The sequence below is a fragment of the Arthrobacter sp. TJ-266 genome, from assembly GCF_058269115.1.
The window spans coordinates 778,889-835,245 of record NZ_JBZCNC010000001.1 but is presented as its reverse complement, the minus strand read 5'-3'; the positions used below and the strand labels follow the sequence as shown (position 1 = coordinate 835,245).

The following is a 56,357-nucleotide window of genomic DNA, read 5'->3' as shown; positions in this document are numbered from 1 at the left end:
TGACACGGCGCGTCGTCGACGTGTCGATCGATCTCGACCAGGCCCCGACCGGCATCGAGGACGCCTACCTGCGGCTGCACCTGCTCTCCCACCGCCTCGTGCAGCCGAACAGCATCAACCTCGACGGCATCTTCGGCCTCCTCTCCAACGTCGTGTGGACGAACCACGGGCCTGCGCGAGTGGACGACTTCGAGACCGTCCGCGCGGCCCTCCTGGCGCACGGACCGGTGACGGTCTACGGCGTCGACAAGTTCCCCCGCATGGTCGACTACGTGGTCCCGGCCGGCGTGCGCATCGCCGATGCCGACCGCGTCCGGCTGGGAGCGCACCTCGCGGCGGGAACCACCGTGATGCACGAGGGCTTCGTCAACTTCAACGCCGGCACCCTCGGCCACTCGATGGTGGAGGGCCGCATCTCGGCAGGAGTGGTGGTCGGTGACGGTTCCGACATCGGCGGTGGCGCCTCCATCATGGGTACGCTCTCGGGCGGTGGCACGGAGCGCATCACCCTCGGTCAGCGGTGCCTGCTGGGCGCCGAGGCGGGCGTCGGTATCTCCCTCGGCGACGACTGCGTGGTCGAGGCGGGCCTCTACCTGACGGCGGGTACCAAGGTGACGCTGCAGGACGGCTCCACCGTGAAGGCGAAGACGCTCTCGGGCGAGTCCGGCATCCTCTACCTCCGCAATTCCGTCACGGGGGCGGTCGAGGCGAGGCCGCGAACGGGCGAGGGCATCGCCCTGAACCCGGCCCTGCACGCCAACTGACGCATGGCCTCCAGGAGCAGCTCGCCGGCCCGTCGGAGACGACGCACGAGGACTGTCGTCATGCTCGCGTCCCTCACCGCCGTCGTCATCGGTGGTACGGCCCTCGCTGTGCGCCAGCTCGACGAGAGCGAGATCCTGGTGCGGGAGCGCTGCAGTGCCACCGTCGGCGCGGAGACGCACGAGCTCTCCCCCATCCAGGCCTCCAACGCGGCCCTGATCGCGGGCGTCGCGGTGAACCGCGGGCTGCCCGCGCGTGCCGCCTCCATCGCCATCGCGACGGCCATCCAGGAGTCCCGGCTCGAGAACATCGACTACGGTGACGACGCCGGGCCCGACTCACGCGGCCTGTTCCAGCAGCGCCCCTCGCAGGGCTGGGGTACGGAGGAGCAGGTCATGATGCCGATCTACGCGACCGGCGCCTTCTACGACGCGCTCGTCAAGGTACCGGGGTACGAGACCCTGCCGATCACCGAAGCGGCACAGACCGTGCAGCGCTCCGCCTACCCGGAGGCGTACGCGGACCACGAGCCCGAGGGCAGGGCCTTCGCCTCCGCACTCACCGGGAACTCACCGGCGGCCCTCGACTGCACCCTCCGGGAGCCGACGGGTACCGGGGACGCGCTCTCTGTCTCGGCGGCGGCCGAGGAGGTCTTCGGTCCGCTGGACACCGCCGCCGACGGCGACCGCCTGACCGTCAGGCTCGAGGGGACCGCGGGATGGGCCGCCGCGCAGTGGGCCGTCGCGAACGCCGGCACGCAGCACGTCACCTCCGTCTCCTACTCCGGGCTGCAGTGGGTCCGGGAGGACGGCGGCTGGTCGGCGGCGACCACGGACCCCGGCATCCTGACCATCGACGTGGCGGGCCTGACGCCGTGACCGCGCGCGACGTCCCGGGTGCGGTGGGCATCCTGCCGTCACCGGGCGTCACCGGGCGTCATCGGGCGCCAGCCGGCCTCACTGACGTCACCGGCTCTCAGGCCAGCATGCGGATGATCGGTTGCACGTAGCTGCGGAACGAGTGTTCGTCGTCGAACAGCTCCTGGCACATGAGCAGCGTGTGGGGTTCCACCCACCAGGCACGCCGGACTCCGAGCGGCAGCTCCACGACCTCGAGCGTGAAGTGCCGCGCACTCCGCCCGAGTTCCAGCTCGCGTTCCTGGACCATGCGGTCGAGCAGGTACTCGACGCTGCCCGCCCCGCGGGCGCCCACATGGAGCGCGTACTCCGCGCACCGCTCCTCCGCCCACGCCGTGGCTGCCCCGACATGGGCGCGCAGCAGGGTCTTCAGGGCCTCCATGCCGTCGAGCGCCTCGAACAGGGGCGGCAGCGGGAGCACGGCGTCGCTCACGCGGTGCCGCAGGAGGTTGTGCCACCACGCCTCCCACTCGACGCGGAGGGCGGCCCGGCCGCCCACCCGCTCCGCGATACGCCGCGTGTCGACGGGCCGGACCGTCGGGACCACGGGCGGCAGGGCCGGGCGTCCGACGCCGCGCAGACCCGCGCAGTCCCGCAGGTACAGCGCCTCGAGGAGCACTGCGGACGTGTCCACGACGAAGTGCTCGGTGGACGTGGGATCGGAGTACGTCATGGCTCCCCTCGGGCCGGACGGACGGACGGCACCGGCCGAACTGAGTACAGGGTAAACCCGGCATGCCCCCGCCCTCCAGAGCCTGGTGCTCCTCAGTCCTAGGATGGGACCATGAAGATCCTCGTCACCGGTGGCAGCGGCTACATCGGTTCCCACACGGTCCTGACCCTGCTCGAACACGGGCACGACGTCGTCGTCGTCGACAACCTGCTGAACTCCACGGAGACCGCGCTGCAGCGCGTCGCCACCCTCGCGGGGCGGGCTCCCACCTTCCACCAGGCGGACCTCCTCGACGAGGCGAGGCTGCGCGAGATCTTCGCGGCGGAGTCCGTGGACGCCGTGATCCACTTCGCGGGGCTGAAGGCCGTGGGCGAGTCCGTCGCGAAGCCGCTGTACTACTACCACAACAACGTGGGCGGCACCCTGAACCTGCTGCGCGTGATGGACGACGCCGGCGTGCGCACGCTCGTGTTCAGCTCCTCGGCCACGGTGTACGGGGCCTCCGAGGAGGTGCCGCTGACGGAGAAGCTGCCCCTCGACGCCGTGAACCCCTACGGGCGCACGAAGGAGCAGATCGAGGACATCCTGTCCGACCTCGGCGCTGCGGACGGGCGCTGGACCATCGCCCTGCTGCGGTACTTCAACCCGGTGGGCGCCCATGCCTCGGGCACCATCGGCGAGGACCCGACCGGCATCCCGAACAACCTCCTGCCGTTCGTGGCCCAGGTGGCCGTGGGACGGCGGGAGAAGGTGCTGGTGTTCGGCAACGACTACCCGACGCCGGACGGCACGGGCGTCCGCGACTACATCCACGTGGTGGACCTCGCCGCCGGGCACCTCGCAGCGCTCGACTACCTCGTGGCCCACGGCGGGGTGCACACCTGGAACCTCGGGACCGGGAACGGCTCCTCGGTCCTCGAGGTGCTCACCGCGTTCTCCGCGGCCGTGGGACGAGGCATCCCGTACGAGTTCGCGCCGCGCCGCCCCGGTGACGCCGCCGTCAGCTACGCCGACCCGTCGTCGGCCCTCGCCGACCTCGGGTGGTCCGCCACGCGCACCCTCGCGGAGATGTGCGAGGACCACTGGCGCTGGCAGAAGAACAACCCGCAGGGCTACGCGACGGCCTGAGCACGAGGGCACACCAACGCTGCGTGACGGTTCTGGTGGACCCTTCGCCCCCACGAACGACGGCGGCCGCCCACCTGCAGGTGGGCGGCCGCCGTCGTCCTCGGGTGGACCGGGTCAGTTGGCCGGGTAGTGGCGCTCGCCCTCACCCGTGTACAGCTGGCGAGGGCGCCCGATCTTCGTCTGGGGGTCCTGCATCATCTCGCGCCACTGGGCGATCCAGCCCGGGAGGCGCCCGATGGCGAACAGCACGGTGAACATCTTCTCCGGGAAGCCCATGGCCTTGTAGATGAGGCCCGTGTAGAAGTCGACGTTCGGGTAGAGCTTCCGCTCGATGAAGTAGTCGTCCGCGAGGGCCTTCTCCTCGAGCCGCATCGCGATGTCGAGCAGTTCGTCGTTGCCGCCGAGCTTGCTCAGGATGTCGTGGGCCGTGGCCTTGACGATCTTCGCGCGGGGATCGTAGTTCTTGTAGACACGGTGCCCGAAGCCCATGAGCTTCACGCCGTCTTCCTTGTTCTTGACCTTCTCCATGAAGTCCTCGGGCTGCATGCCCTTGGCCTGGATGTCGCGCAGCATGTTCAGCACGGCCTCGTTGGCACCGCCGTGCAGCGGACCGAACAGGGCGTTGATCCCCGCCGAGACGGAGGCGAACATGTTCGCGTTGGAGCTGCCCACGAGCCGCACGGTCGAGGTGGAGCAGTTCTGCTCGTGGTCGGCGTGCAGGATGAGCAGCAGGTCGAGGGCCTTGACCATCATCGGGTCGAGGTCGTAGGGCTCGGCCGGCAGACCGAAGGAGAGCCGCAGGAAGTTCTCCACGAGGTTCATGGAGTTGTCCGGGTAGAGCATCGGCTGGCCGATGGACTTCTTGTGCGCATACGCCGCGATGACGGGCAGCTTGGCCATGAGGCGGAACGTCGAGAGCTCCACCTGCTCGTCGTCGAACGGGTCCAGGGAGTCCTGGTAGAACGTGGACAGCGCCGAGACCGCCGAGGACAGCACGGGCATGGGGTGGGCGTCCCGCGGGAAGCCTCCGAAGAAGCCCTTGAGCTCCTCGTGCAGGAGCGTGTGGCGACGGATCCGCCCGTCGAACCCGGTGAGCTGCTCGGGTGTGGGCAGGTTCCCGTAGATGAGCAGGTAGGAGACCTCGAGGAAGCTCGAGTTCTTCGCCAGCTCCTCGATCGGGTAGCCGCGGTACCGCAGGATCCCCGCGTCGCCGTCGATGTAGGTGATGGCCGACGTCGTCGCGGCGGTGTTCATGAAGCCGGGGTCGAAGGTGACCTGACCCGTCTGCTTCAGCAGTTTCGAGACGTCGTAGCCGTTGTTGCCCTCGACGGCGGGCACCAGCGGCAGGCTCAGCTCGCCACCGGCGTAGTGCAGGGACGCAGCATTCTGCTCGGTCATTGACTCTCCTTCAGGAGCGGGAGCGGGGCGGGGCCCCGATCATCTTCGCAGGAGGACACGCGTCACTCCGGACAGCACGGTTCGGTCCAAACGCTACCGTCACAGGGTCCTGATCACTAATTCCCGGCACCCGAAGACCGGGCTGATCGGTCTACGGCTGCGCCTCGGATGGCTGCGCGGGTGCGGGCGCGGATCAGCGCTCGGCTGAGGCGAGGCGGGCGACGGCGGCCTCGATCCTCTCGTCGGAGCCGGTCAGGGCCACGCGCACGAAGCCGTTGCCGGCATCACCGTAGAAGGTGCCAGGACCCGCGAGGATCCCGAGCCCGGCGAGCCATGCGATGGTGTCCCACGTGGGCCTGCCGTCCGATGCCCAGAGGTACAGACCCGCGGCTGACCCGTGCAGGGTGAACCCGGCGCCCTCGAGCGCGGGGATCAACTGCGCGCGGCGACGGCGGTAGACGTCCTTCTGGCCCGCCACGTGCGCGTCGTCCCCGAGCGCCACGCGCATGGCCTCCTGCACGGGGTAGGGCACGATCATCCCGGCGTGCTTCCGCGAGTTCACGAGGTTGGCGATAATCGCGGGGTCCCCCGCCGTGAAGGCGGCCCGGTAGCCGGCGAGGTTCGACTGCTTGCTGAGCGAGTACACGGCCAGGAGCAGCTCGTGCGAGCCGCCCGTCACGCGGGGATCGAGCACGCTCGGTACGGCCTCGCCGCCCTCGGCGGGGTCCCAGGCGCCCCAGCCGAGCTCTCCGTAGCACTCGTCGGAGGCGACGACGGCCCCGAGCGCCCGGGCGTCGTCCACGATGGCCTTGAGGGCGTCGACCCCGAGGACGTCACCGGTCGGATTACCCGGTGAGTTGATCCAGACCAGGCGCACACGCGCGCGGATCTCGTCCGTGAGATCCGCGAGGGAGTCGGCTGCAACCGGAGTGGCTCCGGCGAGGTGCGCACCGACGTCGTAGGTGGGGTACGCGACGGTGGGGCGGACGACGACGTCGCCCTGCCGCAGCCCGAGCAGGAGCGGGAGCCAGGCCACGAGTTCCTTCGAGCCGACGGTCGGCAGGACGTCCTTCGGATCGACGCCGGGGACCGACCTGCGGCGCTCGAACCAGGCTGCGATCGCCTCGCGCAGCGCGAGGGTGCCGTGGGTGGTGGGGTATCCGTGAGCGTCGGCGGCACCGGCGAGCGCCTGCTGCAGGAGCTCGGGCGTCGGATCAACAGGTGTGCCGATCGAGAGATCCACGATCCCGTCGCGGTGCCGGGCGGCGATCTCCCGGTACGGGACCATCGCATCCCACGGGTAGTCGGGCAGGTGCAGCCCGAAGGGCGCGCCGACCGTCACCTACGCGGGCTGGTTCTGGGGCGGCAGGGCCGCGATGATCGGGTGGTCGAAGCCGGCGTTACCGACCTTCGCGGCGCCGCCGGGCGAGCCGAGGGCTGATCCGGAGGGCGCGGGGACGTCGAAGAACTCGACGTTCGCCTTGTAGTACTCCGCCCACTGCTCGGGGGTGTCGTCCTCGTAGTAGATCGCCTCGACCGGGCAGACCGGTTCACACGCGCCGCAGTCCACGCACTCGTCGGGCTGGATGTAGAGCGACCGCTCGCCCTCGTAGATGCAGTCGACAGGGCACTCCTCGATGCAGGCCTTGTCCTTGACATCCACGCAGGGCTGCGCGATTACGTAGGTCACTTCCCACGCCTTTCCTTGTGACTGGGGTCGGCTGGCGCACCGTCGGTACTCCGACCAGCTTAACCCAACCCTCCGACGCGTCAGGACCACCGGTGGGCTCGCAGACGGCTACCCGGCGTCCTGACCGGTGCCGCCCCGGGCACGGTCCGGAGGCCACGAGGGCGGAGGTCGGGGCCCCTAGGCTGGGAGCATGCCGTCAGCCATCGAACTCCTCACCTCGCTCCCCCTCGGGACGCGGGTGGTGGTACGGCGTCGCATCGACGGAGGATGGACGGACTCCCTCGGGGACCTCGTGGCCCGGGACTCGTCGTCCTGCACCGTCCGCACGCGGCGGGGGGACGACGTCGTGCTCCTCGCCGACGTCGCGTCCGCGAAGCCCGTACCGCCCGCGCCGGAACGCCGCGCACCACGACGCTGACCGTCCCGCGGGACGCCCTGCAGTGATTGGGAGCGTCAATCGAAGAGCTCGCCCCCCGTACAATCGACGCATGGACATGGACGAGGACCTCCAGGCTCGCGGACGGGCGCTCAGCTCCCCCGTCCGCCTCCGCATCCTCCGCCTCTGCCTGCACAGGCCGCGGACCAACAAGGAGATCGCCGAGACGCTGGACCTCAATCCTGCGACCGCCCTGCACCACGTGAGGACCCTGCTCTCCACCGGGTTCCTCGCGGCGGAGCAGCCGCGCACCGGGAACCGCGGCGCGAAGGAGATCCCGTACCGCGCCACCGGCCTCAGCTGGCGCAGCCGCATGCCGAACTCGGCCCCCGTCCTCGTGGAGACCTTCCTGCAGGAGATCGAGGGATTGCAGCCCTCGGAGATCGACGTGTGGCGGCTCGGTGTGAAACTCAACGACGAGCACCGCGCGGAGCTCATGGGGCGCGTGCGCGAGGTCTTCGAGGACTACGTGCGCCGCGGGCCCGACGAGGACGGCACGGCCACCTCGATCATGCTCGCGCACCACCTCGACCGCACGGCCGACTGACCCACTGACACACGCTGCCCAGAGCGCGATACGGGCCGCGCCGAGGGTGCCTGCGCCTTCGTTGCACCTGCTGTCCGGCCGCCGACACCCCTACCGACGGGATGACCGACGCAGCACGACGGCGCCGAGGGCGACGGCCACGAGCGTCACCACGAGCACCCCGAACAGCCAGACGTTGCCCGCGACGGCCACCGCGGGTGCGGCCTCGGAGGACCCGGTGAGGATGAGCGTCTTCGACGACGCCGACGACAGCAGCGCGACGACGCCGTAGGCGACACCACCCGCGAAGGCCGTCATGATCACGTTCTTCGCCCACAACCCGCAGTACAGGAAGAGGCTTCCGGCCAGGATCAGTGCCGCGACGGCTCCTACCTGCAGCTGTGACCCGCCGACGGACAGCAGCTGACCGTGGAGGAGCGTCCCGAACACGCCTCCCGCCACGCCTGCCGCGAGGCTGCCGAGGATCGCCGTGCGGCGTCCGGGTACCACTCCGTCCGCTGCTGGCGGTCCGGTGCGACCGATATCGACAGCACCGGGTACCCCCGCTCCCGTGCGATGCCCCTCGGCGGCCGCCGTCAGCGGTGTCCCGGCGTCCGCCGTTCCGGATGCTTCGGAGGCCGCCGTGAGCGGTGTGCCTGCGTCCCCCGGGAACGACGAACGCCGGCCCTCCCCTGCTGGGGAGGCACCGGCGTCGTCGTCTGTCATCGGGGTGCTGGGGCTAAGCGGATCAGGCGCGGGCGCGTGAACGCGAGGCGCGCATGCGCTCGTTGGCGTCGAGGATGACCTTCCGGATGCGGATGGTCTCCGGAGTGACCTCCACGCACTCGTCCTCGCGGGCGAATTCGAGGGATTCCTCGAGCGTGAGGTTGCGCGGCGGGGTCAGGTTCTCGAAGGTGTCCGAGGAAGCCGCACGCATGTTGGTGAGCTTCTTCTCCTTCGTGATGTTGACGTCCATGTCATCGGCGCGCGAGTTCTCGCCGACGATCATGCCCTCGTACACCTCGGAGGTGGGCTGCACGAAGAACGAGCCGCGCTCCTGCAGGTTGATCATCGCGAACGGGGTCACGACGCCGGAGCGGTCGGCGATCATCGAACCGTTGGTGCGGTACTCGATGTCACCGGCCCACGGCTCGTAGCCCTCGGAGATGGACGCGGCGATACCGGCGCCGCGCGTGTCTGTCAGGAAGCGGGTGCGGAAGCCGATCAGGCCGCGGGCGGGCACGATGAACTCCATGCGGACCCAGCCCGTACCGTGGTTCGCCATGTTGGTCATGCGACCCTTGCGGGCTGCCATGAGCTGCGTGACGCCGCCCAGGTACTCCTCGGGGACGTCGATGGTCATGTGCTCCATCGGCTCGTGGATCTTGCCGTCGACGGTCCGGGTGACGACCTGCGGCTTGCCGACCGTGAGCTCGAAGCCCTCGCGTCGCATCTGCTCCACGAGGATGGCCAGCGCGAGCTCGCCACGTCCCTGGACCTCCCACGCATCGGGACGCGCGGTGGGCAGCACGCGGAGCGAGACGTTGCCGATGAGCTCCTTGTCGAGGCGGTCCTTGACCTGGCGGGCCGTGACCTTGGCGCCCTTAACCTTGCCGGCCAGCGGCGAGGTGTTGATACCGATGGTGACGGAGATCGCCGGGTCGTCGACCGTGATCAGCGGCAGCGGCTGCGGGTTGTCGACGTCGGTCAGGGTCTCACCGATGGTGATGCCCTCGATACCGGCGACGGCGACGATCTCACCCGGGCCCGCGGACTCGGTGGGCACGCGGTCGAGCGCCTTCGTGGCGAGCAGTTCGGTGATCTTGACGGTCTTCAGCTCGCCGTTCTGGCGGGCCCAGGCAACGGTCTGGCCCTTGCGGAGCGTGCCGTTGAAGATCCGGAGGAGGGCGAGGCGGCCGAGGAACGGCGAGGCGTCGAGGTTGGTGACGTGTGCCTGCAGGACGCCGTTCGGGTTGTAGCGGGGCGCGGGGATGTGGTCGATGATCGTCTGGAACAGGGGCTCCAGGTTGTCGTTCGACGGCGCGCTGCCGTTCTCGGGCTGCTCGATGGAGGCGGCGCCCACGCGTGCTGCGGCGTAGACCACCGGCACGTTGAGGATCAGGTCGAGGTCGAGGTCGGGGACCTCGTCGGCGAGGTCGGACGCGAGGCCGAGGAGCAGGTCCATCGACTCGCTGACGACCTCCTCGATGCGGGAGTCCGGGCGGTCGGTCTTGTTGACCAGCAGGATCACGGGGAGCTTCGCCGCCAGGGCCTTGCGGAGCACGAAGCGCGTCTGGGGCAGCGGGCCCTCGGACGCGTCGACGAGGAGCACGACGCCGTCCACCATGGACAGGCCGCGCTCCACCTCGCCGCCGAAGTCGGCGTGGCCGGGGGTGTCGATGACGTTGATGGTGATGGTCTCGCCCTTGGCGGCCGGGCCGTCGTAGAACACCGTGGTGTTCTTCGCGAGGATGGTGATGCCCTTCTCGCGCTCGAGGTCACCCGAATCCATGACGCGGTCGGCGACGTCGCCGTGGGACGCGAACGAATTGGTCTGCTTCAGCATGGCGTCGACCAGGGTCGTCTTTCCGTGGTCAACGTGCGCCACGATGGCTACGTTGCGGAGGTCGCTGCGAACAGCGGTGTTGCCTGTGGTTTCGGACATGCGTGAGTACTCAATTCGATAACTACTGCAGGGAGTATGGTGGCGGCTACAGCGCTCGCCCTGTCCCCATTCTAGGGGCTGCGGAAAAACCGACCTAATGCGCCTGTCTACGGGCACTCAGGGCGTCCTGAACGAACCGCAACGGCGGCCCCCGGAGGGAAACCGCCGTTGCAGTCGCTTCTCGCCTGGCGAGCCCTACGGCGCGGTCAGTCGATATGTCCCGGCCGGCGGATACCACGCACCGGGGACGCAGGCGTACCCTGCGCCGCCCCCTGGTCGGTCGAGTAGTCGGCGAGGTGCTCCTGTACCTGGCGTTCCACCTGATCGGACATGGACTCACTCACCTGGTCGCTGACGCGGTCCGCCATCGCGGCCGCTGCGGCAAGCCGCTGCGCTGCCTGCCAGGCACGGTGCTCACCGTGGAAGGCCTTGGCCGTGGCGATGCACATGAGGAGCATGACGACGCTGAACGGCAAGGCGGTCAGGATCGCGGCCGTCTGGATGGAGCTCAGACCCGTATCGCCCACCAGCAGCAGGGCGATCGCGACGAGCGCGGCGAGACCGGCCCAGAAGACCCTGATCCAGTTCCGCGGATTGGGGTCCCCGCCCGTGGAGATCATGCTCATCACCAGGGCACCGGAGTCCGCGGAGGTGATGAAGAAGATGGCGATGAGGAGGATCGCTCCGATGAGCAGGGCGGGGCCGCCCGGCAGTTCACTGAGGAGGCCGAACAGCGCGTTCTCGGTGTCCACCGACCCGTCCTCGGCGATCAGGCCGCCCTGGCCGAAGATCTCCCGGTAGATGGCCGATCCGCCGAGGACGGAGAACCAGAGGAAGCCGAGCGTCGTGGGGACCAGCAGCACGCCGGCGACGAATTCCCGGACAGTGCGGCCCTTGGAGATCCGGGCGATGAAGATGCCGACGAACGGGGCCCAGGACATCCACCAACCCCAGTAGAAGGTGGTCCATGCAGCCTGCCAGGCCTCGCCCTCGGCACCGGAGAACGCAAGGGTGTTGAAGGTGAGGCCGACGACGTTCTGGAGGTAGTTGCCGATCGACTGCACGAACTCACGCAGGAGGAAGAGGGTGGGGCCTGCGAACAGGACCACGAGCAGCAGGACGCCGGCCAGCACGAGGTTGATGTTCGAGAGCCACTTCATGCCCTTGCCGACCCCGGAGATGACCGACACGATGGTCAGCGCCGTGATGCACATGATCAGGCCCACCTGGGTGGCCTCGGTCGCAGCGAGGATTCCTGCGCTGTCGAGTCCGGACGAGATCTGCAGTACACCGAGACCGAGCGACGTTGCGACGCCGAACAGGGTTCCGACGAGCGCGACGACGTCGATGGCGTGACCCCACCCACCCTTGACCCGGTCACCGAGGAGCGGTTCGAGGGTCCATCGGATGGAGATGGGGCGGCCCCTGCGATGAACGGCGTAGGCGATCGACAACCCGACCACCACGTAGATGCTCCACGCGTGCAGCCCCCAGTGGAGGAAGGTCTGCGTGATGGCCTGCTGCCCCAGCTGGACCTCGGTGCCCGTTGCCCCGGGGCGAGGACTGGCGAAGTGGTTGAGCGGCTCGGCGACGCCCCAGAACACCAGGCCGATCCCCATGCCCGCTGCGAAGAGCAGCGCGAACCAGGACATCGTGGAGAACTCCGGTTTGTCGTCGTCCTTCCCGAGGCGGATGTCACCGTAGCGGCTGAACCCGACCCAGAGGGAGAACACGACGAAGAACGCGACCAGCGCTACGTAATACCAGCCGAACGCACCGATGACGTTCTCCTGGATCCCGGCGAACAGACCGGACGCGGAATCCGGTGCTATCAGCGCGTAAGCCACGAAGAGGACGATGAGCGCGGACGCCGGGATGAAGACCGGGAGCGCCAGACGCGCTCCGCGTTCTGGCTTCGTGCGGGTGGTCGAATCAGCAGGAGAGGGCGGACTGTCGGCAGCCTCTTCCCTGTTCTTGATACTCACGGGTGTTCTCCTTCGTTGATGCGTGGCGGGCGCGATGAGCGTGCCGGCCCGCACTCCGGACACGATGCTGGGTACTAAGCCTACAGAGCGCTTTCATGTCAAGGGCCTGGAAAAGGTGGCCCGGAAGCGGACAAGTGTGAGAAGCAAGCACCTTGCGCAGGGACACCCGGGCACCCACGGGGCGTCATCACGGGGATCCGAAGGGGTGGCACGGGTGCCGCACCTCGCAGCCGCATCGTGGGGCAATTGTTATCTCGGGTGGTGCCGGACGCGGAACGAGCGGCCTCCGTCATCGGAGGCCGCTCGTGTGGTGCTCGATCCGGTCCAGAGATGTGGCGGCACCCGGATGACTCCCGGGATCGCCGTGGAGATCGTCCGGCTGGACCCCGTCCCCGCCCCGACCGTCAGTCGCTCGTCGCCATCAACCTGGCCCGGAGTTCGCGGCGCTCGCGCTGCTTCACCGGGTCGGGCAGCGGAACGGCGGCCAGGAGTCGCTGCGTGTACGGGTCCTGCGGACTCCTGAGGATCTGGTCCCTCGTGCCCTGCTCCACGATCCGTCCACGCTGCATCACGCAGATGTAGTCGGCCAGCACGTCGACCACCGCGAGGTCGTGCGTGACGAAGAGACAGGCGAACCCGAGCTCGCGCTGCAGGTTCTGGAACAGCTCCAGCACCTTCGCCTGCACCGACACGTCCAGGGCCGACGTCGGCTCGTCCGCCACCATGAGCTTCGGCTTCAGCGACAGGGCGCGGGCGATCCCGACGCGCTGCTTCTGACCGCCCGAGAGTTCGTGCGGGTACCTGTTGCGGTAGGCGCGAGGAAGCTCCACCTGGTCGAGCAGCGACTCGATGCGCTTCTGCAGCTCGCCGCCCTTCGCCTCACCGGCGAGGAACATGGGCTCGCCGATGCTCTCGCCGATGGGCAGGCGCGGGTTGAGGGACGACGACGGGTCCTGGAACACCATGCCCACGTGACGCCTGACCTCGACGAGCTCCTTGGAGGTGGGGCGGAGGCCCGAGATGTCCGTCCCGACCACCTTCAGGGAACCGGCGGCGACGGACAACAGGCCCACCGCAGCACGCCCGATCGTCGTCTTGCCGGATCCCGACTCCCCCACGAGCCCGATGACCTGCCCGGGGTAGACCGTGAGATTGGCGCCCTCGACGGCGCGGAAGGCCGGGACCCGGCCCTGCTTCGGATACTCGATGGCGACGTCCACGAGCTCGAGCACCGGCGCTGCGGTCGGCTTCGCCGGCACCTCCTCGTCCGGGAGCTGCGAGAGCACCTCACGCTCACGGCGTTCGAGTTCGTCGTGGTCCACCGTCTGCAGCTCGGTGTGGGTGGCCGCCGCGAGTGCGGCGGTGATGTCGACGTCGTCGTTCCCGGCGCCCTGACCGAGGTGCGGTACCGCAGCGAGCAGTGCCTTCGTGTACTCGTGCTGCGGGTTGTTGAAGATCTCGTCCGCTGTGCCCGTCTCCACGATCCGGCCCTTGCGCATCACCGCGATACGATCTGCGAGGTCCGCGACCACGCCCATGTCGTGGGTGATCAGCACGATCGCACTGTTGAGCTGGTTGCGCAGGTTCCGCATGAGGTCGAGGATCTCGGCCTGCACGGTGACGTCGAGGGCCGTGGTCGGTTCGTCGGCGATCAGCAGCTTCGGGTCGCAGGAGAGCGACTGCGCGATCATTGCGCGCTGACGCTGCCCGCCGGAGAGCTGGTGCGGGTAGGACCGGAACGCCTTGTCGGGGTCGGGGAGCTCCACCATCTGCAGCAACCGCAGGGCACGCTGTTTGGCCTCGTCGGGCGAGATCTCGTTGTGCAGCCGCAGTGTCTCCACGATCTGGAAGCCCACGGTGTACACGGGGTTCAGCGCGGTCATCGGCTCCTGGAAGATCACCGCGACATCGTTGCCCCTGATCTGCCGCAGCTTCGCGGGGGACATCGTGAGCACGGAGGCGCCGTTGAGGAGCACCTCGCCCGTGACACGGCTGTTGGAGGGCAGCAGCCCGAGCAGCGACATGGAGCTCGCGCTCTTGCCCGAGCCCGACTCCCCCACGATCGCGAGCACCTCGCCCGCGTTGACCTCGTAATTGAGGTCGATCGCCGCGGGCACCCACTTCTTGTCGACCCCGAAGTCGACGCTGAGGTTCCGGACCTCGAGGACCGGCCCCTGCGAGGCGGGCCGCCCCGCGCCGTCGTCCCCGGTGGTTCCGATGACCTGAGTGCTCATGAGAGGTTCTCCTTCGTGGCGGAGCCGCCGCGGGTACGCGGGGTCTCCTGGATTGCCGGGTGCAGCGGTGGTGCTGGGACCATTGATGCATGAAGAGCTTCGAGGCGGCCGGGTCCACCGTGTTCAAACCGAGAACCGCTCCGTGGTTCACGGGCCTCGCGGTGCTGGTCACGGCCGCCGGCCTCGCGTCGATCATCGCGACCGAGGGTCCGGTCGGTCTGGCGTCGGGCTGGCCGCTGATCGGCGTCGCCTACGTGGGCTGGTGGCTGTTCTGGTACCCCGTGGTCGTGATCGCCACGGAAGCCGTGACGATCCGCAACCCGCTGGTGACCGTCACCGTGCCGTGGTCGCGTCTCATCGACGTCGACACGAAGTACGCGCTGAAGCTGGTCACGCCGTCGGGCTCCTACACGGCCTGGGCCGCTCCGGCGCCCGGCGTCTGGGGAACCCATTCCGGCAAGGCCGAACATGTGACGCATCTGCCGTCCACGAGTTACGGACCCGGCGGTTCCATCCGGCCCGGCGACCTCAAGAACTCCGACTCCGGGTACGCCGCCTACCTGGTGCGCGCCCGCTGGGAGGAGATGGTCGACGCCGGCAGGATCGACGTCGACGACGCCGCGAGCGTGCGGCACTCCGTCAACTGGGCGCAGCTCGCCGTCGCCGTCGCGCTGGTCGGCGCCGGTGCCGTGACCTTGGGGCTCGGCTCCTAGACGGTCGGTCACGCGGCCGCCGGCTTCTCGTCCTTGGTCCTGCTCGCGTTGAACTTCTTCTGGCGCGGATCGAAGGCGTCGCGCAGGCCGTCGCCGATGAAGTTGATGCACAGGCAGATGAGCACGATGAAGAGCCCGGGGAACCAGAACAGCCACGGCCGCGTCTGGAACGCCTCCTGGTTCTGACTGATGATCAGGCCGAGCGAGACATCCGGCGCCTTCACGCCGAACCCGATGTAGCTGAGCGCGGTCTCGAGCAGGATGGCCGAGGACATCAGCAGCGTGGTGTTGACGATGATCACGCCCACAGCGTTCGGCAGGATGTGCTTGAAGATGATGCGGGCGTTCGACGCCCCGGCGATCTTGGCCGCGTCCACGAACTCACGCTCGCGCAGCGACAGGAACTCACCGCGGACGAGCCGGGCGAGGCTGGTCCAGAGGACCAGGCCGAGGAAGATGCCGAGCAGCCAGATCTGCGCACCAGGACCGACGAAGCGGTTGACGGCCTCGCCGAGCGTCGCGGCGGCGAGCACCACGGGGATGATGATGATGACGTCGGTCAGGCGCATCAGGACGGCCTCGGAGGCACCGCGGAAGTACCCCGAGCACGCACCGACCACCACACCGATGAGGCCCGCGAGGGAGCCGATGATGAACATGATGATCAGCGAGTTCTGGGTACCACGCATGGTCATGGCGAAGTAGTCGCGGCCGATCGAGTCCTGGCCGAACGGGTGATCACCCCAGCTGAACGGACCCGTGACGGTGGGGGCGCCACCGTTGACCAGGGGCACGAACTCGGTGTGATTGTACTTCCACCACCCGGGGATGCCGGCGAAGCCCACCGAGGTGAACGCCAGGAGGAAGACGATCGCGAAGATCACGAGGCTGACGATCGCGGCGGTGTTATCGAGGAACTTCCTGCGGACGATCTGCCCTTGGGACAGGCCTTTGGCGTCGGGCTCCGGCGCGGGGTGCGTGGGGCCCGTCACGGTTGCCTGCTCTCCGAGAGGGAGGTCCGAGGGGGTCTGGATGCTCATGCTTTTACCCTTACGCGCGGGTCGAGGAATGAATAGACGATGTCGGCGACGAGGTTGAAGACCAGCGCCAGGATGCCCGCCACGAGGAAGAAGCCCATGATCGGGTCGGGATCGGTCCGGCCGAGGGCCTGGACGAACAGCTGTCCCATCCCGGAGAAGGCGAAAACCTGCTCGGTGATGATGGCACCGCCGATCAGCGCTCCGACGTCGAAGGCCACGAGGGTCGCCAGCGGGATCAGTGCGTTCCGGAACGCGTGCCGCATCACGACGGTGCGCTCACTGAGGCCCTTCGCCCGCGCCGTACGGATGTAGTCCATGTTCATGATCTCGAGCATCGACGCGCGGGAGTACCGGCTGTAGCTGGCAAGGGAGGCCAGCAGCAGCGCCAGCGTGGGCAGCAGGAGGTGAGTGAAGGTGTCGAGTCCGTTGACCCAGAACGTGCCGTCGAGCCCGGGGGTCTCCGCGCCGACCGTCGCGATGGGCCTGCCGCGGATGCGACCGTTGTTCACGTAGGAGGGCCACGTGACCATGAAGCGGTCGATGACGATGAGCAGCCCCATGAGGAAGCCCGTGATCGCCCCCGCGCGCATGCTCTGCCCGCGGTCGTAGCCACCCATCAGATAGCCGACGCCGAGACCGACGAGCACCGTGACCGCGGCGAGGATCACGATCATCCAGATGGTGGCGCCGTTCAGGATCGGGTTGACGACGTAATAGGCCACCAGGCCGAGGGCGACCACGATCAACGCCGAGTACAGGGCCTTCCGGTTACGGAGACCGGCCGTGAGCGCGACGACGCCGAAGGCGATGCCGACACCTGTGACGAGGATGACGATCGGACCGAGCCCGGGGTTCGAGAACCAGTTCACGAGATCGAGGACGAACAGGAGCGCCGCGGCCACGACCGCCCCGAGCACGAAGGCGATCCCCTTCCGCTTCCAGGACCTGCCGGTGAAGAGGGACCAAATCAGGCCGCTGGCGATCGCGACCACGAGGATCGTCGTCGGTGGGATCTGCGGATCCGCGAGGAAGTTGTTGAAGCCGATGGCGCCGAACTCCTTGAGGAGCACTGCGAGCCAGAAGATCGGCAGGGAGAAGAAGAGGAACGACATGAAGGTCACGCCGTAGTCCAGACCGCTGTACTGGCGGAGCGCCGTGAGGATGCCGAGCGAGATGCCGATGATGATCGCGAGCACCGTGGCGGTGGTGACCAGCGTGATGGTGTTGCCCATCGCGCGGATCAGCGAGGAGGTGACGGCCTCGCCCTGGATGCTCGACCCGAGGTCGCAGGTGGCCGCGAAGGGCACGAGGCACTTGGCCGCTCCGGCGAGCCACCCGAAGTACCGCAGGGGCGCCGGGGTGTTGAGATCGAGCAGCTCCGTCCGGGCCTGGATGAGCTGGTCGCGGTTGGGGGCGTTGCTGGCGCGGAGGTCCTCGAGGGGATCACCCGAGAGGGCCGTCAGCTGGTACACGATGAAGGACGCACCCAGCAGGATGAGAACGGCCGTGACAAGACGCCGGACGATGTAGGTCACCATGGATTTTGTTGCCTCAATGTTGAAGTCGGGCGGGATGCACCCGTGCTATCGCAGAAGTGTAGTGCAGGCCTCAGGTGCCGCAGAAAGTGGCGGATCCCAATCAGTCCGGGCCCCTCGACGGCCTGCAGGCCGCGGCGGGTCGCCGCGCGGGAACGCGAAAAAGCGCCGGGACGGACTGGTTCCGCCGTCCCGGCGCTTTCCTCGATGCAGCTGTTCAGGAGCTGATCGGTGTCCCTACTGGGTGATCTGCCAATCCCAGAAGTTCCACCACACGCCGGTCTGGTTGGGCATGTACTCGACGCCGGTGACGGCATCGCTGTACGCGTCCACACCGGGGACCTGGAAGAGTGGCAATCCGTACTTCGAGTCCCAGATCAGCTTGTCGATCTCGACCTGCAGACGATCCTGCTCGGCGGGATCGGTCGTGACGACGAGTTCGTCCATCAGGGCGTCGGCCTCGGGGCTCGAGAAACCGTTGAAGTTCGAACCGTTGCCGGACTTGAAGATCTGCGGGACACCGGACACGCCGACGCCCGAGTTGATCCAGCCGAAGATCGTCGCGTCGTACGTGCCGTTGCCGAGTGCGGCGCCCCAGTCGGAAGCACCGAGGCCACCGTCCACGACGCGGAAACCGGCCTGCTGGGCGGACTCAGCGATCAGCGTGTAAGCGTTCAGTCGGTTCGGGTTGTCACGGTTGTACATGATGCGGACCTCGGGGGTTGCTCCTGCGAGCAGCTCGCGTGCACCCTCGATGTCCTGCTCCGCGTAGGCCTCGGAGCCGTTGTTGGCTGCCGACTCCTCGTAGGGCTCCTGGTCCGCGAGGAAGAGCTGCGAATCGAGCGGCTCGGCGTCGGGGTTGAGCTTCCGCACGATGGTCTCGACGAGCTGCTCGCGCGGCACGGTCTTCATGAAGGCCTCGCGGACGCTCTCCTCGGCGAAGACGCCGCTGAAGTTGAGGTCCAGGTGGTCGTAGGAGAGCTCATTGCCGCGGTTGACGTTGACGCCCTCGAGAGCCTCGAGCTGTTCCACGGTGTCCGCGGACGCCTGCGGCGCGATGATGTCCGCCTCGCCGTTCTGCAGGGCCTGGACCTGGGCGGGGGCCTCACCGATGTAGCGGACGGTGATCTCGTCGACCTTCGGTTCGGGACCCCACGAGTAGTCCTCGTTGCGCGTCAGGGTCATCGACTGGTCCGGGGTCATCGCGGAGGCGATGAACGGTCCGTTCGAGAGGAACAGGGACGGGTCCGTGGGGAGTGACTTCGTGTCGAAGCCCGTGTTCCAGAAGTCGGCGACCGCCTGGAGCTCGGGGCGCTCCTGCGGGTTCTCGGGATCGCCCTCGGGTGAGGTCTCGATCAGTTCGATCAGCGCGTCCTCGTCAGCGAGGCCACCCTTCTCCGCCAGCACGTGGGCCGGCGTGGAGATGCCACCCTCGGTCATGAGGCCGAAGGCCACCTGGTAGTCCGCGAACGGCTCGGAGTACTCGAGCGTGAGCGACCGTCCGTCCTCGCCGATCTCGGGCAGCGAGGTCAGTCCGAGGCCCGTCGTGTCACCGGCGTAGTCGAAGTACGTGGCGCCGGAGACGACCTCGCCGGCCTCGTCGGTGGTGGCGTCGTTGAAGTGACCGGAGCCGATGGCCCAGTGGAGGAGCAGGTCCCCGCCGTCGACTGGTTCTCCGTCGGACCAGTTGACGCCTTCGTTGACCGTGTACTTGACGCTCAGGGGATCCTCGGAGAGGACCTCCATGGTGCCGAAGTCCGTGTTCTCGACGACCTCGAGGTTGTTGTCGATGTAGACGAAGCCGGAGTGCGTCGCGTAGGCGATGCGTCCGTTGATGTCCACGTTGCCTTCAGAGCTGTTCGAGTTGAAGGAACTGAATCCGTTCACCTCGACGACACGGATGTTTCCGCCCGTTGCTTCGCCCTCAGCGCTCTCCTCGGGTGTCTCGGTACCCGTGTTGGCAGCGCAGGCGCTCAGTGCGAGAGCTGCGACAGCAGCAACTCCCACTGCTTTGGAAGTACGTCCGAAACGCATTCCGCCTCCTATTTCATAATGTGGTTCCAGCCTCACGCGGAGTTGCATGACAGCCGATACGCGACCCTTCAGGGTGACGACACTCACGTGAGCCACAGCCTAGGTGCTGTTTGTTACCGGCAGGTATCCATCGGGTCGGGGCGCTGGCGGTTGTTACCGAGCTGCAACAAACGCTCACCGAGCCGTTCTGCCCTCGGCCTCGGGTTCCCGCTGTGCCGACTCAGCGCAGCACCGTCGCCGCTTAGCAGGCAGGAACGACGACGTCGGTCACGGCTCGCGCTTGATCGCGCCTCCGGCTCGGTGCTTTGCTAGGAGGATCGGGTGCTTCTGTGGCGCCGGGCGACGGGAGAGACATGGCGTGGCTGTTCGTGGACAAGCACGCGGCCGTCTGGGACGACGACGCGAACGTGCAGGCAGCCATCGGTGCGCTGAAGGCCAGGCTCGACCAGCACAGGGAAGTGCATCTGTCGATCCAGAGCAAGGGCCTGAAGGGGCCCGTCTTCGTGATCACGAAGGAGACCGTGTTGAGCTCGCCGGAGCTCAACAACCGCTTCAATGCAGACCTCTTCGCGGAGCTCACGACGCCGACGGCGCGGAACAGCACCACCATCCACTGGTTCTCCGACGGCCGGGGCTTCGTGTCGGAGACCAACAGCCGCATGTGGTGAGCGGCCGCTCCCCCGCTGCTGTCCCGTTGGTCACTGCTGCGGCGTCAGCACTTTCGAGAACACCGTGGACCCGGTGGCGTCGCGCAGGCTGACGGTGAAGGTGTCGTCGTCGAGCTGCACGTGGCCGAAGAACTGGTTCTCCCCGTTGCGCGGCGACTCGCCCGGGAAGCGACCCGCCTTCGAGAACACCACCTCGGGGCCGAACGTGGCGTCCATGGCGTTGGGGCCGAACGACCCCGCGGCGATGGGGCCGGCCACGAACTCCCAGAACGGGTCGAAGTCGGTGAACGCTGCGCGTGCCGGTGAGTAGTGGTGTGCTGCGCAGTAGTGCACGTCCGCTGTCAGCCAGACGATGTTCTTGACCCCGTTCCGCTTGAAGGCACTGAGCACTCCTGCGATCTCCAGTTCCTTGCCGAGCGGGGCGCCGGGATCCCGGTTGGCGAGGCTCTCCTGGTTCACCGGACCATCGGGCACGATGATGCCGAGCGGCAGGTCCGCGGCGATCACCTTCCACGTGGCCTTGGACCTGCTCACCTCGCGGATGAGCCAGTCCACCTGCTCCTGCCCCAGGATGCTCGTCCGGCGAGCCTCCTTGCCGTCGGTGTTCGGGCTCTTGTTCGTGCGCATGTCCAGGCAGAAGACATCCAGTTGCGGACCACGGCTGATCCTGCGGTAGATGCGTGCAGGCTGGTACTGACCGGCGTCGTCGACCTTCCCCGGCCGCCACACCGCCGCGCTGTCCGCGATGGGCATGTTCTCCTGCCATGCCTGCCGTCCGCGCGCTGCGAGCGTGTTGACGTCCCGCACGGTGTAGCGGGGATCGTCCAAAATCTCGCCGGGGTACCAGTTGTTGGTGGTCTCGTGGTCGTCCCAGTTGGCGATGACGGGCACGTCGGCGAAGAGCGCACGCATGTTCAGGTCCATCGAGTTGTACCGGTGCCTGCCACGGAACTCGGTGAGGGTCTCGGCCACCTTGGACACCTCCTCCGTCACGAGGTTCCGCCACACCTGGCCGTCCTGCTCCACCACGGTCTCGGCCAAAGGTCCGTCCGCGTAGATGGTGTCGCCAGAGTGGATGAAGAAGTCCGGGCGGGTCTGATGCATGGTCCGGTACCCGCGCATTCCGCCGAGTTCCTCGTTGATGCCCCAGCCCTGACCAGCGGTGTCACCGGTCCAGACGAAACTCTGCCCGCTCGACGCCCCCGTGGCGCCCTTCCCCGCGGCATGGCCCTTGCCGTTGACGGTGCCCTTGTCAGGCGCCGTGCGGAAGGTTCCCGCCACCGCTTCGCCGGCGGCGCCGCCGTCGTCCTCGAAGCTGACCTCCAGGGCGAAACGTGTGTTGGGCGGGAGATGGCCTGCGTGGATCTTGGCCGTAAAGTCGGACGCCTCGGTGGCACGGGGCCCCCGATAGGTCCGTTCGAACGCGCCGCGGCCCCGAAGGATCTCACCATCGTCGCCCACCGCACGCAGGACGGCCCTCATCCGGCCTGCGGCCGAGGAACGCGACCACAGCACCGCGGAATCCGACGTGACATCACCCGTCGCGATGCCGCTGGGAAGCGTCAGGCGGTTGCGGACCAGGGCGACCCCGCCGGGTGAACGAGTCAGGGGCGTCGCGTTCACCGCGGTGGGAGCGGACGCCAGGACTGCGGCCAGGACGGAGCCCTTGACGATGCTGCGGCGGGAGATGTCGGCGCGTGGGAAGGAGGTCATGGCGCCAGCGTTCACCGTGCTGGAACATGGAGCCTTGACCGCGGATGAACAGCCAGTGAGGGGAGTCGGAACAGCAGGGTGGACACCATCGAGGGGGCTTACCACCCGCCGGCTCGGCTACCCGACGGTGACGGTACCTGTCCGGATGCCCCAGAGGACGGTCTGGAGGCGGTCGCGAGCCCCCGTCTTCTCGAGCAGATGAGCGAGGTGGTACTTGACGGTGGTCTGTTCCACGAAGAGTTGTGCGGCGATCTCGGCGTTCGAGAGGCCCTGCGCGAGAAGCCGGAGGACGTCGATCTCCCGGTCGGTGAGCGGCGAGGGAAGCTTAGCGCGTACATCGGCCGGTGGTCTGGGTGGGCGGCGCTGCACGAACTCCTGCAGGATCCGCCGGGTCAGCCGCTGGTCGAGGGTGCCGTCGCCCTGGGCGACCGAGCGGACGGCGTCGAGCAGCGTGTCCTCGTCGGCGCCCTTGAGGAGGAATCCGGCGGCCCCTGCTTCGAGGGCGGCGAAGATGTCGTCGTCGATGTCGAAGGTGGTCAGGATCAGGATCTCGCTGCTCAGGGTGGCGTCGGCGGAGATGACGCGCGTCGCGGCGACGCCGTCCAGAACGGGCATCCGGATGTCCATGCACACGACGTCGGGGCGGAGTTCCGTGGTCAGCCGGATGGCGTCCCGACCGTTCTCGGCCTCCCCGACGACGGTGATGTCAGCGGCTGAGTCGAGCAGGACAGCCAGTCCGGCGCGGACGATGACCTGGTCATCGGCGATGAGGACACGGATCATCGTGGTGCTCCTGGTTCGGAAGTCGGGATCCGTAGCTGGTTGCTCCAGCCGCCGGCTTCGGTGGGTCCGGTGACGAGCTCGGCTCCGATGAGCGTCGCTCGCTCATGCATGCCGACGAGCCCGTACCCGTCCCTGTCACGGTCGCGGACCGCTGGCGGCTGAGCGTGGGTGACCTCCCGGAAGCGGATGGTCGACGTGTTCTCCACGGTGAGCACAGTGCGGTCGGAGGTGTACTCGATCGTCACCGCGCACGCGGCGCCAGGAGCGTGGCGGGCGGCGTTGGCGAGCGATTCCTGGACCACGCGGTAGACCGTCGCCTGGGCGGCAGGCCCCAGCTGAGTCGGCTCCCCCGTGGTCCTGAAGGTGACGATCTGACCGCGGCGTACGGCGGCGTCGATTAGCTGCGGGAGGTCATCAAGTCCCGGGGTGCCGCCTGGCGCCCGGACATCGCCGGTGTCGGCCTCCGTGTCCGGGTCAGGGCGGAGCAGACCGACGGTCCTGCGGAGATCGATCATCATGGCCCGGGCTTCTCCTTCGAGTTCACGGAGCATGGCCCGTGTGCGGAGCGGATCCTTGTCGATCAGTGTTCCTGCCGCCTGTGCGGTGACGATGATGCCGGACAGGTGGTGTCCGGCGATGTCGTGCAACTCCCGGGCGAGCGCGGTCTGCTCGGCCCGCCGCCGCTGAGCGGTGTCGCGGACTTTCTCGCGGCGGATCAGCTCGTCGCGTTCCTGCGCAGCAACGGCGAGGTGCGCGCGATTGCGGACGAATTCAGCGACCAGTGCCGGTGCCGCGTACTCGGCGACCAGGCGCCCGGCGACCACGGCGACGGTGAGCAGCGGCGGCTGGGGCCCGCCCAGTGCCACCCCGAGGACGACGACGCTGCTCACGACTGCGAGCGCCGCCAGGTACAGCCACGCCTGTGGCCGTGGTGCCCACCGGATGACGTGGAAGGCGGCGATGGCGACCGCAAGGCCCCCGAGTCCCAGGTCCGCGCCGCTGAGGGCGAGGAGAGCCGTCTGGAGCATCACGACGATGGTGAACACCGGCGCTGCGGCTCTGTACCGGAAGAGGAGTGCGGCGGCCTGACCGGCTGCGAGAGCCGCGTGCAGCGCCGTCAGAGCGAGTGGTTGAGGCGGCTGCAGGAGATCCGTGGTTCCGATGACGAGGTAGATGACCGCACTCACGAGAACGACGACGGGTGGGGCGACCACGCGCAGGCGTGAGGGCTGACGGTCGGATGCCGACCTCGTGAGGAGCGCGCAGTCCCTCGCCGGCCGCCGGCTTCGCATGGACCTCACGGACTAAGTCAACCACGGGCATACCGGTCAGCCACGGCCGCTCCGGCGCCGACTGTCCTTATGGCCAGTGCGGGACTGGTCCTGCGGCGGGGGTGCGGAACGCACCTGATTGACACCCTCGAAATATGAACGAACAAGAGAATGAACCCCTCCTCGTCCAGCACCTCTCGAAGTCCTTCCGCGGTGTCCGGCGGGCGGAGGACATCACCTTCACCGTCGGCGCCGGCCGCGTCACGGGCCTCCTCGGCCCCAATGGTGCCGGCAAGACCACGATCATCCGTATGCTGCTGGGTCTGGTGGCCCCCGACGCGGGAGAAGCGCTCGTGTTCGGCAAGCCCTTCCGCCACCTGCCCGATCCGACGCGGCTCGTCGGAGCCGTGCTCGATGCCGGCGGTCTCCACCCCGGCCGTACCGCCCGGCAGCATCTGAGGATCGCCGCCGCTCAGGGTTACCACGGGACGGCCCGTGTCGAGGAGGTGCTCGAGATCGTCGGCTTGAGCGCCGACGCCGATCGCCGGATCCGTGACTACTCCCTCGGCATGCGCCAGCGCGTCGCCATCGCCACGGCGATCCTAGGCGACCCGAAGATCCTCGTTCTCGACGAGCCCGCGAACGGCCTCGATCCTGCCGGGATCCACTGGCTGAAGCGGTACCTGCGCTCCTTCGCCGACCATGGCGGCAGTGTCCTACTGTCCTCTCACCTCCTCGCCGACGTGGCGCAGGTCGCCGACGACATCGTGGTGGTCACGGACGGTCGGGTGCGCTCGGCGACCACCCTCGCCGACGCCCTCACCGCGTCCGACGGCGACCTCGAGCACTTCTACCTCTCCATGATCAACGCCTCCGAACGGATCACCCATGCTGCGCGCTGAAACTCTGAAGCTCATCACCATCCCCGCGACGAAACTCGCCGTCCTCATCGCGGCGCTCGGGCTGATCGCCACGCAGCTCACCTCCACCGTCCTGCTGCCTCACCTCGTCGACAGCGGAGCCGCCGGCCCGGAGGTCACCAGCGAGCTCCCGGTCATCGACATGGCACTGGCTTCCGAGCAGCTGGCCGTCCTCAATCCTCTGGGAGCCGGCAGTTCCGTGGGGATCGTCCTCATCGCCGTCATACTCCTCGGAGTCCTCGCCGGTACCGGTGATTTCCGGTTCGGCGGTATGGTCGGCGCGGCACTGGCCGAACCGCGTCGTGAGCGCATCGTGCTCGCCAAGGTCGAGGCCACCGCGCTGATCGGCGCCGCAACAGGACTCATCCTCGCGGCGGTGTCCATCGCCAGCCTGTTCCTCGCGCTGATCCTCGACGGCACGGCCATGGCGGCCGGCCTGCCCGACATCCTGGGGACCCTCGGTCGCGGGGTCCTGGTCATCACGTTCCTGAGCCTGATCGGACTCGCCACCGGCCTGCTCCTTCGAAATCAGCTCACCGCGGTCCTGGTCATGCTGAGCGTCCTGGTCCTGGAACCGATCCTCCTGGCGATCCTCCAGCTCGCCACGGGGACCCTCCCGATCTGGGCACAGCTCATGCCCGTGACCCTGTCCCATGCCGTGATCGGTGCACCCGATGCAGTCACCGGCATCGCCGCTCTCGGAGCTCTCATTGTCCTGACCGCACTCCTCCTGACCGGCGCCGCCGTCGTCCTCAACCGCCGCAGCCTCTGACCCTCCGCTGACCCCCCAACCCGATCGGACACCACGTGACCTACTCGACTCATCCCCCGAAGCATGAGCCCGCCCGCACCGCCCTGCTCTGGGCCCTCCTCATCGCAGCGCTGCCCGCCAACATCATGACCACCACGGTGGTTCCCATCGTGGCGCTCTCGATTCCCTCCGGAGTCATCACCCTCACCTGCGCGGCACTCCTCGTCCGACGGCACAGGCGCCGAAGGCGCGCATCAGGGACCATCCCCTCCATGACATCGGGGCACTGACATGAGACGCACACCCGCCTTCACGGTCGTCGCGACCGCACTGATGGCCACGTTCACGGTGACCGCCTGCACGTCCTCGCCTGCACCCGACGCCTCCCAGGACGTACCGGAGGTGCTGACCAGCATCGCCGAACGACTTGTCGACGAGGGGTACCCGGCCGCAATCGTGACCCGCACCCTTCCGGACGGCACCGCACAGACCGCATCCGCCGGCACAGCCGACCTCGCCACCGATGCCCCCGTCCCCGCAACTGCGGAGGTGCGTATCGGGAGCGCCACCAAGACGTTCACCGCGGTCGTGGCGCTGCAACTCGTCGAGGAAGGACGCCTCGAGCTGGACCGGAGTGTCGACACGTACCTGCCCGGCATCGTCGAGGGCGAGGGGATCGACCCTGACGCCATCACGGTCCGCCAGCTGCTCCAGCACACCAGCGGCCTCCCCGAGTACGCCGACGTCATCGCCGCGGAGCCCTTTGCCCAGCACGACGTCTACCGCTCACCGCGGGACGTGCTCGACCTGGCGCTCGAGCGGCCCGCAACCTTCCCCGCGGGGGAACGGCACGAATACTCCAACACCAACTACATCGCTCTGGGCCTCATCATCGAACGTATCGCGCAACGACCCCTGGCCGAACAGATCCACGACCGCATCGTCACACCCCTGGACTTCGATCACACCTACCTGCCCGGACCGGGTGACAGAGGACTTCGAGGTGACCATCCCCTCGGCTACCACGTCAAACCGGACGGGGAACTGGGCGACATCACCGAGGCCGATCCTTCCTCGGCCTGGGCAGCCGGAGCGATGGTGTCCACGCCTGCCGAGCTCAACACCTTCATGCAAGCCGTCCTCGACGGAGAACTCCTGGAACCGGCCGAGCTCGATCAGATGCTCTCCGGCATCTCCACCGGCGACGAGCTCTTCCCCGGATCCCGGTACGGCCTGGGGATCGAGAGCACCGAGCTGAGCGGTGGAACGGCCTGGGGCCACTCAGGCGACATCCCCGGCTACCAGACCCGCAACGCGGTCGCGGAGGACGGCACCGCCGTCACCGTCTCCGTGACCGCACTTCCCTTCGCCATCTTCGACGGCCCCCAGGCGGAGCTGATCGAGCGCTATCGCATGGTGATCGACACCGTCGACGAAGCCCTCAGCACTCCCTGATCCGACGCACGTGCCCCGGTTCAATGACAGGACATGTCGCCCTCCGAGATTGGTACGGACGGCGGCATGTCTGCTGATTCGGATGAGGTGCCTAGACGTTGAAGCGGAACTCCACCGCGTTCCGTCACGGAATAACCTTTACTGCACTACTCGCCACGTATCGCGGTCTACACAGATACACGTCCTTACCGCACTCCGCCTTCATGGCCCAGGTTGCTCCATGGCCAAGGTTTTGGAGGTGACCGGAAGCAAACTCCTTGCCATTCGCCGTACACCTGTCCGTTGAAGTACTCCCCTGATTCTCCGAGCAGTGGGCTTGCCGCACATTCTTCAGAACCGGTCTTGGCGCTTCCAAAGACCGGACACATGGAAAATACGCCATTCGCTGTAGGGCTCAAGGTCTGCAGCTACGCGCTGTCGAACGTCGGGCGCCGGCTCGAAGCAGGATCCCCTCATGATCCAGCAGCTACCTAGACACGCATGATAAGGGATGGTCTCGAGTCGTCAGTCGCGCAATCGCACTTTCAGCCGCGAGTTGCCGTTCGAGGCTAATTCTTGATCTATGTCCAAAAAGTCCAGTGATCGGACGAGCTGGCCGAGTCGTGCATGTCCGTAGTTCCGTGAGTCGAAGGCCGGGTAGTTACCGACCAAGAACCATCCGACGTTGGACAACAGGGACCACCCGTCGTCCTCGACTGTGCTCGTCACTGCCGTTCGAAGCATGGTGTAAAGGTCGGGCAAGTCACCAGCCTCGGAGGCACTGGGACTTGGCGCGGCCTGCTCGTAACCGCTTAGAGCCGGCTGGCCGGGTGGGTTGGGTTCGCCTTCAACCAACTTCTCGTCTTCGATATCTGGAACCGTTTCGTCCTTCTCCAAGAGTTCCAGAAACGTGAAACGGTCACACGCGTTGCTGAAGGCCGATGGCGTCTTCTTTTCGCCGATCCCGATCACCCGCTTGCCGGCTTCGCGGAGTCTTATGGCCAGGCGGGTGTAATCGCTGTCAGACGCGACGAGGCGAAAGGTATCCACGTTTCCGGAATACAACAAATCCATTGCGTCGATTATCAGCGCCGTGTCCGTCGCTCCCTTGCCCGGCACGTAAGCGATCTGTTGCACGGGCTGCAGCGCGAGATCAGTTAGCAGTCGCCGCCAGCCACCCAAGTTTGGGCTGCCCCAGTCGCCGTACCCCCGCTTCACACCAAGCACTCCGTGCGTTTGCGCCTCGGCGATGATGGCATGCCCCCGGCGGAAGCTAATGTTGTCGCAGTCGATCAGCACCGCCACACGCGGCAACCGTGTCCCCGATAGTTCATTCGGCTGTTCCATAAAGCAGTTCTACCGCAGTGTGGCTGGTCGTGCCTCCGTTACCTTTTGGTAGCACCATCCCTGTGCAATTGCGGCGTCTGATAAAATGGTGTACTGCCAGCCTCGCTCAGGCATGATAGAAGTGCTCATCTTCAATTCCTCAATTGGCGGACTTCCTGAACCACGGTTCGCCATCGAACTCTGCATCCAAGAACCCGCCCGCACTCATGTTGATCAGGTTCGGCCCTGGAAGATCATGCGGCACGAATCTCGTGTCCTCAGGGTGATGGTAAACATATTCCCTTGCCGTGTGCGCCAGATGCTCGTTGAAGAGCTTTTCCATGGCTGTTGTGCCAGCTTGTGTAGCGTCAGCCTTCCCGACGAGGACAGCTGCTCTGATTTCCTGGACTCGTGCGTCCTCTGTTTCCAGACCTTCAAGCATCACCATCGGATCGCTCATGAGTAAACCGAGCTTTCGGGTGAGCGGGAAAGTGATACCCCACTCCGTCATGAAGCCCACACCTTGCCAATCCTCGTCCTGCGGGTTGGGGATCAGAGTCACCGGGGCGTCCGAGGTGACGAGGGAACGCCGTGCAAACCGCACCAAGCTCCACGGTCTGGTCGCGAAGTAAGGAGTCAGCTTTTCAGCCGTATTAAGCATGTGCTCAATATGCGCAAGGTTCGAAAAGCTAATTGGCGGTCCGCCGGGCTGGGTCGCCTCCTCCCATATTCGTTCCTCCTGCTCGGGCGTTGAATCCGATCCAAGATTCTTCTTGATCCAGTTCCCAACGTTCTCGCGCCCGCCGGCGCCGACCTCGAAGCGAACGAGCTTAGCCCGAAGGTATTCCATAGTTTTGCGGGTGTCCGGTTCTCGTACGCTCTGAAGCGCCATGAAGTAAGACAGCGTCAATCGCTCGGCCTCTGACGGAGGGAACTCGTTCCTTTCGAACTGCCGGACGATGTTGATGGCCTCCCCCTCGACTACGCTCAACGCCTTTTCGAACTCGTCAGGTTCTTCGAACTCCTCCACCGTATGGAAGTGGGTTTGCGCCGCCACCTTCTTAGTCGATGAGGTGAACGGTTTCCGCGAGCGATCGAGGGGTACGACCATGACTCGCCCATTTTCGGCAGCGAATCCACGCAGGTATCCCTGAGGTACGTAGTGGTGAAGCTTTGCCGTATTGCCCTCACCTGCCATGCTTGGCATCCTTCCACAGCATAGGCCGGAGGGTCGGCTGATGATGAGCCTCTGGCGATGGGGTGGTGGCCGCCGCGCAATTACTGTGATCTTGCGGCGCCTTACAAGGGAGGAACTAGTTCGGCTCACCGTTGGCTAGAGATGTCCGGGTCGTATCCAACGACTCGACGAAAAGGAGGAGTGGGCGGTCAGCGGCTCCGTCCGGGCCCCGGATAGGATCAATCTGATCACGCTGGCACAAGAGCCATGTTGACCTCGAGGGGATGCATCAATGGTGAATTACTGGTGGGCTAGTCAGAACGCGAACTACCCGATCGTCATTAAGCTGGGCACCCTGTGGACCTGTCCACGAGAAGACGGGAGCGTCGATACCAGCAGGGGTCAGATAAAGAACCTGCAGCCGGGGGACATCGTCTTCCACCACTACAAAAGCTACCTCCGTGCTGTCAGCCGCGTGACGGAGTCATGGAGACCCTGGGTGCGCCCTGAGGGATACCCGAAGCCGTATGTGCAGGAAGGCGACGACGGTTGGCTTGTCACTGTTGACCCGATCCGGACCGAATTCAAGCTGCACTATAAGCGCGTTGCCGAGCTGATCAGAATAGGACCCAAAGCCCCACTGAACATCCTAGGCAAGCCGCAGCAGAAATACCTGTCCGCGCTTTCGGAAGAGGACGGGCTGGCGCTGCTGAAAGGGCTCGATCTGCCGGTTCCGGGCACCGACACGCACGGCCTCTTCGGCCGTCCGGACGAGTTTTGGGATGGAGGGGAAACTGATGAGTTGTCCCTGGGCGAAGTACGGCGGGAGCAGTCGGACTTGCGCCGGCACCTGTTGCAAGGCCGGGCTGCGGCACCCTGCTCGATCTGCGGTGAGGAGCGGCCCTCCCGGCTGCTGATCGCGGGCCACATCAAGCCGCGCAGCCGATGCACCGAGCAGGAACGCAAGGACTTCCAATCAGTTGCAATGCTCGTCTGCAGCCTGGGCTGCGACGCGCTGTTCGGCTGGGGCTACATCGTCGTGGATCCGAATGGCCGCGTGCGCCGCGGCATTCGCGCCGAAACCAAGGATGTCGAAGCTGCAGTTGACCTACTTATTGGCAAGTTATGCTCCGCCTACAACGAACACACAACGGACAATTTCTCTGCTCACTCCCAGCTGTGTCTCCAACAGCCATAAGAGTGGTATCGGGGGTGGACACTTCCTCGAGCGAAGATGAGTCGGCTGACCAAGGCGACCGGAATCACCTCGCCGCCGGCACCCACCCAAATGCGTAGGCCAAACCTCCCGCGCCGGTGCGCCATAATGACGATATTCAGACAGCGCGAGATGGCGAGATGGAGTGACATTAGTAAGTGAGCGATGAAGACGAGGCCATGCGACGAGTTCGGTTCTACGGTGTGAATGACATGGCAGCTGGTTGGTACGTCCCGCGCGTAGCCGAACTCGTTCACCAATTTGACCCCGCCAACGTCCCGACACAGACCCTGGACATCATCGAACTACACCACGTCCAGCAGTACCTGGAACATGGCCTCCTTCCTAAGGATTACAACGAGGAGCAGCGCGAACAGGCTAGGGCACGGATCCCCCAAATCCGTAGCACCGTAGCCCGGTTCTTCACGGCGATCGACAATACAAACTTCCCAGCCGTGGTGGATGGTGTCGGCCACGAATCTCACGGAAATCTATTGGACCTGCTAGGCCGATACGGAGTCTTCGAACGCTGCGACAGCGAGACGGTTCTCCCCGCGCTCGATGCAACAGACGTACGTCTGGCTGAATTGCTCTCAAGCAGGAGACTTGTGCAGGCCTATGACGCCGAGATACGCACCAGATTGCTTGAGACGCCTGGAAACGCTGAGCACCTGATCCAGAAATATCTGCAGGAGAAGGAGGTGCGACGAGACATACATCTTCCACCGAGCTTCACGTCGGCCGACGCTCGAGGGCTAATGGAATCCTACATCGACAGTGGGAACCCGCACCTAAACTACGTCGGGCTTATTGCAACCGCAAAGGAGAACCCACGGGCGGGAATTGACACCAAGCTCAAACTGCGGGCAAAGCGGCGTGAAGATGCGCTGAATACTATTTTCTTTGCCGAGAACAGGGGATTCAGAACCGGCTGGGAGGTGGGCATCTCGGAAACCCAGCGTGAACCTGTGGTTCTGGAGATGGGTGAGTCCGCAGAGGGGTTGGTCTCCCGACAGACATACAGCAGCCGGTGGCTGGAAGAAACACTGGATGCCCCAAGTATCCTCAACAACTTCCAGCACCTGTTCGACTTCGCTGACCGTCAATCGTTGCTGACGCTTCCGTCCTATCCCGCAAATATGGGCGTGATGGAACAGCTCATGGGAACCGTAGGAAGGACGGAGTACAAGGTCGGCGCGGCGTTTCGAGCCATTGACGTGAGCACCCTTCTCCAGACCCGTCTGTACCTGGACTTCTTAGAGTCGAAAGACATCGACCTAGAGCACATTATCTCCTGGTTTTTCGAGGAGTACCTCGTTGACGAGTTTGGAGCAAAGAACTTCTCATTCACCCCCACAGACAGAGGCACGTCATACCTACAAAAGGTAAGGCACCTCTTCGCCGAGATGGAAAGCGCCGCAAACCAGTTCACCCTGTTCGCCGAGGATGGTGAACTCGACCGTGACCTGCTTGCCATGGGGTCAGATCAGGTCCGATACAAGGAAATCCCGAGCCTCCTTGAGGGAAAGTACGTCTATCCGTCCGAAGGCTCGGAGATTACTGGCATCATGAATCTTCTTTTCTCCGACCAAGCGGCGCTGAACTACATCAATGAGAACCGCACGGCGGACAACGCGGCGAGGCTCCTCTTGGACAACTGGGTTGCTTACGGTGACTTCGAGGACTACCAAAGAACAAGGATCGACTACCTGATCGAACGAGGCGTTCTTAAGGACACTGGAACGCGGGTCCAGTTTGTGAATGTCGAGCAATTCCTCATCCTCCACGCTCTGTTCACCACTCAAGCAGCCAGTTACTACCATCTCTCCCCCACCGGACGCACGGAGGTGCACGCCATGGAGGCAAAGGGCTGGGTGACGCGCGGCTCCTCGTTGCTGACCAATGCCGAAGGACAGTACTTCAACTACTTTCTCAACGGGTTAGATTTCAGCAACGGGCCCCAATTGCGAAACAAGTACCTTCACGGATCGCAAGCCAACGCGGACGGGGAGAACGCGCACTTCAACACCTACATCACCGCACTACGACTGACGGTGGCACTGGTAATCAAGATGAATGACGACTTTTGTCTCTCAGCATCCGAGTCAAGGTCGGAGCAAAGTAGCTAGAGAGACTCTGCTCCCGCACACAACCTCTTTCTAGTCTGCTCGCCGGAACACCGCATGGTCATGTACACGACCGAGCACGCAGGCTCTACAGACTGTCCAGGGCATTTGGAGCGACGATAGACCACACGAGCGCGATCATGACCATCCCGCGCCTCGGTACTGGTCGGACGCTGCCGGAACCCGGGAAGCACGCGCTGAACTAGACGTTGAAGCGGAACTCCACCACGTCGCCGTCGGACATCACGTATTCCTTGCCCTCGATGCGCACCTTGCCACGGGACTTCGCCTCGCTCATCGACCCGGCGCTGATGAGGTCCTCGAACGAGACCACCTCCGCCTTGATGAAGCCGCGCTGGAAGTCCGAGTGGATGACGCCTGCGGCCTCGGGCGCCGTCGCACCCTTCTTGATCGTCCAGGCGCGGCTCTCCTTCGGGCCCGCCGTCAGGTAGGTCTGCAGGCCGAGGGTGTGGAAGCCCACGCGTGCGAGCTGGTCGAGGCCGGATTCCTCCTGGCCGTTCATCTCGAGCATCTCGCGTGCCTCGGCCTCATCGAGCTCCACGAGGTCGGCCTCGAGCTTGGCGTCGAGGAAGATGGCGTCGGCGGGCGCGACGAGCTCCCGTAGTTCCGCCTGGCGCTCCGGGCTGCCGAGCACGGCGTCGTCGACGTTGAAGACGTAGATGAACGGTTTGGCGGTGAGCAGGCTGAGTTCGCGGAGGTGCTCCATCTCGAGCTTGTCGCTCGTCACGGAGGCGAAGATGGTGTCACCGCGCTCGAGGACGGTCTGCGCCGCCTGCATGGCGGCGAGTTGCGCGGCCTCGCGCTTCTTGATCTTGACTTCCTTCTCGACGCGCGGGATCGCCTTCTCGAGCGTCTGGAGGTCGGCGAGGATCAGTTCGGTGTTGATGGTCTCCATGTCGGAGCGGGGGTCAACCTTGCCGTCGACGTGGATGACGTCGGGGTCGTCGAACACGCGGATGACTTGGGCGATCGCCTCGGCCTCGCGGATGTTGGCGAGGAATTGGTTGCCGAGGCCCTCACCCTCGGACGCGCCCTTGACGATGCCTGCGATGTCGACGAAGGACACGGTGGCCGGCAGGGTCTGCTTCGATCCGAACACCTCGGCCAGACTCTGGAGACGCGAGTCGGGCAGACTCACCACACCGACATTCGGCTCGATGGTCGCGAACGGGTAGTTCGCAGCCAGCACGTTGTTGCGCGTCAGCGCGTTGAAGAGGGTTGATTTGCCGACGTTGGGCAGTCCGACGATGCCGATAGTAAGAGCCACAGGAGTCGAGTCTACCGGCCTGTGCCCCGGCGCTCGCCTGTGTCCTGACCGCTGAATGTCGGAGCGTACTGCGACAGTGTGGGCATGAGCACAATCACCGTTCTCCTGGTTCTCCTCGCCCTCCTCGTCGGGTGTGCGCTCGGGGCGTTCCTCACGCTGCGAACGCTCCGCTCGCGCGACGACGGCCTGCGGATCGAGCTCGACGACGTCGCCGAGCGCCTCGGGCGCACCACGACGGAGCTCGCCGCTGCCGCCGCGCAGCGGGACCTGCTGCAGCAGCACAACCGCGAATTGACCGGCAGGACGTCGGCGGACCAGGACGTGCTGCGCGCGCTGGCGCCCGTCGCCGAGAAGCTGACCCAGGTGCAGCGACAGGTGGGACTCCTCGAGCGCGATCGCGTCGAGCAGTACGGAGAGCTCGCCCGGCAGCTCGAGGAGGCGCGCGAGGCCGACGCGCGCCTGCTGTCTACGACGCAGTCGCTCGCCGGCGCCCTCCGCAGCACCAGTGCCAGGGGCCAGTGGGGTGAGGTGCAGCTGAGGCGCGTCGTCGAGGCAGCGGGGATGCTCTCGCGCGTCGACTTCCTGGAGCAGGCCTCGGTCACCGGCAGCGACGGCGCGACCGCCCGGCCCGACATGGTGGTCCGGCTGCCCGGGGACAAACAGCTCGTGATCGATGCGAAGGTGCCGCTGAGCGCGTTCCTCGCTGCCCAGGAGCACCCCGAGACCGCCGACGACGGCGCCGCCTCCTCGCCCGCGGACACCGACGCGCGGCGCGCGGAGCTGCTGCGTCAGCATGCGAAGGCCGTGCGCGCCCATGTCGACGCGCTCGCCCGGAAGAAGTACTGGGAAGGGGTGGCCAACTCCCCCGAACTGGTCATCTGCTTCATCCCCGTCGAGTCCGTGCTCTCCGAGGCACTGCGGGCGGATCCGGAGCTGCTCGACTACGCGTTCGGCCGGAACGTCGCGCTCGCCTCGCCGGTCTCGCTACTGGGCATCCTCAAGGGCGCGGCGTTCAGCTGGCGGCAGGCGGTCCTGACGGACAACGCCCGGGAGCTGTTCGAACTCTCCAAGCAGCTCTACGAGCGCCTCGGCACGATGGGCGGCCATGTCACACGGCTCGGCGCGTCGCTGACCACGTCGGTCGAGCGGTACAACGCGTTCATCGGTGCGCTCGAGTCGCGCGTTCTCCCCACCGCCCGAAGGATCGGCGCGTTCGACTCGGCGTCACTCGAGGTGGTCGACGCCGCGGCCGAGGCGCCGGGAGACGGGGCAGTTGCTACCCCTGCGGGGCAGCACGCGGATGTCAGTCTCCTGGGAACGGCCCGCGCCCAGCGCGCCGGCTCGACGACCGGGCCTGCGGGAAGCGCGACGGTCATCGAGGCGACACCGCGACCGTTGACAGCGCACGAGCTCCTCGACGGAACGGACGGCTGACGAGCAACCTGCCTGGGCGCTCCCTACCTGAGCTGACGGGAAACAAATTCAGCGGGCGCGAACGGACGTGAGCCGGGACGTCCTGAGCCGGCGTGCGGCGGCTGTCTTTCTCCGGAACTGACGGACGTACGTCAGTCCAACGTCGGTGCGTCAGTTCAGGGAGGAGCGGTCCTGCCGCTGACCCCGACCGCCGCGGCCCTGGGAGGGATCCCCCATCGCCTTGAGTGCCGCGCGGATCTCCTTGGGGAGGGAGAAGATGATGTCCTCCTCCGCCGTCACGACCTCCTCCACGTCCGCGTAGCCGTATTCGGCGAGCAGACGGAGGACGTCCTGCACCAGGTTCTCCGGAACCGATGCCCCGGAGGAGACCCCCACCGAGGTGACCCCTTCGAACCAGGACTCGTCCACCTCGTTGGCGTAATCGACCCGGTACGAAGCCTTGGCGCCGTATTCGAGCGCCACCTCGACGAGACGGATCGAGTTCGACGAGTTCGACGACCCGACCACGATCACGAGGTCGCACTGCGGGGCGATCTTCTTGATGGCCGCCTGGCGGTTCGACGTGGCGTAGCAGATGTCGTCGCTGGGCGGATCCTGCAGGGTGGGGAACCGTTCCTTGAGCAGGTTCACGGTCAGCATCGTCTCGTCCACGCTGAGCGTGGTCTGCGACAGCCAGATCAGGCGTTCCGGATCCCGCACCTGCACCTTGTCGACGTCCTCGGGCCCGTTGACGATCTGGATGTGGTCCGGCGCCTCACCTGCGGTGCCCTCCACTTCCTCGTGGCCTTCGTGCCCGATGAGGAGGATGTCGAAGTCGTCGCGCGCGAAGCGCTGCGCTTCCTTGTGCACCTTCGTCACGAGCGGGCAGGTGGCGTCGATGGTCCGGAGTCCGCGGTCCGCCGCCGACTGCACGACGGCCGGTGACACCCCGTGCGCCGAGAACACGACGAGAGCGCCCTCGGGAACCTCGTCCGTCTCGTCCACGAAGATGGCGCCCTTGGCCTCGAGCGTCGAGACCACGTGCAGGTTGTGCACGATCTGCTTCCGCACGTAGACCGGCGGACCGTAGTGCTCGAGAGCCTTCTCCACGGCGATCACGGCGCGGTCCACACCGGCACAATACCCACGCGGAGCCGCGAGCAGTACCTTCTTCTGCCCGCTCACGGGCGCGGCGGCGAGGACGTCCTCGGGGGAACGACGCCGGCGCGGGATGGTGGGCATGGGGACCTGAACGGCGGTACTGGTCATGCCCCGATTCTACGTGGTCGCCCTGCGCGGGTCGGTCGCCGAGCCGAGCGCTCCGCTCAGGGCTGACCCCGGCGCCGTCGGCCGAACGTGAGCTGCAGGACGACGCCGAGCACCACCGCGAGCAGTCCCCCGACGATCACCGGTGTGCTGGACGCTGCGATGCTGACGGCGGCCCGACCTGTCAGGCCCCCGAGAAAGACGTCCGCGAGCGCACCCGTGCCGGGAGTGCCGGCGACCACGCCGGGCAGCCAGGTCCCGCCGAGCGCTCCGACGACGCCGATCGCGGCGAGACCGAGTCCCAGGAGCGCTAACGTGGTGCCGCGCCGTCGGGCGATGACGAGTGCGAGCAGAGCGACGACGCCGGCCGCTGCGAGGTAGAGCTGCCAGGGCTGGACCGCGTCGGCGAGGCCACTCAGCAGACCTCCGCGCTGGACGGAGCCGATGTCGATGATGGTGTCCTCGGGCAGCGGCACGTCGATGCCCAGCGTTCCTGCGAGGTCCCCGGTCAGCAGATCGATCACGGGACCCAGATCGAGGCTGAGGACCGCGGGGGCCGTCTCCGTCGGACCGGGCGCCTGCGCGAAGGTGAAGGCGTGCGAGAGTCGCAGCGTCTCGGCCCACGCCGCCTCGTAGCCGGAGGATCCGCTGACGGTTCCGGCGGCATCGCGCACGAGCGGTTCGACGACCGAGTTCAGCTGCTCGGGGAGACCGATGGTGGCCGTGACCTCCCCTGCCAGAGCGTCCGCAAGGGTGTTCTGGAAGGCCTGATCGTCGGCCAGAGGAGCGGCCAGAGCCACGAAACCGGACTGCTCGACGAGGTTCTCGTCCACCCAGGCGGCAGCGAGTCCCCCGGCGGCCAGGAGGAGGGCGACGAGCGCCACGACGGCTGAGAGGAGGGTGCGCATGGGGTCCTTCGCTGGGAGCTACAGCTCCCGATTATGCCCGTTCTGCACGGTCGGGCACGCGTGGGACGGCGGTGGGCAGCGGCTCCGAGTAGGAGGCGCTCGATGTCACTGCGCACATACCGCCGGGCGCAGCGGAGCTCTGGGGGCCGGGGGTGGTAGACGTTAAGGACGAGCAAAGGTCGTCGACCGGTGCGGGCCGATGGAGGACAGGACGAGCAATGACGAGTGAGGCGACGCGGACGGGCGCCGTGGACGACGCCGGCGGATCAACGCCTCCGTCCACCATCCCCCCGACGGCCGCGGAGACCTCACCGGACGCTCCCTGGCCGCTGCATCTGCTGTCCGAGAAACTGAAGGCGCACATCGAGCGAGCGCCCGCCGCGTGGGTCGAGGGGCAGGTCATCGAGCTCAATCGGCGCGGGAGCATGTGCTACATCACCCTGCGTGACGTCGACTCCGAGGTGTCGCTCTCCCTGTCGGTCTACGGCAGCGTGATGGACCGGGTCTCCTCCCCGCTGGAGCGCGGGTCACGCGTGGTCGCCAGGCTGAAGCCGGACTTCTGGGTCAAGACGGGCCGCCTGTCCATGCAGACCATCGACATCCGACCCGTCGGCATCGGCGACCTGCTCGCGAGGATCGAGCGGTTGCGGCAGGCACTGGCGGCGGAGGGACTGTTCGCGTCGACCCGGAAGAAGCGCCTGCCGCTCCTCCCTCACCGGATCGGGCTGATCACCGGTCGGGAGTCGGACGCCATGAAGGACGTGACGCGCAACGCGGCCCTCCGGTGGCCCGCGGTCGAATTCGACGTGCGCGAGGTCGCCGTCCAGGGTGTGAGCAGCGTCGCGCAGGTGATTGCCGCCCTCGCGGCCCTCGACGCCGACCCCCACGTGGACGTCATTATCATCGCGCGCGGCGGAGGGGCACTGGAGGATCTCCTGCCGTTCAGCGACGAGTCCCTCGTCCGGGCGGTCGCCGCCGCACGGACGCCCGTGGTGAGTGCGATCGGCCACGAGGCGGACCGCCCGCTGCTCGACGAGGTCGCCGATGTGCGCGCCTCGACACCGACCGACGCCGCGAAGCGTGTGGTCCCCGACGTGACGGAGGAACTCGGACGCATCGCCCAGGCGAGGAGTGCGCTCGAACGGTCCATCCGGACCCTCGTGCATCGCGAGGCAGACAGCCTCGCCACGCTTCGCTCCCGGCCCTCCCTCGCGAAGCCCGAAGGCATGGTTGACGTGCGTGAGGCGGACATCGAGCGGCTGCGCTCCCGCTCCCTCCGGAGTACGAGCACGGCCGTGACGCGTGAGGCCGACGCGGTGCACCACCTGCGCGAGCGGGTCAGGTCCCTCTCCCCCCAGAAGACGCTCGACCGCGGCTACGCGGTGGTGCAGCTGGCCGACGGGCACGTGGTCCGGGAACCCGCCGAGCTCGATGACGGCGACGCCCTGCGCATCCGCGTCGCGGGCGGCCACTTCAGCGCGATCACACGCAACCGAATCGGCTCGGCACAGAGCCACCAAGAGGACGAGGACACAGCATGACGGATCACCAGCAGTCGGCGCAGGCGGATGTCGGCACCCTCTCCTACGAGCAGGCCCGCGAGGAACTCGTGGCCGTCGTCTCCCGGCTCGAAGCCGGCGGCGTGAGCCTCGAGGAGTCACTGGCCCTGTGGGAGCGTGGCGAAGCGCTCGCCGACCGGTGCGAAGCATGGCTCGAGGGCGCGAAGGCGAGGCTCGCCGCAGCGCGCGACAAGGCCGAGAGCCAGTAGGAGAGGTGGACGCGGCGGAGGCGACGGCGGAAGCCCAGGCTCAGGCTCGGGCGAGGTCTTCCACCGCAGCGGCCTACGACGTCGTCGCCGTCGACTATGCACGGGTGCTCCCGGACGCGAGGTTCGAGGCGTCGCTGGACCGGGCGATGCTCGAGGAGTTCGCCGCCCGCGTTGCCGGCACGGGCTGCGGCACGGGCAGCGGCACGGGCAGCGGCACGGGCACGGGCAAGGGCACGGGCGAGCCTCGGGTCGTCGATGTCGGCTGCGGTACCGGCCGGCTGGCAAGTCTCCTGGTGGAACACGGGTTGGAGTACGCCGGAGTGGACGGCTCGAGCGGCATGCTCGACGTGGCGAAAGCTCTCCACCCGGACCTGCCGTTCCGGGTCGGTGATCTCGCGGAACTGCCCGCCGAGGACGCATCCGTGGACGGCGTCCTCGCGTGGTACTCGATCATCCACACGCCGTCGTTGGACCTCCGAGCTGTGGTGCTCGAGTTCCGGCGGGTCCTGCGGACCGGCGGGTTCCTCCTCCTGGGCTTCCAGTCGGGCGAGGGCGAGCGTCGCATCAGCAGCGCGTACGGTCACGACGTCGCGCTGACGGCCGTGCTGCACGCTCCCGGCGCGGTGCAGCAGATGCTGGTGGACGCCGACTTCCTCGTCGAGGCGAGTCTCGTGCGCGCACCACGACCCTCCGAGCGACACCCGCAAGCCATGATCCTGGCGCGACTGCGTGAGACTCCTTGAATCTGCGTGAGTCTGCTTGAATCTGCGTGAATCTGCTTGAATCTGCTTGAATCTGCGCGAGTCTCCCCGAGACCGCCTGAGTCGGACGGCGAGCCGCCCCGAGGCATCAGGACGGCTCCGCACCCCGGGGAGGTAGTTCCTGCAGGGCCCACGCGTTGTCGTCCGGGTCCGCGAAGTAGACGAATCTCCCCCATGGCTGCTCATCGATCTCCGACGCCTGCACCCCACGCTCCACGAGGTCGGTGCGAGCTCGCGCAACGTCGGCCACGACCACTTGGATACCGCGCAGCGAGCCCGGAACCATGTCGCTGATGCCCTCTCCGAGGGCGATGGAGCAGGCCGAGCCGGGCGGCGTCAGCTGCACGAACCGGACACTCTCGCTGACGCGGATGTCCACGTCGAGGACGAAGCCCGCCCGGTCGCGGTAGAAGGCGATGGAGCGGTCCACATCGCTGACGGGTACGCCGATGAGTTCGATCTTCCAGTCCATGAGGGCCTCCGGTGATGGTCGGGTCTCAAGACGAGGAAGCGACGCGGACAGACACTGTCCGCATCGTCGGTCTGCGGCCTCAGCTGGCGGCGAGCCGCTGCTTCTCGACCTCGACGTCGAAGGTCGCCCGCGGCCAGCTCAGCTGCATGTCCTCGAGGGTCCTGGTGAGCAGGTGCTGGACGGCCAGCCGCGCGTACCACTTGCGGTCAGCGGGAACCACGTACCACGGGGCGGCCTCCGTGCTCGTGCGCTCGACGGCGAGCTGGTAGGCCTCCTGGTAGGCGACCCAGTGCTCACGCTCGTCGATGTCACCCGGGTTGTACTTCCAGTACTTGTCCTTGCGCTCAAGCCGCTCCGCCAGCCGTGACTTCTGCTCGTCCTTGCTGATGTGGAGCATCACCTTCAGCACGCGGGTCCCCGCCGCCGCGAGCCCGGACTCGAACGCGCGGATGGCCGGGTACCGGTCCTCGACCTCGGCAGCCGGCGACAGACCGCGCACGCGGTGGATCAGCACGTCCTCGTAGTGCGAGCGGTCGAACACGCCGATGATGCCCGGACCCGGCAGTTGGCGCTTGATGCGCCAGAGGAATGTGTGCTGCTGCTCGGCGGGGGTCGGCGCCTTGAAGGCATGGTGCTTCACGCCCTGCGGGTCGACCAGCCCGACGACGTGGCGGACGATCCCGCCCTTGCCCGACGTGTCCATGCCCTGCAGGACCAGGAGCACCGCGATCCCGCTCCCGGCACGGCTCTCGGCGAAGAGCTTCTCCTGCAGGAGGGACAGAGCATCCGCGCCGGCGGCGAGAGCGGCTGCGCCCTCCTTCTTGCCGCCGTCGAACCCCGGCGTGGAGCGTGGGTCCACGCCGGCGAGCGAGAAGTCCGGGCCGGCGAGGAGCAGGCGGTGCAGTTCGGCGACGTCGACGGTGGGCGGGACCATGGGACTCCTCGGAAGTGGTGCGCTGCTCAGGGCTTGTAGGTCGATAGGAAGTCGGCGAGGCGCCCGATCGCGTCCTCGATGACCTCGACGCTCGGGAGGGTGACCATGCGGAAGTGGTCCGGATTGACCCAGTTGAACGCGGTGCCGTGGGAGATCAGGATCTTCTGCTGCTTGAGGAGGTCGAGGGCGAACTTCTCGTCGTCCTTGATCGGATACACCTCGGGGTCGAGCTTGGGGAACAGGTAGAGCGCGCCTTGCGCGACCTCGCAGCTGACCCCGGGGATGGCGTTGAGCAGCTGCGCGGCCTTGTCGCGCTGCTGCTTGAGACGCCCGCCGGGCAGGATGAGGTCGTTGATGCTCTGGTAGCCCCCGAGCGCCGTCTGGATGGCGTGCTGTGCCGGCACGTTCGCGCAGAGGCGCATGTTCGCGAGCAGGTTGATGCCCTCGATGTAGTTCGCGGCGTCGCGCTTGGGCCCGGAGATCGCCATCCAGCCGCTGCGGAAACCGGCGATGCGGTAGGCCTTCGACAGGCCGCTGAACGTGAGGCAGAGGACGTCGTCGCCGGCGACGGAGGCCGCGTTGATGTGGACGGCGTCGTCGTAGAGGATCTTCTCGTAGATCTCGTCGGCAAAGAGGATGAGCCCGTGCTGCCGCGCCAGCCGGACGATGCCCTCGAGGACCGGCTTCGGGTAGACGGCGCCCGTGGGGTTGTTCGGGTTGATGAGGACGATCCCCTTGGTGTTCGGCGTGATCTTCGACGCCATGTCCTCGAGATCGGGCCACCAGTGGTTGTCCTCGTCGCACAGGTAGTGCACCGGCGTGCCGCTGGCGAGCGCGACGGACGCCGTCCAGAGCGGGTAGTCCGGGGTGGGGATGAGTACCTCGTCGCCCGCGTTGAGCAGGGCCTGCATGGACAGAGTGATGAGTTCGCTGACCCCGTTGCCGAGGTAGACGTCGTCCACGTCGATCGAGTTGATACCGCGGCCCTGGTAGTACTGAACGACGGCGGTGCGCGCCGAGAAGATACCGCGGGAGTCGCTGTAGCCCTGGGCCTTCGGCAGGTTGCGGATCATGTCCACGAGGATGGCGTCCGGTGCCTCGAAGCCGAAGGGCGCCGGATTGCCGATGTTGAGCTTGAGGATCCGGTGGCCCTGCGCCTCCATGACCATGGCATGTTCCAGCAGCGGGCCCCTGATGTCGTAGAGGACATTGCGGAGCTTGTCCGACTGCTTGTACGTGACCATTGGAACAGGATGCCACAGCGAGGGCGCAGTGCCCCGGAAGGCGATGCCGGTCACCGGACCGCAGGGTCGGACACCCGCGCGGCGAGGGCGAGGGACGCCCGGAGCCCCGGACGCACCCGAGGGAGGCCCGGACGTCGGGCCTCCCTCGGATTCGGAGCAGGTGAGGATCAGGTGAGGATCAGCCCGCCAGACCCTTTTCAGCGAGCCAGTCGGCCGCGGCATCGGCCGGCATGCGCTTCTCGTCGCCACTGACTTCGCGGTTCAGGGAGAGGAGATCCTCGGTGGTCAGCTGCGCCGACACCTCGTTGAGGACGTTCTGCGCCTCCTCGCTGACGGTCTCCGTGTTGATGAGCGGCAGGACCTGCTGGGCGATGAAGTTGTTCTCCGGGTCCTCCAGCACCACGAGGTCGTTGTCCTCGATGGACGGCGTCGTGGTGTAGATGTCCGCCACCTGGACCTCGTCGTTAAGCAGGGCCTGGAGCGTGAGCTCACCGCCGCCGTCGTTCAGGGCCTCGAAGTTGCCCGGCACGCAGCCGTACTTCTCCTCGAGCCCCGGCAGACCGTACGCACGCTCCTGGAACGTGCTCGGCGCGCCGAGGGTGATCTCGCCGCACACCTCCGCGAGGTCGGCGATGGACTCCAGTCCGTACTCCTCCGCGGTGGCGGCCGTGACCACGAGTGCGTCCTTGTCCTCCGCCTCGCTGGGATCCAGGACGCCGAGGTTCGCTCCCGGCGACTTCGTCTCGAGAGCGTCCGGGAGGGCCGCCATGATGTCCTCGGCGGACGCCGCGGTGGCCGCCGGGTCCGCGAGGAGCAGCAGGTTGCCGCTGTACTCGGGGATGACGTTGATGGAGCCGTCCACCATGGCCTGGTAATAGATCTCACGGGACCCGATGTTCGGTCGCGTGGTGGCCTCGATGCCGGCGGCGTTCAGCGCGCCCGCGTAGATCTCGGCAATGATCTGGCTCTCGGGGAAGTCAGCTGAACCGACGACGACGGACCCCTCGGGCTCCGCGCTCGCCGGCTCACCCTGGGGGTCGCTGTTCGCACCGCAGGCAGTCAACGCCAGCATGGCCGTCAGGCCGCCGGCCAGTCCCATCATGGCGCGCCGGCTCGAGGAAGCGCGCGAGTGTGACAGGTTCTTCATGTTGTTCCTCCTTGTGCACTGGCGACGGCCTCTTGCCGGCCAGATCCTCTGAGCGATCCCTGCACCGGGCGCGCGACCCTGAGACCCGGTGAGATCGCGAACCTTTGGACGAGGGCCATGAGCCCGTCGACGGCGATGGCGAGCACCGCGATGACGACGGCGCCGCCGAACAGCCGGCCGTTGTCGTTGATCTGCGTGCCCTCGACGAGGAACACGCCCAGCCCGTCCGCTTTCGCGTAGGCGACGACGGTCGCGGTCGCGACGACCTGCAGGACCCCGGCCCGCACTCCACCGATCATCACCTGCAGACCGTTGGGCACCTCCACGCGGAACAGCACCTGCCATTCGGTGAGCCCCATGCTGCGCGCGGCGTCCACCACCGTGCGGTTCACCGAGGAGATGCCGGCGTAGACACCGCTGAGCACGGGCGGGACGGCGAGCAGCACCAGGGCCCACACCGACGGCATGATGCCGCGTGAGAAGAGCAGCGCGAAGAGGAACACCATGCCGAGCGTCGGGAGCGCCCGGAGGATGCCGATCCCCGAGACCACGAGGACACGCCCCCTGCCCGTGTGCCCGACGAATATGCCGAGCGGCACGGCGATGGCACACGCGATGAGCAGCGTCAGCCCCACGTACCCGAGGTGTTCCAGCACGCGCATCGGGATGCCGCGCGCGCCGCTCCAGTTCACGGGGTCGGACAGCCATTCGCCCATCTGCACGAAGAGGTTGGAACTCGAGTAGTCCATCAGGCAGCCGCTCCTGCGTGACGCGCCTCGAGCGCGAGCGCCGGGGCGGGGGTGCGCGAGGACGTCGCCCGCGTCCACGGCGTGAGCACCCGTTCGAGGAGGACGAGCACGAGGTCGAGCACGAGGGCGAGCAGCAGCGTGGCCAGGATCCCGACGGCGATCTGCTCCGGGTAGTTCCGCGTCAGGCCGTCCGTGAACAGCCTCCCGAGGCTCGGCACGCCGATCAGGGCGCCCACGCTGACCATCGAGATGTTGGTGACCGAGATGACCCGGACGCCGGCGATGAGGACGGGCACCGACAGCGGAAGGTCGACGGTGAGGAAGCGCCGCAGCGGCGTGAAGCCCATGGCGACCGCGGCCTGCCGCACGCCGTCATCGATCGAGTTCAGGGCGTCCACGGTGGAGCGCATGAGCAGGGCCACGGCGTAGATGGTCAGCGCGACGACGACGTTCACCATGCTGAGAATGCTGGTGCCGAGGACGATCGGGAGGAACACGAACATCGCCAGGGACGGGATCGTGTAGAGCAGCGACGACGCCGTCAGGAGGACGGCGCCCGCGGTCCGGTTGCGCCGGGCGATCTGCGCGAGGGGCACGGCGATGATCACGCCGAACACCAGCGGCAGGATCGACTGGAGGAGATGGTTATCTGTCAGCTCACGCAGCAGGGTCGCATTGGCCGGCACGTAGTCGACCATCCCCTGGATCCAGTCCACGGCTACACCGCCGTGTTGTGATCGGCGCGCCCGCGGTCCAGCCGGGCCGCCTCGATGAGCTCGAAGATCTCCGCCGCGCGGACGACGCCGACGGCACGGCCGTCGTCGTCCACCGTCACGCCGAGACCGGAGGGCGAGGACAGCGCGGCGTCCAGCGCACGTCGCAGCGTGTCCCCGCGCCTGTAGAGCGATCCGCCCGGCACGGCGTCCGCCTGCCGGTGGATGCTCTCGCGCGTGGCCTCCGGTACCCAGCCGTGCGGCCGTCCGTGGTCGTCGACGAGCAGGGCCCACGGCGAGCGCACCGAGACGGTCGGGTCCGCGAGGAGGTGCGCGTCGATGGTCTCCACGGGGTGGATGGTCAGGCGGTCGCCCTCCTGGAAGGACAGGTGCCGGAATCCACGGTCACGGCCCACGAAACCGGCCACGAAGTCGTCGACCGGGGCGCGGAGGATCTCCTCGGGCGCCGCGAATTGTGCGAGCCGGCCACCCACCGCGAAGACCGCCACCTTGTCGCCGAGGATGGTGGCCTCGTCGATGTCGTGCGTCACGAAGACGATCGTCTTGGCGAGATCGCGCTGCAGCCGGAGCAGTTCGTCCTGGAGTTCGGCGCGCACCACGGGGTCCACGGCGCTGAACGGCTCGTCCATGAGCAGCACGGGCGGGTCCGCGGCGAGCGCACGCGCCACCCCGACGCGCTGCTGCTGGCCGCCGGAGAGCTGCGCCGGGTACCGGCGCCCGAATTCGGAGGCGAGGCCGACGACGTCGAGCAGCTCCTGCGCCCGCTTCCGTGCCTCCGCCTTGCCCACGCCGTTGAGCCGCGGCACCGTGGCGATGTTGTCGAGGACCGAGCGGTGCGGCATCAGACCGGAGGACTGCATCACGTAGCCCATGGACCGCCGCAGCTCAGCGGCCTTCTGCTGCGAGACGTCCTGGCCGTCGAGGAGGATCTGCCCCGAGGTGGGCTCCACCATGCGGTTGATCATGCGCAGGGATGTGGTCTTGCCGCAGCCCGACGGACCGACGAACACGGTGATGCTGCCGCGGTCGATGTCGATGGAGAGGTCATCCACGGCGGGGCGTCCGGCGTCGTACGTCTTGGTGACGTTCCGGAAGACGATCATGGGCTCGGTACCGGATACCTGCTCGGGAGGTGTCATGGCAGCAGCGCCTTTCCTTGCAGGTCATCTCGGCCGGGTTGTGCCCGCGGACCGCGCTGACGCGGGCCGGCTTGCCGTCTGGGATCCCGTGACGCGGAGTGCGCAACGGTCAGTTCAAGCTGTCGAAGCTCTGAGTCTAACCACCACTCCCGCTCAGGCAAGACGCACCGGGGCGGCCTGCGGATCCGCCGGGCAGCCCAGCCCGGCGCGGTGGCGCATCAGGAGTCCGTCATAGGTCCGTCAGAGGTCAGTCAGAGGTGCGTCAGGAGGAACGGCACGCCCATCACGGGGTCGCGGTCGAGGACCACGACGTCGGTGATCCCCTCCGCCGTCAGCCTCACCTCGAGCCGCTGCTGCAGGGCGGGCTGATGCATGGCGAGCCCTCCCCCGAGCACCACCGGACCGGGTCGCCCGATCACGCCGGCGACGTCGAGGATCAGCTGGGTGAGGTCCGCGGCCGCCCGGTCGACGATGCGCGCGGCGTCCTCCGAGCCGGCGCTCGCGGCGTCGAACACGAGGCTCGACTGCGCGGCCCAGTACGTGCGGCTCGACGCCTCGGCGGAGTGGAAGAGGCCGATCAGTTCCGTGGGCGTGTCCACGCCGTTCCGCGTCAGGACTGCGGTGTCGAGCCCATCGGGGACCAGCCCGACGTCGTGCCGGTGCAGCGCGCGGCGCACCGCTTCGCGGGCGATCCAGTACCCGCTGCCCTCGTCACCGAGAAGGTATCCCCACCCGCCCGAGCGGGCTTCGCGACCGTCCGGCGCGACTCCCCAGGCGACGGACCCTGTGCCGGCGATGACCGCGGTCCCCGTGCGGGCGCCACCGGCGGCGAGGATGAGTCGGGTGTCGTGCACGACGTCGATCGCCGCGTTCGGCGCGAGCGGCGCGATGAGGGCGCGGAGCCGGTCGGCGTCCTCCGCGGTGTCCACCCCGCCGGACCCGGCGACCACCCGGAGCACCTCCGCGCCGCCGTCCGCCAGCAACGCGCGGAACAGCACGGCGAGGTTCGCCGCCGCGTCATCGCGCGTCACGTTCTGCACGTTGGCGCTGCCCGCCCTCGCCTCCGCGACCAGCGTCCCGGCCCGCCACAGGGCACCGTGCGTCTTGGACCCGCCGATGTCCAGACCGACGACGAGGTCATCGGCCATCACCTCGGTCACCACGGCACCCGGGTGCTGTCCGGAGGCGACGTCAGGATGCGGTGCCGGGGCTGGAGGTGATGAGGGCGTCGACATGGCTCCAGCCTACGGACCGGTACTGTCCGTGCCACGGCCCCGCTCGGGACGGTCAGGACTCGTGGGACGGTCGGGGCCGTGGAGCGCGTCAGCGCTGCAGCCCGGAACGCAGCCGGACCACCGAGGACCCGACGGCCAGCACACCGCAGACTGCGGCGACGACGACGGCGAAGACGGTGACCGCGGGGGTGAGCCCCCAGACGCCCGCGGCCGCACCGAGTCCCAGTACCGGCACGGCGCTGCCCAGGTACGTGATCACGTACACGGCGCTCACGGTCTGCGCGTGCAGGGCCGGGTCCACCCTCGTGGACACCTCGTTGAACACCACCCGGAACGCCATGCCCTGGCCCAGGCCCGCGAGGACGCAGGCGCCGACGAGCAGCGGCAGGCTGCCCGTCCCCTGCGCGACCGGGAGGAGGGCCACGCCGGTGGCCATTCCCGCGAGGCCGAGCGGCACCACGAGGCGTCCACGGAGTGAGAGCAGCTGACTGACGGCGGACGAGCCGAGGACGAGCGCCGCGAGCAGCCCGATCAGCGGACGCGACGTGGTCCCCGCGATGCCCGCGAACCACGTGGGAGCGAGGCTGAGCGTGAACCCGAACACGGAGAAGCTGAGGAAGCCGACCGCCGACGCCGTCCAGAACGCGCGCCGCGCTCCCGGGGACACCGCCGGGCGGCGGGGACGCAGGGCCGCGAGCGGGCGATCCGCAGCCGCCGCGCTGATGGCGGGCCGGGCACGGAGCAGCACGAGCGGGACGAGCAGCGACGCCAGCACCACGAGGTACACGAGGAAGGGCGTCCGCGTGGGTGAGGGAAGGAGGGACAGCAGGCCGCCGATCACCGGGCCCGCCGCTACACCGCCCGCGGAGGCCATGAGTGTGAACCTGGACGCCCAGTCGGGGCGGCTCGGCAGGAGGTCTCGAAGTGCAGCCGCGCTGGCGCCGGTGGCGAGCGCGACCGCTGCACCCTGCAGCGCACGGCCCGCCGTGAGCATGGGCAGCGACGTGGCCGCGGCGAAGAGTCCGGCTCCGGCGAGTCCGAGCACGACGGCGAGGACCAGGGCCGCGCGTCGGCCGATGTGGTCCGACCAATGCCCGGCGAGGACGAGCCCGCCGATGAGAGCGATGACGTAGGAGGAGAAGGCGACGGTGACGGCGAAGGACGACAGGCCGAGGTCCGCCTGGATGAGTGGATAGAGAGGAGTGGCGAGGTTCGCGCCGATGAGGAGCGTGGAGATGACCGTGACCGCGAGCGCGAGCCGGACGGCGAGGGATGCGTCCCAGACGCCGGGCTCCGCCGTCGTAGGCCGCATGCGCAGCTCGTTGATGACGCTCATACCGCTCTGGACCTCCATGCGCGCTCGGAAGCGGTGCGCGCGATACGCACCCTCTATAGGATGAAGGTCCTTGATCCTTCTGCAGTGTTCCAGCTGACGGATGTGAGCACGGTGCGCAACAGGAATGTGACCCGCTGACCGGAAGTGAGCGATGTGAGCAAGCTTGACCACCTCGACCTCCGCCTCCTGCTCGAGCTCGTGCGCGATCCGCGGGCGCAGGTGAGCGATCTCAGCGAGCTCCTCGGTGTGGCACGGAACACCGCGCAGACGCGCATCCGCCGGTTGCTCCGAGCCGGCACGCTGCGGACGAACGGACGCGAGCTGGATCTCGAGGCCCTCGGGTACGACGTCGTGGCCTTCGTGACGATCGAGGTGTCCCACCGCGAGCTCGACGCGGTGATCGCCGGGCTCCGCACCCTGACCCAGGTGCTGGAGGTGCACGAGATCTCCGGGCGCGGCGACGTCTGGTGCCGCGTCGCGGCCACCGACACCCACAACCTGCAGGCGGCCCTCCGCTCGATCCTGCGCCTCAAGGGCGTCATCCGCACCGAGACCGTCCTGGCCCTGCACGAGCACATCCCCTACCGGACGGAGCCCCTCCTGGAGCGCCTCACGCACTCTCCGACAGACACCTGACGGCGGCGCCGGACCCGCCCTACCCGTCCCGATAGCTCTCCAGTACGCCCAGCCGTTTTCCCACGCGATCAGCATCGAGGAGCATCATGACCCTTCCGTCCACCGACACCCGCGTCACCTATCCGGCGGGCGCCGTCACCGGTGCCGCCCGTGTGCTGCACACCGAGGTGCGCCCGGACGGGAGGAGGGTGGTCCTGCTCGACACCACGCCATTCCACCCCGTGGATCACAGCTGGCCGGACCAGGGAGCGGACCGCGGCGTCCTGAGGTCGACGTCGGGCGCGTGGCCCGTCATCGACTGCGTGGTGGGCGACACCGACGGATCCACCCTGCACCTCGGCGCCGAGTCACCCGTGCGCAAGGGCACCGAGGGGTGGGCCTTCGTCGTCGCGCACCTCCTTGAGCCCGGGACAGAGGGCCCCGAGGAGGGGGACGACGTCGTCACGGAGGTGGATGCCGCCCATCGCGCCGCGATCTCCGCCGGGCACACCGGGTGCCACCTGGCCTCGCTCGCCCTCAACCGGGCGATGGCCGGGCGGTGGAAGAAGGACGTGACGGCGGACGCCCTCGGTGCCCCGAACTTCGACGCCCTCGCGATCGACACGACCGCCATCGGCGACTTCGGATCCGTGGACCTGTACCGCCTCGGCAAGTCCCTGCGCCGCAAGGGCTTCGACGTCGAAGGGCTCGAGGCCGCGCTGCCCGCCCTCGAGGAGCAGACGAACGCGCACCTCTCCGCATGGACGTCGACGGGCGCTGCCATCCGGATCGACACGGACGGACCGGGCCTGACGGATCGACGGCGCTGGGTGTGCGATCTGCCCGGCGAGGAGGCGCAGATCCCGTGCGGTGGCACGCACCTGACCTCGCTCGCGGGTCTCGCCGTCTCCGTCCGCCTTGAGACGGTCGATCACGACGGCACACCGGGACTCCGCATGACGACGGCGGTCGACGGTACCGGGGCGTGACGGGCGCTCTTCTCATCTTCATCTCATCCGGCGCCGTGATACTGGTCGCATGCGATCCTCGGCGAGTCGTCTCTGGCTACTGAGCGCGGTCATCACCGCGCTCCTGGCCACCACGGCGCTGACGCTGGCCGCCTTCCTCGGTTCCCCGGACGACCAGCCGCTGGGCCCGGCCGTCGTCGTCACCGGCGACGCGACGCCGCAACCGTCACCGCAGGCGTCACCGACCGGGTCGGAGGTGCCGCCGTCCCCATCGGAGCCGTCCCCCGCTCCCGCCGCGCCTCCGGCTCCTGCGGCGACCATCCCCGCGCCCGTACCCGCCCCGCCTGCTCCGGCGCCCCCGGTGCCGGCTCCCCCCGCGCCCGCGCCCGCGGTGCCCGCACCCGCAGCACCCGCCCCGGGCCCCGCCGTCGTTCCCGCGCCTCCGCCGGTCATCGGCCCGGGGGACGACGACGGGGATGACGACGGCGGAGATGACGGCGGCGGAGATGACGGCGGCGGAGATGACGGCGATGATGGCTGACCAGACCCAACCGCTCCCCGTGCTGCCCCTGCCCGACGGCACCGTCTCCCCGGCTCCGGCTCCCTCTGGAATGTCCGATCCCGGAGCCGTCCGCATACCGCCGGCACCTGCCGCGCCCCCTCCGGCCGCACCTCGGAAGGAAAGGCCGGTCCGAGCGTCCGACGTGCCCGCAGCGTCCGCCGATGCGGATCAGGACGATCGGGGCATGCCGGGACCGTTCATCCGTCTCGGCCGCATCTTCGGGCGGGCGAGCCGCCGCTGGTCCGTCCGCTCCCGGGTCCTGAGCGCCCTGCTGGCACTCTCGGCGCTCGGCCTGCTGGTCGCCGGGACCACGGCGTACAGCCTCCAGCGCGCGGCCCTCAACGCGGGCATGAACGACTCCCTGGCACGCAGCTTCGGCGAGTTCGAGAACCTGCTCGCCACGGGGATCGACCCGGAGACGCGGGGCGACTTCGTCTCCGCGGAAACGCTCGTGTACCTCGTGATGCAGCGGACCCTGCCCGCACCCAACGAGGGCATGATGGGCGTGCGTGACGGCGAGGCCGTGCTGCTGGCGAACGAGACCGTGCCGCTCCGTCTCGAGGAGGACCCCGAGCTGATCGACCTCGCCTCCGCCGCCCGGATCGACGACGACGTACGCATCACGAGCATCGACACCGCCGGGACCACCTACCGGGCCATCGTGGTGCCCGTGCAGCTCAGCGCGGACACCGCACCGACCATGTTCGTCCTCGCCTTCGACTCCGACGCCGAGCACGCCCAACTCGACCGCACCTTCACGACGTTCGCGCTCATCAGCCTCGCGACGCTCGTGCTCATCGCGGCGGTCGGCTGGCTGCTCATGGGCAACCTGCTGCACCCGGTGCGGCGGTTGCGGGACACGGCGCGGAAGATCGGGGACACCGACCTCTCACGCCGCATCCTCGTCACCGGTAACGACGACCTCTCCGACCTCACCCGTACCTTCAACGCCATGCTGGAGCGCCTCGAGACGTCCTTCGGATCACAGCGTCAACTGCTCGACGACGTGGGCCACGAACTCCGGACACCGATCACGATCATCCAGGGACACCTGGAGCTCCAGGACTCCCGCGACCCCGAGGACGTCGAGGCCGTCCGGGCCGTGGCGCTCGACGAGCTCGAACGCATGCGCTTCCTCGTCGATGACCTGGTGACACTCGCCGGGAGCACGCGTCCCGACTTCGTCAGGGCCGAACCGACCGACGTCGGACGGCTCACCGACGACGTGATCGACAAGGCCCGCGGTCTCGCGCCGCGCCGCTGGATCGTCGACTCCCGTGCGGACACCACCGCGGAGCTCGACCCTCGACGCGTCACCCAGGCGCTCCTCCAACTCGCGGCCAACGCGGTCAAGTTCTCGGCCGAGGGGTCCACCATCGCGGTCGGAAGCAGGCTCGAGGACCACGGGGTCAGCCTCTGGGTCCGCGACGAGGGCGTCGGCATCAGCCCGGCCGACCAGCAGAGGATCTTCGGGCGCTTCGAGCGCGGCGCCGACGGCAAGCGGGCCGAGGGATCGGGTCTGGGTCTCGCGATCGTGGAAGCCATCGCGGTGGCCCACGGCGGGCAGGTCACCCTGCTCTCCGCCCCCGGCCGTGGGTCCACCTTCACGCTCTCGCTCCCGGTGGACGGACGCACCGGGGCGTCCACGGACGGCCCTCCTGCACGACCGTCCATCACGCGGCGTGCCACCACGCCATTCAGAACACAAACGCCAGTGCCGACCCCCGCACCGAGAGAGAATTCGTGACCCAGATCCTGATCATCGAGGACGAGGAGCGCATCAGCGCCTTCGTCGCCAAGGGCCTCCGCTCGGCGGGCTACGCGCCGTCGATCGCCGCCACCGGGCGCGACGGGTACCACCTCGCGCAGAGCGGGGACTTCGACCTGATCATCCTCGACCTCGGGCTGCCCGACCAGGACGGCTTCACGGTGCTCAGGCGACTGCGTGACGCCCGCAACGACACCCCGGTGATCATCCTCTCCGCCCGCAACACCACGGATGACACCGTTGCCGGACTCGAGGGTGGAGCCGACGACTACATGACCAAACCGTTCCGGTTCGAGGAGCTCCTCGCGCGGGTGCGGCTGCGGCTCCGGCAGGATACCGGAGCCGGCGAGACCTCCGTGCTCGCCCACAACGGCCTGCAGCTGGACCTCCGGGCACGTCGCGCGCTCATCGACGGCCGCGAGGTGGACCTCTCGGCCCGCGAATTCGCCCTGGCGGAGGCCTTCATGAGAAATCCCGGGCAGGTACTCAGTCGCGAACAGCTGCTCTCACGCGTCTGGGGCTACGACTTCGACCCGGGGTCCAACGTCGTCGACGTCTACGTGCGCTACCTGCGCAACAAGCTCGGAGCCGAGCGCTTCGCGACGGTACGGGGCATGGGGTACCGGCTCGTGTCCGAACGGCCCTGACAGGCGGGAGCGCAGACACTGACGGTCGCGCGCTGACGGTCGCGCGCTGACCGGTCGTGGACTTCTCAGGCGCGACGGCGCTGCAGGACGTCGTCGAGGTTGATGCGACCCGTCGCGGGAGCGGCATTCGACCCGGCAGCATCGTCCTCGAGGGGCGTCGCGCGGGCTGCAGCCTCGGAGGCCTTGATCGGCGTCCTGGTGGTGGGACGGGGGGCTTCGGGCAGGTCGAGGGGCGCAGGGGCCTCGCGCTCGGCCTTCGCGGCGTCCACGTAGGTGGGACGCGGGAGCTCGACGGGCACCCATGCCGTCGCACCGGCGGGCAGGACCTGCCTCGTGGCCGCCGCAGGTGCGGAGGTGCGGTCGGCGGTGCCCCGGGCGACGGCGAGGGCAGCCGTCCGGAGTTCCATCGCGGAGAGCGGGCGCGCGCCTGCGGACTCAGCGTCGAAGAGCTGAGTGGGACGCTGCGGCGCTGCGATGACGCGAGCGTGCGTGTGCACCGGCTCGGCGGTCGTGAGGACCGGGGCCATGGCGTGGTCGAAGGCACGCTGGACCCGCGCGTGGCGGCCCCTGATCGCCAGGACGCGCAGCACGGCGACGGCGGCGGCGGCCGTCAGGAGGCAGAGCAGAGGCGGGAAGAAGGGCACGAGGTCCAGGATGGCGAGCACGGTCGTGACAAGTGCTGCGACCAGCGCGAGCGCACCCGTCGATGCGACGCCGAGTCGGACGGAACGGGACGTGGGTTTGCTCGTCGCGAGCTTCCTCACCGCCTGCAGCCGGGCAGCCGATGCACTGCTGCGGGCAGAACCCGCCGCCCGCGGGGCCGGAGTGGGGTCCTGGTCTGCCATCATCATCGTGTTCTCTCCTGAACGATCCGCCGTCCGCTCCGCGTAGTCACGTGCGCTCCCGGACGTTGCCGGCATGGTTCCCCGGAGCACGAAGGGAGCAACCCATACGAGCCAGAGCCCGACGATCGCAGCCAGCACCAACGAGCTATCCAGGGAGAAGACCACACCTAGAACGGTAGGAGGAACGGGACGTCACGGACTGCATTACCCCCGGTGTGTCGGCAGGTCATATGCAGTGGAGGGCATCGAACCGTCGCTCACGCGCGGTGGGCGTCCATCCGCTCCAGCCACGGCGTCAGCAGGCCGTGCGGAACGTCCTCCTTGGTGAGCGCGAAGCTCCGGTGATCGGCCCACTGCCCGTTGATGTGCAGGTAGCGGGGCCGGAGCCCCTCATCACGGAACCCGAGCTTCTGCACCACCCTGAGACTGGCCGCATTCTCGGGGCGGATGTTGATCTCCATGCGGTGCAGACCGAGGTCGTCGAAGCAGTAGTCCGTCGCGAGGGCCACTGCCGTCGGTGCGATACCCCGGCCCGCGAGCTCGGAGTCCACCCAGTACCCGAGCGTCGCAGTCATCGCCGAGCCCCAGGTGATGCTCGAGACCGTGAGCTGCCCGGTCAGCCGCGCCTGCTTCGACCCTTCGGGCTGCTGCGTGATGAGGAACGGCAGTGCGGCGCCGGCCCGCGCCTGCGCCGTGAGCGACCGCACCATCTGGTGGTACGTGGGAAGGAACCCCTCGGGGTCGGGGTTGGATGCCTCCCAGGGCGCGAGCCATCGCGCATTGCGGTGCCGCAGAGCGGTCCACGCTGCCTTGTCCCTGTGGCGGATGGGCCTCAGGACCAGCGAACCGGTCCTGAGGTTCACGGGCCAGCTACCGGCCGACCACATGGTGGATCAGTCCGTGATCCCCGCGCTGAAGTCCTTGATCCACGCGCGAAGGTCCGGGCCGAGGTCCTCGCGCTCGGAGGCGAGCGTGACCACGGCCTTCAGGTAGCTCAGCTTGTCGCCGGTGTCGTAGCGGCGACCGCGGAACACCACGCCGTACACACCGGAGCCCTCGCCGTCGGCCGCCGCGAGGGTCTGCAAGGCGTCCGTCAGCTGGATCTCGTCGCCGCGGCCGGGTGCCGTCGTCTCGAGGACGTCGAAGACTCGGGGGTGCAGCACGTAGCGGCCGATGACGGCCAGGTTCGACGGCGCATCCTCAACCGACGGCTTCTCGACGAGGTGGTTCACGCGCACGTGGTCCTCGCCGTCGACCTCGGTGATGTCCGCGCACCCGTACGCGCTGATCTGCTGCGGGTCCACCTCGATGAGCGCCACGACCGAGCCGCCCGTGGTGGCCTGGACCGCGATCATGGTCTCGAGGAGCGGGTCGCGCTCGTCGATGAGGTCGTCACCGAGCAGCACCGCGAACGGCTCGTTGCCGACGTGCAGCTTG

Annotated in this window: 53 protein-coding genes (2 of these 53 running past the window's edge); 22 read left to right on the top strand and 31 right to left on the bottom strand. The window is 67.8% G+C overall.

Going from position 1 to position 56,357, the window contains the following annotated elements; genetic code table 11:
- Together dapD and AC4D12_RS04240 are read left to right on the top strand one after the other, a co-directional pair.
- Positions 1-764 carry the 3' portion of a 2,3,4,5-tetrahydropyridine-2,6-dicarboxylate N-succinyltransferase gene (dapD, locus tag AC4D12_RS04245; protein ID WP_490948651.1) on the top strand. The gene continues 214 nt to the left of window position 1, outside the view, so only the last 764 of its 978 coding nucleotides appear in the window; the start codon falls outside the window, past its left edge; its stop codon occupies positions 762-764.
- 60 nt (positions 765-824) lie between these two features.
- Positions 825-1,640, top strand: coding sequence for a hypothetical protein (locus AC4D12_RS04240; protein WP_490948650.1), 816 nt, complete (start codon positions 825-827; stop codon positions 1,638-1,640).
- A 97-nt stretch (positions 1,641-1,737) separates the two neighbouring features.
- On the opposite strand, the gene AC4D12_RS04235 is transcribed toward AC4D12_RS04240, so the two are convergent.
- Positions 1,738-2,352: a hypothetical protein gene (locus AC4D12_RS04235; RefSeq protein ID WP_490948649.1), complete on the bottom strand. Its 615-nt coding sequence runs from the start codon at positions 2,350-2,352 to the stop codon at positions 1,738-1,740.
- A gap of 111 nt (positions 2,353-2,463) precedes the next feature.
- On the opposite strand from AC4D12_RS04235, the gene galE reads away from it, so the two are divergent.
- A complete protein-coding gene (galE, locus tag AC4D12_RS04230; protein WP_490948648.1) occupies positions 2,464-3,480 on the top strand; it encodes a UDP-glucose 4-epimerase GalE in 1,017 nt (338 codons plus the stop codon).
- 114 nt (positions 3,481-3,594) lie between these two features.
- On the opposite strand, the gene AC4D12_RS04225 is transcribed toward galE, so the two are convergent.
- The 3 genes from AC4D12_RS04225 to fdxA all read right to left on the bottom strand — a co-directional run bounded on the left by AC4D12_RS04225 (position 3,595) and on the right by fdxA (position 6,568).
- Positions 3,595-4,878, bottom strand: coding sequence for a citrate synthase (locus AC4D12_RS04225; protein WP_490948647.1), 1,284 nt, complete (start codon positions 4,876-4,878; stop codon positions 3,595-3,597).
- Positions 4,879-5,071: 193 nt separating this feature from the next.
- Complete coding sequence (dapC, locus tag AC4D12_RS04220) at positions 5,072-6,220, bottom strand: succinyldiaminopimelate transaminase (protein WP_490948646.1); 1,149 nt, start codon at positions 6,218-6,220, stop codon at positions 5,072-5,074.
- On the bottom strand, positions 6,221-6,568 hold the full coding sequence (gene fdxA, locus AC4D12_RS04215) for a ferredoxin (RefSeq protein ID WP_490948645.1): 348 nt from the start codon (positions 6,566-6,568) through the stop codon (positions 6,221-6,223).
- Positions 6,569-6,758: 190 nt separating this feature from the next.
- Between fdxA and AC4D12_RS04210 the strand changes: the two genes are divergently transcribed.
- Both AC4D12_RS04210 and AC4D12_RS04205 read left to right on the top strand, forming a co-directional pair.
- On the top strand, positions 6,759-6,986 hold the full coding sequence (locus tag AC4D12_RS04210) for a putative acetyltransferase (RefSeq protein WP_490948644.1): 228 nt from the start codon (positions 6,759-6,761) through the stop codon (positions 6,984-6,986).
- Between the two features lie 70 nt (positions 6,987-7,056).
- Positions 7,057-7,551, top strand: coding sequence for an ArsR/SmtB family transcription factor (locus AC4D12_RS04205; RefSeq protein WP_490948643.1), 495 nt, complete (start codon positions 7,057-7,059; stop codon positions 7,549-7,551).
- Positions 7,552-7,641: 90 nt separating this feature from the next.
- On the opposite strand, the gene AC4D12_RS04200 is transcribed toward AC4D12_RS04205, so the two are convergent.
- The 4 genes from AC4D12_RS04200 to AC4D12_RS04185 form a co-directional block, all read right to left on the bottom strand.
- Positions 7,642-8,256, bottom strand: a complete 615-nt coding sequence (locus AC4D12_RS04200) for a hypothetical protein (RefSeq protein ID WP_490948642.1) — start codon at positions 8,254-8,256, stop codon at positions 7,642-7,644.
- A 22-nt stretch (positions 8,257-8,278) separates the two neighbouring features.
- On the bottom strand, positions 8,279-10,195 hold the full coding sequence (gene typA / locus AC4D12_RS04195; protein WP_490948641.1) for a translational GTPase TypA: 1,917 nt from the start codon (positions 10,193-10,195) through the stop codon (positions 8,279-8,281).
- A gap of 206 nt (positions 10,196-10,401) precedes the next feature.
- Positions 10,402-12,180: a BCCT family transporter gene (locus AC4D12_RS04190; protein ID WP_490948640.1), complete on the bottom strand. Its 1,779-nt coding sequence runs from the start codon at positions 12,178-12,180 to the stop codon at positions 10,402-10,404.
- 404 nt (positions 12,181-12,584) lie between these two features.
- Positions 12,585-14,414 (bottom strand): ABC transporter ATP-binding protein, encoded by a 1,830-nt coding sequence (locus tag AC4D12_RS04185; protein WP_490948639.1) that lies wholly within the window; start codon positions 14,412-14,414, stop codon positions 12,585-12,587.
- Positions 14,415-14,503: 89 nt separating this feature from the next.
- Here AC4D12_RS04185 and AC4D12_RS04180 point away from each other — a divergent pair, with 89 nt between their 5' ends.
- Positions 14,504-15,127: a PH domain-containing protein gene (locus tag AC4D12_RS04180; RefSeq protein WP_490948638.1), complete on the top strand. Its 624-nt coding sequence runs from the start codon at positions 14,504-14,506 to the stop codon at positions 15,125-15,127.
- Between the two features lie 8 nt (positions 15,128-15,135).
- Here AC4D12_RS04180 and AC4D12_RS04175 read toward each other — a convergent pair whose 3' ends face one another.
- The 3 genes from AC4D12_RS04175 to AC4D12_RS04165 all read right to left on the bottom strand — a co-directional run bounded on the left by AC4D12_RS04175 (position 15,136) and on the right by AC4D12_RS04165 (position 19,709).
- Complete coding sequence (locus tag AC4D12_RS04175; RefSeq protein WP_490948637.1) at positions 15,136-16,167, bottom strand: ABC transporter permease; 1,032 nt, start codon at positions 16,165-16,167, stop codon at positions 15,136-15,138.
- The gene (locus AC4D12_RS04170; RefSeq protein WP_490948636.1) at positions 16,164-17,705 is read right to left on the bottom strand and encodes an ABC transporter permease; all 1,542 of its coding nucleotides are present in this window, start codon (positions 17,703-17,705) and stop codon (positions 16,164-16,166) included. The genes AC4D12_RS04175 and AC4D12_RS04170 overlap by 4 nt, the downstream gene beginning before the upstream one ends.
- A gap of 234 nt (positions 17,706-17,939) precedes the next feature.
- Positions 17,940-19,709 carry an ABC transporter family substrate-binding protein gene (locus AC4D12_RS04165; RefSeq protein ID WP_490948635.1) on the bottom strand — a complete coding sequence of 590 codons (1,770 nt, stop codon included), beginning with the start codon at positions 19,707-19,709 and terminating at the stop codon, positions 17,940-17,942.
- A 380-nt stretch (positions 19,710-20,089) separates the two neighbouring features.
- Here AC4D12_RS04165 and AC4D12_RS04160 point away from each other — a divergent pair, with 380 nt between their 5' ends.
- A complete protein-coding gene (locus tag AC4D12_RS04160; protein ID WP_490948634.1) occupies positions 20,090-20,404 on the top strand; it encodes a hypothetical protein in 315 nt (104 codons plus the stop codon).
- Positions 20,405-20,434: 30 nt separating this feature from the next.
- On the opposite strand, the gene AC4D12_RS04155 is transcribed toward AC4D12_RS04160, so the two are convergent.
- The 3 genes from AC4D12_RS04155 to AC4D12_RS04145 form a co-directional block, all read right to left on the bottom strand.
- On the bottom strand, positions 20,435-22,117 hold the full coding sequence (locus AC4D12_RS04155; RefSeq protein WP_490948633.1) for an alkaline phosphatase D family protein: 1,683 nt from the start codon (positions 22,115-22,117) through the stop codon (positions 20,435-20,437).
- A 117-nt stretch (positions 22,118-22,234) separates the two neighbouring features.
- Complete coding sequence (locus tag AC4D12_RS04150; protein ID WP_490948632.1) at positions 22,235-22,900, bottom strand: response regulator; 666 nt, start codon at positions 22,898-22,900, stop codon at positions 22,235-22,237.
- Positions 22,897-24,192 (bottom strand): sensor histidine kinase, encoded by a 1,296-nt coding sequence (locus AC4D12_RS04145; RefSeq protein ID WP_490948777.1) that lies wholly within the window; start codon positions 24,190-24,192, stop codon positions 22,897-22,899. Before AC4D12_RS04145 ends, AC4D12_RS04150 begins: the two co-directional genes overlap by 4 nt.
- Positions 24,193-24,326: 134 nt before the next feature.
- Here AC4D12_RS04145 and AC4D12_RS04140 point away from each other — a divergent pair, with 134 nt between their 5' ends.
- From AC4D12_RS04140 to AC4D12_RS04125, 4 genes are read left to right on the top strand one after another with little or no spacing between them, the layout of a single operon-like run.
- Complete coding sequence (locus AC4D12_RS04140; protein ID WP_490948631.1) at positions 24,327-25,073, top strand: ABC transporter ATP-binding protein; 747 nt, start codon at positions 24,327-24,329, stop codon at positions 25,071-25,073.
- A complete protein-coding gene (locus AC4D12_RS04135) occupies positions 25,060-25,863 on the top strand; it encodes a hypothetical protein (protein WP_490948630.1) in 804 nt (267 codons plus the stop codon). Before AC4D12_RS04140 ends, AC4D12_RS04135 begins: the two co-directional genes overlap by 14 nt.
- Positions 25,864-25,898: 35 nt before the next feature.
- A complete protein-coding gene (locus AC4D12_RS04130; protein ID WP_490948629.1) occupies positions 25,899-26,132 on the top strand; it encodes a hypothetical protein in 234 nt (77 codons plus the stop codon).
- Position 26,133: 1 nt separating this feature from the next.
- Positions 26,134-27,297 carry a serine hydrolase domain-containing protein gene (locus tag AC4D12_RS04125; RefSeq protein WP_490948628.1) on the top strand — a complete coding sequence of 388 codons (1,164 nt, stop codon included), beginning with the start codon at positions 26,134-26,136 and terminating at the stop codon, positions 27,295-27,297.
- Between the two features lie 504 nt (positions 27,298-27,801).
- Here AC4D12_RS04125 and AC4D12_RS04120 read toward each other — a convergent pair.
- Positions 27,802-28,623: an NYN domain-containing protein gene (locus AC4D12_RS04120; RefSeq protein WP_490948627.1), complete on the bottom strand. Its 822-nt coding sequence runs from the start codon at positions 28,621-28,623 to the stop codon at positions 27,802-27,804.
- A gap of 139 nt (positions 28,624-28,762) precedes the next feature.
- Positions 28,763-29,800, bottom strand: a complete 1,038-nt coding sequence (locus tag AC4D12_RS04115; RefSeq protein WP_490948626.1) for a DUF4238 domain-containing protein — start codon at positions 29,798-29,800, stop codon at positions 28,763-28,765.
- 271 nt (positions 29,801-30,071) lie between these two features.
- Between AC4D12_RS04115 and AC4D12_RS04110 the strand changes: the two genes are divergently transcribed.
- On the top strand, positions 30,072-30,977 hold the full coding sequence (locus AC4D12_RS04110; protein WP_490948625.1) for an HNH endonuclease signature motif containing protein: 906 nt from the start codon (positions 30,072-30,074) through the stop codon (positions 30,975-30,977).
- 176 nt (positions 30,978-31,153) lie between these two features.
- Positions 31,154-33,124 carry a hypothetical protein gene (locus tag AC4D12_RS04105; RefSeq protein ID WP_490948624.1) on the top strand — a complete coding sequence of 657 codons (1,971 nt, stop codon included), beginning with the start codon at positions 31,154-31,156 and terminating at the stop codon, positions 33,122-33,124.
- Between the two features lie 199 nt (positions 33,125-33,323).
- Here the strand turns inward: AC4D12_RS04105 and ychF are convergent, their stop codons facing one another.
- On the bottom strand, positions 33,324-34,409 hold the full coding sequence (gene ychF, locus AC4D12_RS04100) for a redox-regulated ATPase YchF (protein ID WP_490948623.1): 1,086 nt from the start codon (positions 34,407-34,409) through the stop codon (positions 33,324-33,326).
- 84 nt (positions 34,410-34,493) lie between these two features.
- Here ychF and AC4D12_RS04095 point away from each other — a divergent pair, with 84 nt between their 5' ends.
- The gene (locus tag AC4D12_RS04095) at positions 34,494-35,843 is read left to right on the top strand and encodes a DNA recombination protein RmuC (protein WP_490948622.1); all 1,350 of its coding nucleotides are present in this window, start codon (positions 34,494-34,496) and stop codon (positions 35,841-35,843) included.
- Between the two features lie 150 nt (positions 35,844-35,993).
- Here the strand turns inward: AC4D12_RS04095 and AC4D12_RS04090 are convergent, their stop codons facing one another.
- Positions 35,994-37,091: a 4-hydroxy-3-methylbut-2-enyl diphosphate reductase gene (locus AC4D12_RS04090; protein WP_490948621.1), complete on the bottom strand. Its 1,098-nt coding sequence runs from the start codon at positions 37,089-37,091 to the stop codon at positions 35,994-35,996.
- Positions 37,092-37,147: 56 nt separating this feature from the next.
- A complete protein-coding gene (locus AC4D12_RS04085; protein ID WP_490948620.1) occupies positions 37,148-37,996 on the bottom strand; it encodes a hypothetical protein in 849 nt (282 codons plus the stop codon).
- Between the two features lie 218 nt (positions 37,997-38,214).
- Between AC4D12_RS04085 and xseA the strand changes: the two genes are divergently transcribed.
- From xseA to AC4D12_RS04070, 3 genes are read left to right on the top strand one after another with little or no spacing between them, the layout of a single operon-like run.
- On the top strand, positions 38,215-39,537 hold the full coding sequence (xseA, locus tag AC4D12_RS04080; protein ID WP_490948619.1) for an exodeoxyribonuclease VII large subunit: 1,323 nt from the start codon (positions 38,215-38,217) through the stop codon (positions 39,535-39,537).
- Entirely contained in the window at positions 39,534-39,764 is a 231-nt protein-coding gene (locus tag AC4D12_RS04075; protein WP_490948618.1) for an exodeoxyribonuclease VII small subunit, read from the top strand. Before xseA ends, AC4D12_RS04075 begins: the two co-directional genes overlap by 4 nt.
- Positions 39,765-39,769: 5 nt before the next feature.
- The gene (locus tag AC4D12_RS04070) at positions 39,770-40,507 is read left to right on the top strand and encodes a class I SAM-dependent DNA methyltransferase (RefSeq protein WP_490948617.1); all 738 of its coding nucleotides are present in this window, start codon (positions 39,770-39,772) and stop codon (positions 40,505-40,507) included.
- A 106-nt stretch (positions 40,508-40,613) separates the two neighbouring features.
- On the opposite strand, the gene AC4D12_RS04065 is transcribed toward AC4D12_RS04070, so the two are convergent.
- The 9 genes from AC4D12_RS04065 to AC4D12_RS04025 form a co-directional block, all read right to left on the bottom strand.
- The gene (locus tag AC4D12_RS04065) at positions 40,614-40,997 is read right to left on the bottom strand and encodes a VOC family protein (protein WP_490948616.1); all 384 of its coding nucleotides are present in this window, start codon (positions 40,995-40,997) and stop codon (positions 40,614-40,616) included.
- A gap of 79 nt (positions 40,998-41,076) precedes the next feature.
- A complete protein-coding gene (locus AC4D12_RS04060) occupies positions 41,077-41,931 on the bottom strand; it encodes a PPK2 family polyphosphate kinase (protein ID WP_490948615.1) in 855 nt (284 codons plus the stop codon).
- Positions 41,932-41,957: 26 nt separating this feature from the next.
- Positions 41,958-43,175, bottom strand: coding sequence for a pyridoxal phosphate-dependent aminotransferase (locus tag AC4D12_RS04055; RefSeq protein WP_490948614.1), 1,218 nt, complete (start codon positions 43,173-43,175; stop codon positions 41,958-41,960).
- Between the two features lie 178 nt (positions 43,176-43,353).
- Entirely contained in the window at positions 43,354-44,322 is a 969-nt protein-coding gene (locus tag AC4D12_RS04050; protein WP_490948613.1) for an ABC transporter substrate-binding protein, read from the bottom strand.
- A complete protein-coding gene (locus tag AC4D12_RS04045) occupies positions 44,319-45,071 on the bottom strand; it encodes an ABC transporter permease (protein WP_490948612.1) in 753 nt (250 codons plus the stop codon). The genes AC4D12_RS04050 and AC4D12_RS04045 overlap by 4 nt, the downstream gene beginning before the upstream one ends.
- Positions 45,071-45,787: an ABC transporter permease gene (locus tag AC4D12_RS04040; protein ID WP_490948611.1), complete on the bottom strand. Its 717-nt coding sequence runs from the start codon at positions 45,785-45,787 to the stop codon at positions 45,071-45,073. Before AC4D12_RS04040 ends, AC4D12_RS04045 begins: the two co-directional genes overlap by 1 nt.
- A gap of 2 nt (positions 45,788-45,789) precedes the next feature.
- Complete coding sequence (locus AC4D12_RS04035; RefSeq protein WP_490948776.1) at positions 45,790-46,908, bottom strand: ABC transporter ATP-binding protein; 1,119 nt, start codon at positions 46,906-46,908, stop codon at positions 45,790-45,792.
- A 287-nt stretch (positions 46,909-47,195) separates the two neighbouring features.
- Positions 47,196-48,179 carry an N-acetylglucosamine kinase gene (locus tag AC4D12_RS04030; RefSeq protein WP_490948610.1) on the bottom strand — a complete coding sequence of 328 codons (984 nt, stop codon included), beginning with the start codon at positions 48,177-48,179 and terminating at the stop codon, positions 47,196-47,198.
- 88 nt (positions 48,180-48,267) lie between these two features.
- The gene (locus AC4D12_RS04025; protein WP_490948609.1) at positions 48,268-49,515 is read right to left on the bottom strand and encodes an MFS transporter; all 1,248 of its coding nucleotides are present in this window, start codon (positions 49,513-49,515) and stop codon (positions 48,268-48,270) included.
- Between the two features lie 153 nt (positions 49,516-49,668).
- Here AC4D12_RS04025 and AC4D12_RS04020 point away from each other — a divergent pair, with 153 nt between their 5' ends.
- The 5 genes from AC4D12_RS04020 to AC4D12_RS04000 all read left to right on the top strand — a co-directional run bounded on the left by AC4D12_RS04020 (position 49,669) and on the right by AC4D12_RS04000 (position 54,075).
- The gene (locus AC4D12_RS04020) at positions 49,669-50,151 is read left to right on the top strand and encodes an Lrp/AsnC family transcriptional regulator (protein WP_490948608.1); all 483 of its coding nucleotides are present in this window, start codon (positions 49,669-49,671) and stop codon (positions 50,149-50,151) included.
- A gap of 86 nt (positions 50,152-50,237) precedes the next feature.
- Entirely contained in the window at positions 50,238-51,119 is an 882-nt protein-coding gene (locus AC4D12_RS04015) for an alanyl-tRNA editing protein (RefSeq protein WP_490948607.1), read from the top strand.
- A gap of 49 nt (positions 51,120-51,168) precedes the next feature.
- A complete protein-coding gene (locus AC4D12_RS04010) occupies positions 51,169-51,639 on the top strand; it encodes a hypothetical protein (RefSeq protein ID WP_490948606.1) in 471 nt (156 codons plus the stop codon).
- 205 nt (positions 51,640-51,844) lie between these two features.
- Positions 51,845-53,407: a sensor histidine kinase gene (locus AC4D12_RS04005; RefSeq protein WP_490948605.1), complete on the top strand. Its 1,563-nt coding sequence runs from the start codon at positions 51,845-51,847 to the stop codon at positions 53,405-53,407.
- Complete coding sequence (locus tag AC4D12_RS04000) at positions 53,404-54,075, top strand: response regulator transcription factor (RefSeq protein WP_490948604.1); 672 nt, start codon at positions 53,404-53,406, stop codon at positions 54,073-54,075. Before AC4D12_RS04005 ends, AC4D12_RS04000 begins: the two co-directional genes overlap by 4 nt.
- A gap of 65 nt (positions 54,076-54,140) precedes the next feature.
- Here the strand turns inward: AC4D12_RS04000 and AC4D12_RS03995 are convergent, their stop codons facing one another.
- The 3 genes from AC4D12_RS03995 to galU form a co-directional block, all read right to left on the bottom strand.
- Positions 54,141-55,085: a hypothetical protein gene (locus tag AC4D12_RS03995; protein WP_490948603.1), complete on the bottom strand. Its 945-nt coding sequence runs from the start codon at positions 55,083-55,085 to the stop codon at positions 54,141-54,143.
- A 92-nt stretch (positions 55,086-55,177) separates the two neighbouring features.
- Positions 55,178-55,807: a GNAT family N-acetyltransferase gene (locus AC4D12_RS03990; RefSeq protein WP_490948602.1), complete on the bottom strand. Its 630-nt coding sequence runs from the start codon at positions 55,805-55,807 to the stop codon at positions 55,178-55,180.
- Between the two features lie 6 nt (positions 55,808-55,813).
- Positions 55,814-56,357, bottom strand: partial view of a UTP--glucose-1-phosphate uridylyltransferase GalU gene (gene galU / locus AC4D12_RS03985; RefSeq protein ID WP_490948600.1) — the 3' portion only. It continues 359 nt past the right edge of the window; the window shows 544 of its 903 coding nt (coding positions 360-903); its start codon lies off the right edge, out of view — the gene reads right to left on this strand; its stop codon occupies positions 55,814-55,816.

Bases quoted from the DNA above. Each gene is read 5' to 3' on its own strand.
- AC4D12_RS04240 (WP_490948650.1), top strand. From the start codon at position 825: ATGCTCGCGTCCCTCACCGCCGTCGTCATCGGTGGTACGGCCCTCGCT.
- AC4D12_RS04235 (WP_490948649.1), bottom strand. From the start codon at position 2,352: ATGACGTACTCCGATCCCACGTCCACCGAGCACTTCGTCGTGGACACG.
- galE (WP_490948648.1), top strand. From the start codon at position 2,464: ATGAAGATCCTCGTCACCGGTGGCAGCGGCTACATCGGTTCCCACACG.
- AC4D12_RS04225 (WP_490948647.1), bottom strand. From the start codon at position 4,878: ATGACCGAGCAGAATGCTGCGTCCCTGCACTACGCCGGTGGCGAGCTG.
- AC4D12_RS04210 (WP_490948644.1), top strand. From the start codon at position 6,759: ATGCCGTCAGCCATCGAACTCCTCACCTCGCTCCCCCTCGGGACGCGG.
- AC4D12_RS04205 (WP_490948643.1), top strand. From the start codon at position 7,057: ATGGACATGGACGAGGACCTCCAGGCTCGCGGACGGGCGCTCAGCTCC.
- AC4D12_RS04200 (WP_490948642.1), bottom strand. From the start codon at position 8,256: ATGACAGACGACGACGCCGGTGCCTCCCCAGCAGGGGAGGGCCGGCGT.
- typA (WP_490948641.1), bottom strand. From the start codon at position 10,195: ATGTCCGAAACCACAGGCAACACCGCTGTTCGCAGCGACCTCCGCAAC.
- AC4D12_RS04185 (WP_490948639.1), bottom strand. From the start codon at position 14,414: ATGAGCACTCAGGTCATCGGAACCACCGGGGACGACGGCGCGGGGCGG.
- AC4D12_RS04180 (WP_490948638.1), top strand. From the start codon at position 14,504: ATGAAGAGCTTCGAGGCGGCCGGGTCCACCGTGTTCAAACCGAGAACC.
- AC4D12_RS04175 (WP_490948637.1), bottom strand. From the start codon at position 16,167: ATGAGCATCCAGACCCCCTCGGACCTCCCTCTCGGAGAGCAGGCAACC.
- AC4D12_RS04170 (WP_490948636.1), bottom strand. From the start codon at position 17,705: ATGGTGACCTACATCGTCCGGCGTCTTGTCACGGCCGTTCTCATCCTG.
- AC4D12_RS04160 (WP_490948634.1), top strand. From the start codon at position 20,090: ATGGCGTGGCTGTTCGTGGACAAGCACGCGGCCGTCTGGGACGACGAC.
- AC4D12_RS04155 (WP_490948633.1), bottom strand. From the start codon at position 22,117: ATGACCTCCTTCCCACGCGCCGACATCTCCCGCCGCAGCATCGTCAAG.
- AC4D12_RS04150 (WP_490948632.1), bottom strand. From the start codon at position 22,900: ATGATCCGTGTCCTCATCGCCGATGACCAGGTCATCGTCCGCGCCGGA.
- AC4D12_RS04145 (WP_490948777.1), bottom strand. From the start codon at position 24,192: ATGCGAAGCCGGCGGCCGGCGAGGGACTGCGCGCTCCTCACGAGGTCG.
- AC4D12_RS04140 (WP_490948631.1), top strand. From the start codon at position 24,327: ATGAACGAACAAGAGAATGAACCCCTCCTCGTCCAGCACCTCTCGAAG.
- AC4D12_RS04135 (WP_490948630.1), top strand. From the start codon at position 25,060: ATGCTGCGCGCTGAAACTCTGAAGCTCATCACCATCCCCGCGACGAAA.
- AC4D12_RS04125 (WP_490948628.1), top strand. From the start codon at position 26,134: ATGAGACGCACACCCGCCTTCACGGTCGTCGCGACCGCACTGATGGCC.
- AC4D12_RS04120 (WP_490948627.1), bottom strand. From the start codon at position 28,623: ATGGAACAGCCGAATGAACTATCGGGGACACGGTTGCCGCGTGTGGCG.
- AC4D12_RS04115 (WP_490948626.1), bottom strand. From the start codon at position 29,800: ATGGCAGGTGAGGGCAATACGGCAAAGCTTCACCACTACGTACCTCAG.
- AC4D12_RS04110 (WP_490948625.1), top strand. From the start codon at position 30,072: ATGGTGAATTACTGGTGGGCTAGTCAGAACGCGAACTACCCGATCGTC.
- AC4D12_RS04095 (WP_490948622.1), top strand. From the start codon at position 34,494: ATGAGCACAATCACCGTTCTCCTGGTTCTCCTCGCCCTCCTCGTCGGG.
- AC4D12_RS04090 (WP_490948621.1), bottom strand. From the start codon at position 37,091: ATGACCAGTACCGCCGTTCAGGTCCCCATGCCCACCATCCCGCGCCGG.
- AC4D12_RS04085 (WP_490948620.1), bottom strand. From the start codon at position 37,996: ATGCGCACCCTCCTCTCAGCCGTCGTGGCGCTCGTCGCCCTCCTCCTG.
- xseA (WP_490948619.1), top strand. From the start codon at position 38,215: ATGACGAGTGAGGCGACGCGGACGGGCGCCGTGGACGACGCCGGCGGA.
- AC4D12_RS04075 (WP_490948618.1), top strand. From the start codon at position 39,534: ATGACGGATCACCAGCAGTCGGCGCAGGCGGATGTCGGCACCCTCTCC.
- AC4D12_RS04065 (WP_490948616.1), bottom strand. From the start codon at position 40,997: ATGGACTGGAAGATCGAACTCATCGGCGTACCCGTCAGCGATGTGGAC.
- AC4D12_RS04060 (WP_490948615.1), bottom strand. From the start codon at position 41,931: ATGGTCCCGCCCACCGTCGACGTCGCCGAACTGCACCGCCTGCTCCTC.
- AC4D12_RS04055 (WP_490948614.1), bottom strand. From the start codon at position 43,175: ATGGTCACGTACAAGCAGTCGGACAAGCTCCGCAATGTCCTCTACGAC.
- AC4D12_RS04050 (WP_490948613.1), bottom strand. From the start codon at position 44,322: ATGAAGAACCTGTCACACTCGCGCGCTTCCTCGAGCCGGCGCGCCATG.
- AC4D12_RS04045 (WP_490948612.1), bottom strand. From the start codon at position 45,071: ATGGACTACTCGAGTTCCAACCTCTTCGTGCAGATGGGCGAATGGCTG.
- AC4D12_RS04035 (WP_490948776.1), bottom strand. From the start codon at position 46,908: ATGATCGTCTTCCGGAACGTCACCAAGACGTACGACGCCGGACGCCCC.
- AC4D12_RS04030 (WP_490948610.1), bottom strand. From the start codon at position 48,179: ATGTCGACGCCCTCATCACCTCCAGCCCCGGCACCGCATCCTGACGTC.
- AC4D12_RS04025 (WP_490948609.1), bottom strand. From the start codon at position 49,515: ATGAGCGTCATCAACGAGCTGCGCATGCGGCCTACGACGGCGGAGCCC.
- AC4D12_RS04015 (WP_490948607.1), top strand. From the start codon at position 50,238: ATGACCCTTCCGTCCACCGACACCCGCGTCACCTATCCGGCGGGCGCC.
- AC4D12_RS04010 (WP_490948606.1), top strand. From the start codon at position 51,169: ATGCGATCCTCGGCGAGTCGTCTCTGGCTACTGAGCGCGGTCATCACC.
- AC4D12_RS04005 (WP_490948605.1), top strand. From the start codon at position 51,845: ATGCCGGGACCGTTCATCCGTCTCGGCCGCATCTTCGGGCGGGCGAGC.
- AC4D12_RS03990 (WP_490948602.1), bottom strand. From the start codon at position 55,807: ATGTGGTCGGCCGGTAGCTGGCCCGTGAACCTCAGGACCGGTTCGCTG.